We start from the raw sequence: 57,208 nt of genomic DNA, 5'->3' as shown, positions 1-57,208 counted from the left end.
ACTCGTCACCCAACCTTATGAAGTCCGTGCACCTGGTCCTCGCGGCGATCGTGGCAACGGCGTTGTTGGCGCCTGCCGTTCGCGCACAGGGACCGCGAAAGCTGTCGCTCGAGGACGCGCTGCGCATGTCGCAGTCGGCCAGCGAGGCGTTGCGCATCGCGCAGGCCGGCGTGAAGCGCGCGCAGGGGCAGCAGATGCAAGCACGTTCGGCGTACCTGCCGCAGATCAACGGATCGGCGGGGTACACGCGAACGCTGGCCACGCAGTTCTCGGTGTTCCAGAGTTCGCCGCCCACGCCGGGTCCCAACGTGCCGCCGGCGCCGCCGGTCGACACCACGACGTACTTCCAGCCCTGCACGCGCTACCTGGCGCCGGCAGGTGCAACTGACGCGCAGCGCATCGCGGCGCTGGAGCTGTACACGCGATGCGCCTCGGGGGGCGGCGGGATCGACTTCTCGCGGGCCGGCTTTGGCGCCAAGAACCAGTACCAGGTCGCGGCCAACGGGTCGCTCACGCTGTGGAATGCCGGGCGCAGCCAGGCGCAGGTGCGCGCCACCACGGCGGGGCGTCGTTCGGCCGACATCGAGCTGTCGTCGCAGCGGGCCAAGCTCGCGCTCGACGTGACCGAGGCGTACTACGATGCTGTGCTCGCCGATCGCCTGGTGGCGATTGCCGAGTCGTCGCTGGCCACCACCGAGGTGACGCTGCGGCAGACGTCGCTGGCGCGCCAGGTGGGGAACCAGTCGGAGTTCGAGTTGCTGCGCGCGCGCGTGACGCGTGACAACCAGGTCCCGGTGGTGCTGCAGCGTCGCACCGACCGCGACCTCGCCTTCCTGCGTCTCAAGCAGTTGCTCAACCTGCCGTATCGCGAGACGTTGCAACTGACGAGCGACATCAACGAGCCGGCCGACGTGCGCGAGGCGCGCACCGCCTCCAACACGGGGAGCCCCCTCGATGCCTCGATCGACACCAGCACGTCGAGCCGGGCCCCGGTGCGGCAGCTCGACGAGGCGCTCAAGGCACAGGAGGCGCAGTTGACAATTGCCCGGCGCGAGTGGATGCCGTCGATCAGCCTGACCTCGGCGTACAGCCGTGTCGCCTTCGGGTCCGGCGGCGTCCCGGCGTGGGGAAACTGGCTCAACAACTGGAGCGTTGCGCTTGGCGCGTCGTTCCCGTTGTTCACCGGTGGACGGCTGCGCGGCGCGACGATGGTGGCCGAGGCGAGCGTGGAGGAGAGCCGCGCGCGGCTCGACCAGACGCGCGAGCTGGCCGCACTGGATGCGGCGCAGACCATCGCCCAGCTGCAACAGGCGGAGGCGGCGCTGGCGGCCAGCGTGGGGACGACGGAACAGGCCACGCGCGCCTTCACCATCGCCAACGTGCGCTACCAGGAAGGGCTGTCGACGCAGATCGAGCTGTCCGAGTCGCGCCTCAACCTGGACCAGGCCCGCATCAACCGGGCGCAGGCCGCGCGCAACCTGCAGGTGGCGCGCATGCGGCTGGCGCTCCTCAAGGACTTGCCGTTAGGCACCGGCGCGTCGTTCAGCACCGGCTCGTCGGCCGCGTCCGGCGCCAGTGGCGCCGCCGGGGCGACCGGATCGGGCGCCACGGGTGGCACCACGCAGGGCACGCGCATCACGACCTCGCAGGCATCGACCTCACAGATTCCTCAATAAGTGGAGACCGTTCCTCCCATGTCCGTCATACCTAATCGTTCGATGCTGCGACGCACCCTTCCCGCGCTGCTCCTCATCGGCGCCGCCTGTGGCGGCAAGGAAGCCGATGCCAAGGGGAAGGGCGATCCCGCGGCCGGCGCCGCGCCCGCCCCCACCGCGGTGAGCGCCGAGAACCTCGCCATCGTCACGATGGAGAGGATCTCGTCGGGCCCCGCGCTCTCCGGCTCGCTGGCCGCCGAGCGCGAAGCCACGGTCCGCGCGCAGCTATCGGGCCCCGTCCTCTCCACGCACGCCGACCAGGGGAGCCGCGTGGGCGCCGGCACGCTCCTGGCGCGCATCGATGATCGCACGGTGCGCGACCAGTTTCTCGGCGCGCGCTCCGGCGTTACCACGGCGCAGTCGGCGGCCGACATCGCGGCGCGCGAGCTGTCGCGCGCGCAGAAGCTCGCCGAGGCCGGCGCGATCGCCGAGCGCGACCTCGAGTCGGCACGGCGCGCCAACCTCGCCGCGCAGTCGCAACTCGACGACGCCAAGGCACGCCTGACGCTGGCGCAGAAGCAGGTCGACGACGCGCAGGTACGCGCACCGTTCGCCGGTGTCGTCAGCGTCCGCTCGGTGTCGGCGGGCGACGTGGTGCAGGTCGGCGGCGCGCTGTTCACCATCATCGACCCCCGCAGCATGCGGTTGGAGGCCAATGTTCCCGCGGCGCAGCTGTCGGCCATCCGCATCGGCTCGCCGGTGGCCTTCACCGTCAGCGGGTATCCGGGGAAGACGTTCCAGGGCAAGGTGACGCGGATCAATCCCGCCGCCGATCCCAGCACGGGGCAGGTCCGCATCGTCGCCGCGATCCCTAACGACCGAAACACACTGGTGGCCGGGTTGTTCGCGGAGGGGCGTGCGCAGTCGGAATCGCGCGAGGCGCCGGTGGTGGCGGCCAGCGCGGTGGATGTTCGCGGCGTGCGTCCGTGGGTGTTGCGCCTCAAGGGAGGGCGCGCCGAGCGGGTCGAGGTCGAGCTCGGGCTCAAGGACGAGGCGACCGAGAAGTACGAGGTGCTCAAGGGCGTGGCGGCCGGCGACACCCTCCTGATGGGGGCGGCGCAGGGAATCACGCCGGGAACGCCGGTGCGGGTGAGTGCGCCAAACGACGCGGCTGTTACCAGGAATTAGGCGGGGACTCATATGTTGATCTCGGATTTTGCGATCAAGCGCCCCATGATCACCATCGTCTCGATGGTGGCACTCGTTGCGTTCGGGCTGGTCGCGTTGCTCAAGCTGCAAACGGACGAGTTTCCCGACGTGGCGCCGCCCTACGTCTCGGTGGGGCTGGTGTACCCCGGCGCCTCGCCCGATGGTGTGGAGAGCGAGATCCTCGACCCGGTCGAGGAGGCGATCTCGTCGATCGCCGGTGTGAAGCACGTGAACGGCCGTGCCGAGGACGGCTTCGGCTTCATCATGGTCGAGTTCAACTTCGGGAAGCCGCTGACCGAGGCGACGCAGGACATTCGCGACGCCATCAGCGGGATTCGCCAGGACCTCCCGACGGAGCTCGAGGAGCCGATCATCAAGAAGTTCAACGACACCGACCTCCCGATCGTGTCGCTGGCGCTCAACTCGTCGACGCTGTCCACGGCGGAGCTGACGCGCATTGCCGACCCGGGGATCACGCGCGAGTTGCGCTCGATATCCGGCGTGGCGGAGGTGTCGGTGCCCGGCAAGCTGGAACGCGAGCTGACGGTGGAACTCAGGCCCGAGGCGTTGCAGGCGGCGGGGGTGGCGGTGTCGCAGGTGGTGGCGGCGTTGCAGCTGCAAAACCTCGCGGCCCCGGTGGGGAACGTGAAGGGGGCGCTGGACGAGAAGTCGATCCGCCTCAAGGGGCGCCTGGTCGAGCCGCGGGAGTTCGAGCAGATCGTCATCACCGAGCGCAACGGGCAGTTGGTGCGCCTGGGACAGGTGGCGACGGTGAAGGATGCCACCGAGGAGCAGCGCACGCTGGCGCTCTTCACCGACAGTCTCGGGCGCACCAAGGAGTCGGTGGGGATCAACGTCAAGAAGTCCAAGGGCTACAGCACCACCGACGTGGCGCAGCAGGTCATTGCCCGCATCGAGAACCTGGAGAAGACGCTCCCGCCGGGGACGCAGATCGACGTCATCAAGAACTCCGGCGTCAACGTCACCAACTCCGTGCGCAACGTGCAGGAGACGCTCGTCGAAGGAGCGTTGCTCACGGTGCTCGTCGTCTTCCTCTTCCTCAACTCGTGGCGCTCGACCGTCATCACTGGGCTCGCGCTCCCGGTGTCGGTGCTGGCGTCGTTCATCGCCGTCTGGGCGCTGGGGTTCAACCTGGAGACGATGTCGCTGCTGGGGCTCTCGCTGGCCATCGGCATCCTGATTGACGATGCCATCGTGGTGCGCGAGAACATCGTGCGACACGTGGAGATGGGAAAAGATCACTACACCGCGGCGCGTGAGGGGACCGATGAGATCGGGCTCGCCGTGGCGGCGACGACGTTCTCCATCCTCGCCGTCTTCGTTCCCATCGCCTTCATGCCGGGGATGAGCGGGCAATGGTTCAAGCCGTTTGCGCTGACGATTGCCTGCTCGGTGCTGGTGTCGCTCTTCGTGTCGTTCTCGCTCGACCCGATGCTCTCGGCGTACTGGCCCGATCCGCATCGCGAGGAGCACCAGAAGAGCGCACTCACCAAGGCGCTCGACAAGTTCAACGCGTGGTTCAACAGGCTGTCGGGGCGCTACCGCCGCGTGATTGCGTGGGCACTCGACCACCGCTGGTCGGTGGTGGCGATCTCGGTGGGGACCTTCGTCTTCGCGCTGGCGATGCCGGCAATCAAGATCGGGAACCGCACGCTGGTGGGGACGCAGTTCTTTCCCAGCGACGACAACGCCGAGTTCAACGTGAAGGTGGAGACGCCGCCGGGGTCCAACCTGGACTACACGCGGCTCAAGACCGAGGAGGTCGTGCGCGTGATTGCGCGGCACAAGGAGGTGGTGCGCTACTCCATGTCGTCGCTCGGCTCCGAGGGAAGCTCGGCCGTTGACCAGGGCGCGATCTACGTGAAGATGGTGCCCAAGGACAAGCGCACGATCGGCGTGGAGGCGTTCTGCAACCAGCTGCGCGACGAACTGGCGTCGGTGGGTGGGGCGAGCATCTCCGTGTATGCCACGGACTGGGGGGGCGGGCGCAAGCAGGTGGCGATCGAGATGCGCTCCAACGACGCGACGAAGCTGGCCGACGCCTCGCAGCGTGCGCTGGCGGCGGTGCGCGCCGTGCCTAACGCGGTGGACGTGTCGCTGTCGTCCAAGGGGCAGAAGCCGGAGCTGAGCGTGGAGCTCAACCGCGGGCTGGCTGGCTCGTTAGGCCTCACGGTGGGGCAGATCGCGCAGTCGTTGCGCCCGGCCTTTGCCGGGATCGACGCCGGCGACTGGCAGGACCCGAGCGGCGAGATGCGCGACGTCGTCGTGCGGCTGGCGCCGGAGTCGCGTCGCCGGGCGTCGGACCTGCGCCAGCTCCCGCTGGTGGTCGCGGGGCCCAACGGCGCGCCGAGCACGTTGCCGCTGGGGCAGGTGGCGCGGATCGAGGAAGGGGTGGGGCCGGCGGTGATCAACCACCTGGACCGCGACCGCGTGGTGAACGTGGAGTTCAACGTCGCCGGGCGATCGGTGGGCGAGGTCTCGAACGACGCGCAGGCGGCGATCGCCGCGCTCAACCTGGGGTCGGAGATCAAGGTCACGATGGGGGCTGAGGCGCAGCAGCAGAGCGAGTTGTTCGGGCAGATCTTTCTTGCGCTGGGGACAGCGGTGCTGCTGATGTACCTCATCCTCGTGATGCAGTTCGGGTCGTTCCTCGACCCGCTGGCGATCATGATGTCGCTGCCGCTGTCGCTGATTGGCGTGATGCTCGGGCTCGCGATCACGAACAACACCATCAACCTGATGTCGCTCATTGGCGTCATCCTCCTGATGGGAATCGTGGCCAAGAACGCGATCTTGCTCATCGACTTCTCCAAGTGGGCACGCGAGCAGCAGGGGTTGCCGTTGCGCGAGGCGCTCATCGAGGCCGGTGCCATCCGCCTGCGCCCGATCCTGATGACGACGTTTGCGCTGATTGCCGGGATGCTTCCCATTGCGCTGGGGCGTGGCGAGGGGTCGCAGTTCCGCGCGCCGTTAGGCGTGGCGGTGATCGGCGGGGTGATCACGTCGACGCTCCTCACGCTCGTCGCGATCCCGACCTTCTACGAGATCCTGGACGAGATGCGCGGCTTCTTCGCCCGCATCCTTGGCTTCCGCGTGTCGCAGCAAACGGCGGAGCATCCCGTGGCGGGGGCGGCGCCGGTGGCGGGGGATTAGGGGCGGACGGCGGACGGGAGAAAGCTTGCCCCAGCGAAGGCTGGGGGGAGACGGGAGTGCCCCCGGCCGCGATGCGGCCGGGGGCGTTTCCTTTTGCGGTGCCGCGGGTATAGACCGCTCCCGGGTGGCGGGCGTTGTGGAAAGCCGCACGACGAGACGGTATCTGTTCCGACTTGTCGGGAGCGGTGACGCGCTCTCTCTTCATGTATGCACGTCGGCGGCAGCCCGTCAGCTGCCCGGCGACGCGATCCACTTGCGACTACAGGTGAACCATGCAGCTGCAGGGCCCCGTACTCGTTCCGCGTGATCCGTGTACCGTGCGCCGCTTTCGGTTCGCTTGCGTGCGGCGGCGGGTGGTTGGCTTTGTCGCCATCCTCTCCGTGGGCGCCAGCCTGGCGGGGTGCGGTGGTGGCGGTGAGGGTGGGAGAGGTGCGGTTGGGGGCGAGGCGGGTGGCGTGGCGGGGAAGGCGGCGGTCGGCGAGCCGGCGGCGACGCCGGTTGTCGGGCCGCACGGCGGGATGCTCGTCCCGCTGGGTGACGGGGCGAATCAGCTCGAGTTCGTGGTCGATACGGGGAGCACGGCGGTTTTCGCGCATGTGCTCGATGCCTCCGGACGCACGCCAGTGCGTGTCGCGCAGCCCCGGATCGACCTCAAGATGCTCGACGTTGCGGAAGGAAACGTGGTGGTCTATCTGGTGCTCGCGGCCAAGCCGGACGCGAAGCTTGGCGAGACGTTGGGCGACACTCCCACCTTCCTCGGCTTCGCCCCCGAACTCAAGGGGCGCGCACACTTCCGCGCCGTGGTGCAACGAGTCGAGGTTGGAGGCAAGGTCTACACCGATGTCCCGGTCACCTATCCCGCCGCGACGCGTCCCTAGTGTGGATTCAAGACCGGTAGCCGCGCCGTTGCCGGCGCAGTGCGCCGGCACTGCGGCCACCGGTTCTGAAACCACCTCCAGGGTGTCACCCGTCGTGCCGAGCCCGTCCGACCGAGACTGATGCTTCCCGTCCCGCCAGCCCTCATCGACGTCCTGTCGCTCACCGCGTTGGGCGAGCGCTGGGCGTACCTGACGTTAGGCGTCTCGTCCGTCGTGACCGAGGAGCTGGCGCCGCTGCTGGGGGGCTTCGCGGCGGAACAGGGGCACCTGCGCTTCGTGGCGGTGGTGGTGGCGTGCGCGACGGGGGTCTTTGCCCTGTCGTCGGCGTGCTACCTGCTGGGGCGCTGGCGGGCGGCGTGGGTGCGCCTCAAGCTGCGCAACTCGCCGCCGTTGGTGCGCAAGGTGCTGAGCGCGATGCGGTGGAACCCCTGGCGCAGCACCTTCATTTCCCGGTTTGTCTTCGGTGGGCGCATTGCGCTCCCGCTGGCGTGCGGCGCCGCGCACGTCCCGCCGTGGATCTTCTTCACCGGGACGGCGATTGCCTCGCTGGTGTGGGCGGCGCTGCTGGCGGGGCTGGGGTGGGCCTTTGGCGAGGCGGCGGTGCTGGTCGTGGGCGAGGTGCGCAGGTTCGAGGGGCCGGTGGCGGTGCTGCTCGTCGCCATTGGGGTGGGGGTGTGGTGGTGGCTGCGGAAGAGGCAGCAGCGTGCGCAAGTGCGCGACGAGGTGTAGCGTAGGGGTTAACGGGGCGCGCTCGGATGTGCATGCGCTGGCCTCTTCACTCGCGGGCAGGGGTGGTGTCCATGCCGAGTCGCTGCGTGGTGACGCCATTGGGGCTGCTGTTCTCGCTGTGCGCGGTGACTGCGCACGCGCAGGGTGTCGTGCGAGGCGTCGTGACCGATGGCGTCCGTCCGGTGCCCGGTGCCGAGGTGCGACTGCTGCGAGAGGACGATGACGCAAACGCTCGACAGCCGCGCGTGGCGCTCTCGAGCGACTCCGGGCGTTTCGAGTTCACCGGGCTCCCCGCCGGCACCTACTCGATCGCGGCGCGACAGTTGGGGTATCGCCTCACCTCGCAGCGCCTGACACTCGCCCCTGCCCAACAGCGCGACATCGTCCTCGTCCTCGACTCCGTGGTGCAGTCGCTCGACACGGTGTCTGTCACCGCCAGGGGCAACGTCCCGCCGCGATACGAGGCGTCGGTGCGCATGAGTACGTTCTACGAGCGACGTGCCCGCGGCGTGGGGCAGTTCTTCACGCGCGAGGAGTTGGAGGCGCACACCAGCAAGGGGATGGAGGATATCCTCCGTCGTGTGCGCGGGCTCCGGATCAGGCGCCTGCCCGACGGATCGCTGGAGGTCCTCGCAGCGCGCTGTCAGGGCAACACAATTCGCCCCGCGAACCTCCGCGAGCCCTCATTCACCGGCACCCAGGTGTATGTCAACGGCTCGAGGCTCGATTGGCGTGGCGCCGGCGAGATCCTGGCGTCCTTCCACGCCAATGACATCGAGGCCATCGAGGTCTATCGCGGGCCGAGCGAACTCCCCGTCGACGCCATAGGGGATGCGTGCGCGGCGATCTTCATCTGGACGCGCTTCGGTTCCTGACGCCGCACGGCGCGATGCGACGCCGCGCCGAACCCGCGCTTACACCGAGGGATCGCGCCCCAGCGCCCGCACCACCGCATCGTACAGTTGGTCCGGGAGGAACGGCTTGGCCAGCACCACCGTGGCGCCGAGGTCACCGGCGGAGTCCAGCGCGAGGAACGACGCGCGCGAGTCGCCCCCGGATACGGCGACGATGGGCAACGCGGGGTCGCGCGCGCGGAACGCCATGATCGCCTCGATACCGTCCACGTTAGGCATGTAGAGGTCGGTCACCACCACCTCGGGACGCTCGCGTTCCCACATCGCCAGCCCCTCCCCGCCGTCGCGCGCGACCACCACCTCGTGCCCCTTCGACCGAAGCACGCGCGCCATGAGTGCCCGCAGTGCCTCGTCGTCCTCGATGACCAGAATCTTCGCCATGCAGATTGGATGCGTCGAACGTTGACGTCGCCGTTCGGGCGCGAACAGCCGGGCGCCTCCCACAATCTACACGGCTGGCGTCACCCCGGGACGCTGCTATCCCGCATCGGTCGCCGCGACCGGGAACTCGTCGGTCTTGAGCGTCGCCCGCGACGGCGGCCCCGAGGCACCGAACGACACGATGAGCGCCACCGCTCCCACGATGATGACAGAGGCCAGCAGCATCCGCGGCGTGAGCGTCTCCCCGGCGAAGGCCCAACCGAGCAGTACCGCAACGACCGGGTTCACGTACGCATAGGTCGAGACGCGGGCCGGTGTCGAGACGGTGAGGAGGTACATGTATGCCGAGAAGGCGATGAGCGACCCAAAGGTCAGGAGATAGAGAAACGACCACCAGGCAATCGCGGGCGTCTCGCGCCACACCCAGCCGTCCCATTGCCCGGTGAGCGCCGAGACGATGGAGAGAATCGCCCCGCCACAGATCATCTGCATCCCGCTCAGGAGTTGCGGTGAGGTGGGGCGCGGCGCTGCGCGTGCGTAGAGCGACCCTGCGGCCCACACCGCCGTGCCGCAGATGATGGCCGCGGCGCCGCGAAGGTTCACGCCGCCGCTCGCGCGCCCACCGCCCCCCACGAGGTCGCCCACCCCGACCAGGATCGCCAGCCCCACCAGGCCAAGCGCGAGCCCCGCCAGGACCCCCGCGTGCGGGCGTCGCTCACGGTGCGCCAGCCACTCGAACAGCACCATCCAGCATGGGGTGATGGCGACCAGGAGCGAGGCCACGCCCGAGGGAATGAGGCGCTCGGACCACGCCACGCCGGCGTTGGAGGTCATCAGCATCACGCCGACGACGGCCGCCGAGCGCCAGTGGATCGCGCGCGGTCGCTCGTTGCCGCGCAGCCGGCCGTAGCCGTAGAGGATGAGCCCCGCGAGGAGGAATCGCGCCCCGGCCATCCCTAACGGCGGAATGAAGGCAACGGCGTACTTGATGAAGAGGTACGTGGACCCCCACAGCAGGTACACCGCGGCAAAGGCCGCGACGACCGTGGCCCGCGAATGGTGCGGCGTACCGGGCGCGCCGCTCATCGCCACCGGAAGATGCGCAGCGCCAACACGAAGCAGCCGACGAGCCACGCCGCCATGATCGCCAGCTCACCGCTCACCGCGGCAAGGCCAGCGCCCTGCAGCATGTTGAGGCGCATGGCGTCCACCACCGCGGTGAGCGGGAGCGCCTGCACCAGCGGCTGCACCGCATCGGGGAAGTTGGTGGCGGCGAAGAAGATCCCCGAGCCGACCCACATGGGGAGCATGATGAAGTTCATCAACCCCGACGCCCCCTCGAGCGTGCGCGGGCGCGCAGCGACCAGCAGCCCCAGCGCGCCGAACGTCAGCGTCCCCATGACGCAGATGACCCCAAAGGCGAGGAGCGGGCCACGCATGGGCACCTTGAAGACGAGCGCACCGAACGAGACGATGAAGACGACCTCCACCACCATCATCGCCAGGCGCATGAAGAGGAAGGAGAGGAGGTACTGCGCGCGCGACATGGGGGTGGCGAGCAATCGCTTGAGGAGCTTCTTGCGCCGCGCATCGACGATGCCAAAGCCGAGCCCCCAGATCCCGCCCCCCATGAGGTTCATGGCGAGGAGCCCCGGGAGGACAAAATCGATGTAGCGGGAGCCGCGCTCGCTCACCAGCGTCTCCTTTACCGCGATGGGGTCGCGGCGCCCCGCCGCCTGCTGCAACGCGCGATCGACGAGCAGCCGCGCCGTGCGCGCCTCGGCACGCGCGTCGTCGTAGCGGTACTCGACGGTGGCGCGCTCGCGCGGGACGATGAGGAGCGCCACGCGCCCGATGCGGAGCGCGGTGGCCGCGGCGGTGTCGTCGAGCGCCTCCACCACCAGCGACGAGTCGCGCGACAGCGCGGCGCGCAGCGCCTGGGCGCCGGGGGCCGAGGCCAGTACGGCGACCTTGGCCACCTCCGCGGGGCGCGAACGGAAGGCGATCCCCAGCCCGGAGGCGAGGAGGATGGGGAAGATGAAGCTCCAGAAGACCGCCTCCGGTTCGCGCAGGAACTCGCGGAAGCGGGCCAGCGTGAGCTGCAGGAGCGGGGAGGGCGATGCGTCGTTGGCGGGTGACGGCGGCGTGGACGCCGGCGGCATCGTTGCACCTGTCGGCGAGGGAGGGGCGCTCATCGTCATGGCTGGTTCACCCCTCCCGCAGGTGGCGCCCGGTGAGCGAGACGAAGACGTCCTCGAGCGTGGGCGAGTGCGTGCGCAACTCGGTGAGCCGGCACTCGCGGCGGGCAATGAGGGCAAGGAGCGCGGGGATCGTCTCGTGCGCGGCGGCGACCTGCAGGGTGTGGATCGGGCCGTCGCTGCGGGCGCGCAGCACGCCGGGAAGCGCCGCCAGCTCGTCGGGGGCAATCGACTCCCCGTCGCCCAGCGCGCACTCCACCACCTGCTCCGCGCCTAACGAACGGATCAGCTCGCGCGGCGTGCCGAGGGCGATGACCTGCCCGCGGTCGACGATGGCGATGCGGTCGCACAGGCGCTCCGCTTCGTCCATGTAGTGCGTGGTGAGCATGATCGTCGTTCCGGCGGCGCGCAGCCGTTCCACCAGCTCCCACAACTGCCGTCGCGACTGCGGGTCGAGCCCGGTGGTCGGTTCGTCGAGAAAGACGAGCGCCGGGTCACCGGCCAGGGCGCAGGCGACCGAGAGGCGCTGCTTCTGCCCGCCGGAGAGCGTGCTCACGCGGGCGTTGGCCTTCTCCTCCAGCTGCACGCGGGCGATGACGTCGGCGACAGTGGGTCCGCTGCGGTAGAACGAGCGGAACAGGCGCACGGTCTCGGCGACAGTGAGCTTGTCGGCGAACTGCGCCTCTTGCAGCTGCACGCCGAGGCGCTGCCGCAGGGCGTCTTCGTCGGTGGCCCAGCGCAGGCCGAGGACGATCACGTCGCCGCCGTCGGCGTCGAGAATGCCCTCGCATATCTCGATGGTCGTCGTCTTGCCGGCGCCGTTGGGGCCCAGGAGGCCGAAGCACTCGCCGGCGCGCACCTGGAGGTCGAGCCCGTTGACCGCGACGACGTCGCCGTAGCGCTTGTGGAGGGCGCGGACGTCGAGGGCGAGGGGGGAGGGGGGCATGGGGGAACCATAGCGCGGGAGCGAGATGACGAGAAGCCTGCCCCAGCGAAGGCTGGGGACGAGAGGCCTGCCCCAGCGAAGGCTGGGGACGAGAGGACGGGAACGCCCCCGCTGTCGGGAAACGCGCCACTCCCGCGCCTCGTACGTTGTGGCAGATTCTGGCGCGACGGTCGGCGCCGTGTGGTCGCGTCAGGCCACCCGCAGCTTGTCCTCCTCACCCCCCGCACGTGAACGACAAGCCGCTCAACCACGAACTCTCGCGCCTCCTCGATCGCGGCGTGGCGCAGGGGATCATCGACGAGGGGCAGCGCGACAGGCTCCGGGCGCTCGCCGCCGTCGACAGCGCGGCGACGACCGTGACCACTGCCACCAGCGCGCCGAGCGCGACCAGCGCGCTCTCCGTCGTGGCGGTCGCGTACGCCTTGGGCGCGCTCCTCGTCCTCTTCGCGTGCGGCTGGTTCCTCGTCGACCGGTGGGCGCGACTGGGGCCGTGGGGGGTGCTCGGTGTTGCCCTGCTCTACGGCGGTGTCCTGCTCGCCGCGGAGCGATGGCTGCGGGGGCGTGGCTTTACCCTGGCGGCCGACATCTGCGCTGCCCTCGTCGTCTCGCTCAGTCCGCTCGTCGCCTGGCCATTCCTCTCCCTCAGCGGGCGGTGGCCGGACCTCCCCACGCACGACCCTCTCATGGGCGATCCACTGCTCCGCGACACGGCCTGGATGGCGTGGCAGTGGCTCATCCTCGAGCTCATGATGCTCCTGACGGCACTCGCCGCGCTGCGGCGGCGCGCCATGGTCACGGTGACGTGGCCGCTGGCGGCGGCGCTGGCGGGCGCCGCGTTGCACCTGTCGATCATCGCTTGCTCCTTCGGCGGCTCGAGTGCCTCGGAGCAATGGACGATCCTCGCCGGCGGCTTCGCAATCCTCCTCGTCGCCGAGCGGGTGGAACGCTGGCAGCGCGGCCAGCAACGTCGCGACGCGAACATGGTTGCGGCTGACGGCGCGGAACGACGCGCGGGCTCGGGCGACTTCGCCAACGCCTTCTGGGTCATCGGGCTCGCGGGGACCACGCTGGGCTACCTGGTCCTCTGGCTGCGCGCCGACGACAGCGCCTGGCGCCACCTCCTCCTTCCAACCGCGCTCGGACTCGTCGCGCTCTCGCTCTACGTCCGTCGGCGCACGGTCCTGCTCTTCGGAGTGCTCGGCGTCATCGGCTACCTTGGCTTCCTGGCCCAGAATGTCTTTCGCGAGTTCATCTCCTTCCCGATCCTCCTGGCCGGGCTGGGGATTCTCGTCATCCTCGCGACGGTCTGGACACAGACACGTTTCCCGGCACTCGTGAGCCGCCTGGAGGCGCGGCGCGGGAGCGACGAGCGCCCCTTCCCGTGGAGCGGGTCGATGGCGGCCGTCCCCATCGGCGTGGCGCTGGCGATGTCCATGCTCTCGTATCCCGACGCGCGGGAGGAGCGTAAGCGGGAGGCCTTCCGGCAACGCCTGCACATCCTGCGCTCCCACAGCGGCTCGCTCCCCCTACAGGCGTCACGAAACCTTCGCCCCCGGGGATCGTAGAACTTCGCACCGATCCTGCCCCCGGAGTTCGTCGCATGCTCGCTGCCCTCACGCTCGTCATCGCCTTCCAGGAAGTCTCCGTGCGCATCGGCACACCCAGCGAGAAGGCGCGAGCCGACAGCATCAAGCAGCAGGCCATTCGCGACTCCATCCGGTACTCGGCCATGGAACGGCGCCTGGACCGCGAGAAGCGCCCGGTGCGCCGCATCGCGGTGACACCGGAGCTCGAGAACTCGGCCTTTCTCGATCCGCTCGCTCGCCAGTTGCTGCTGCGCGCGCGCGATGCTCGCATGCGGCTCGACTCGACGCTCCTCTCGTACGACGCCACGTCGTACCAGCGCATGTCGGTCGGGATGGGGTTCCGCGCCGTCGGGCGCGACCGTCTCCTCTTCCGCACCGAGAACGTTTCGCGCGTACGCTGGTCGCGCAAAGGCGGCGTCTTCGTCGACCTCAAGGGGGCGCGTTCGGTCTTCCCCATGGCCGAGAAGGAGGCGGGGGAGGTGGACATGGACGAGATCTCGCCGATCCCATACTACCCGGGGCGCGACGCGCTCTGGATCGGGGGGAGCGAAGCGCGCGCCGAGGTGGACGAGCGCGAACTCGTGCACCCGCTCGCCATCGGTGCCGAGGCGTACTACCGATACGCAACCGGCGACTCGCTCACCATCACGCTCCCTGACGGGCGTGCCATTCGCCTGCGCGAGCTGCGCATCGAGCCGCGCCGCCCCGAGTGGAAGCTCTCGGTGGGGTCGTTCTGGTTCGATGTGGAGAGCGGGCAGCTGGTGCGTGCCGCGTACCGGCTCGCCGTCCCGATCGATATCTGGGGGGTGGTGGACGAAGAGTTGAAGCGCGAGAAGGAGGAGGCCAAGCGCACTGGCGACACGCCTGACGAGGAGGATGCTCCCCCGGGTTGGGTGAAGGGGATGCTCTCGCCGATGCAGGCGCAACTGGAGGCGGTGACGATCGACTACGGGCTCTACGGCGGACGCTTCTGGCTGCCGCGCGCGCAGTACGCCGAGGGGTGGGCGCGGGCCTCCTTCATGCGCATCCCGTTCAAGATGGAGGAAGGGTTCAAGTACGCGAGCGTGAATGGCACCGATTCGATGCCGTCGGTCCCGGAGATGATGACGCGCCGCCAGCTGCGCGACTCGCTGTTTGGCGATTCACTCCCGTGGGGGCAGCTCACGCCGGAGCAGCGCAAGTTCCGCATCGGGAAGTTGGTGGAGGCCGATTCGGTGCGGCGCATGCGCCTGGCGGAGAAGCGCAAGGACGACTGTGCGAGCACGGGCTTCTACACGCGCGTCGACACGCGCGGCGAGTCCAACCTGGCCACAGCGGTGCGCCTCCCATGCGACAGCACGGTGCTGGCCAACTCCAAGGACCTGCCGGGATCGATCTATGAGCCGGGTGAGCAGCTGTTCGGCCTCACCGAACGCGATGCCTTGCTCAAGGAGCTCGACTTCTCGTTGCAGCCGGTGTGGGCGCCGATGCCGATACGGTTGAACTACGGGCTGGGGTGGACGCGCTACAATCGTGTCGAGGGGCTGTCCATCGGGGCGCAGGCGACGGAGCAACTGGGGCGCGGCTTCTCATGGGATGCAACGGCTCGGCTCGGGGTGGCCGACCTGGTGCCCAACGTCGAGCTCGGCGTGGCGCGCAGCAACGGGCGCGCGACGTGGCGCGTGGCTGGCTACCACAAGCTGGCGGTCGCCAACGATGACTGGGGTGCCCCGCTGAGTTTCGGGGCGTCGCTGGGCGCGCTGTTCTACGGGCGTGACGAGGGCTATTACTACCGCGCCACCGGTTTGCAGCTGACGAATGGCCTCAACCGCGGCGGCGCGCTCACGACGCGCCTCTTCGTCGAGCGCCAGGGGGACGTGGCCAATGAAACGCGCTTCAACCTGTCGCGCGCCCTGGGCGGGGGGAGCGAGTTCCTCCCCAACATCACGGCAACCGACGCCACCGTGGCGGGGTTCGCGCTGCGCGACCAGCGATCGGCGGGGCTCGACCCGCAGGGGTGGCGCCTGCTCACCGACGCACGTCTGGAAGGGGGGTGGACGTCGTTCGACAGCGCGACGTCGTCGGTGTCGCGCGCCTATGGGCGCGTGGCGGGCGAGGCGACGCTGAGCAAGGGGTTCGGCGAGCGTCTCGCCGCCTCGCTCACTGCCGGGGGAGGCGTCAGCCGCAACGCGCCGCTCCCGCAGCGCGCGTTCTACCTTGGCGGTGCGCAAACCGTGCGCGGGCAGTTGCTTGGCACGGCGGCGGGCGAGGCGTTCTGGCTCGCGCGCGGCGAACTCGCACTGTCCACCCGCGTGGTGCGCCCGGTGCTGTTCGGCGACCTGGGGTGGGCGGGGCGCCGCGATGACTGGCAGCACCCCGGGCGCCCCATCAGCGGCGCCGGGGTGGGCTGGTCGGTCCTCGATGGCCTCGTGCGCATGGACCTGTCGCGCGGGATCTACCCGCGGCAGCGGATGCGGCTCGATCTGTACGTGGAGGCTCGTTTCTAGACGTTGGACGGGGAGCCGAACCGCCGGAGGCACCGGCGCTTAGGCACGCATGGGTGAGATGGCCGAGTGCGCGGCGGTGACGTTGCGCACTTGCCCATCGCCCCGAATCGGCTCACATTGCGCGCGCGCAATCACCTCGGCGCGTTAGGTGGGTTCCTCCAGTGTCGGAGCAGCTGCACCATGTGGGAAGACTTCAAGAAGTTCCTCGAGAAGGCGAACGTTGTCGGTTTGGCGTTGGCGGTGATCGTGGGTGGTGCGGCCGGCGCGCTGGTGAAGGCGATGAGCGACGATTTCCTCATGCCGATCATCGGGGCAGCGATTCCCGGCGGTGCATGGCGCACGTGGACGCTCGACGTCGGGTCGATCAAGTTCGGGGTTGGCGATTTCGCGGGAGTGTTCCTCAACTTCGCGATCATCACGTTCGTCGCCTGGCAGATCGGCAAGATGTTCATGAAGCCCGAGCCCCCTGCTCCCCCGGCCCCTCCCACCAAGGCGTGCCCGTACTGCATGAGCACGATCCCCGCCGCGGCCACGCGCTGCGCGCATTGCACATCGCAGCTGTAGAGTGACGCCGCGGCAGGCGCCGCTCATCCACCTATGCGAACGGCGCGCCCGGCGAGCGCGCCGTTTTCCTTGCGAGTCGACTACAGGCGGATAGTTCCCGACGACACGAGGACCGCCGAGCCGCCCACGCGGACGGCGGTGATGGCGCCGACCCGCTTGTCGCAGCTCACGTGCAGGAGCGAGGGGCGTCCCATCTCGTAGCCTTGCTCCACGATCCAGCGCAACGTGCCGGTCGCGGTGTGGTCGCGCAGTCCGAGGTACCCGCCTAACGCGGCGCAGGCCGAGCCGGTGGCCGGGTCTTCGGGGACCGATTCGCCCGGCGCAAACATGCGGGCGCGCACCTGGTGTGCGGGGTCCTCGGCGTCGAGGGCGAAGACCATCACCATGTGGGCCGGCGTGCGCGCGAGGGCCGACTCCCAGAGGTCGAGCTTGAGGCGCGCGCGGCGCACCGCGTCACGGCTGCGCAGCGGGACGAAGGTGAAGGGGAGCCCGCAGGAGACGGCCTGCGGGTGGAACGCGCCCCCGGCCAGGTCGTCCGTGCCTAACGACAGCATCGCCGCCAGCACGTCGGCGGCGGGGACGGGGGAGAGCACCTCGGGGAGCCTGGCCACCGACAGCTCGGCGAAGTCGGGGACGCCGTTCGCGGCGCGGATGGAGACGGCCACCGGCCCCACCCCCTCCTCCAAGACGATCTTCGTCTCGTCGCCGTCGAGCGGAAGTTCGCCCGTCACCGCCAGCACCAACGCGGTCCCCACCGTCGGGTGCCCGGCAAAGGGCACCTCGCCCCCCGGGGTGAAGATTCGCACGCGACGCGTGTGCGACCGGTCGTCCGGCGGGAGGACGAACGTCGACTCCGAATAGTTGAACTCGCGGGCAATGGCGTGCATCTCTGCCGTGGAGAGCCCGCGCGCGTCGGTGAGGACGGCGAGCTGGTTGCCGCCAAAGCGCGTCGACGTGAAGACGTCGGTGGTGTGGAAGGCGTAGGAGCGAAGGGCCATGGTTGTGCTACTGCCAGAGCGAAGGGTGAATCAGCGGTCGTGCCTCGGAGCCGAAGCAGGTCCAGGCGATCCAGTCGACGATGATGTTGGGGTGGACGGTGACAGTGTCGCGTTGCACCGACGCGAGCGCGGCGGGGTCGGCGAAGGTGCGCAGGTAGACGGTCTGGCGCGCACTGGCCACGGCCTTGGGGGCATCGGTGGCCACGACGCTGTCCAGCACCGGGCCGACAGCTGCAACGTACTGTGCCACCATCGGGTAGCTGTTCCAGCTGGGGTCGGTGGTGGCGACCCACACGCGGGGGCGCCCACGCAGCGAGTCCACCTGCGACAGGTAGGGGCGCGGGTCGCCGCTGTAGCAGCGTCCGTACCTCACGGGGACGTCGGCGTGCGGCGCGAGCGCCCAGTACCAGCGAAACGGCTTGGCGATCGAGTGATGGACAAAGACGTCGTCGCCGTCGCGCACCGCCGTGGCGAGCGCCTCCACCTGCGGCCGGGCGTTGTCGCCCCACACCGGGGGGAGGTTCCCGCCCATGGTGCGCGCCGCGGGGAAGGCGAGCACCGCGGCGACGCCGAACGCGCCGAGCGCTGCCGGCAGCTGCACGCGCGGCGCGAGGCGACGCACGAGCGACGCAATCCCCTCGGCACCGATCGCCGTGAACAGGAGGAGTCCGGGGATGATGAAGAGCGTGACGCGCCCGCCGATCGGGTAGCGATGTGCCATCGCCAGCGCCACGGCGATCGCGAGCGGGGCGAGGATCACCGCCAGCTGCCGCCGGTTGCGTCGCGCCTGCAGCGCCACGCCCACCACGAACAGGAGCCCGTAGAGCTTGGGGAGGTGTCGTTGCCACCCCCCCGACATTGGGGCGAACGCTGCCTGGCGGAGGGTGTCCCAGAGCCACGCCATCACCGCCGCCGGGCGCAACGGCCAGCGCGGGTAGGTGTAGGCCCAGAACCTGGTCATGTACGCCTGAAGCTCGTCCGGCGCGAGCGCCAGCGTCCAGAGCGAGACCGCGAGGGCGGCAACGCCCCACGGCAGGAGGAGAGGCGTCAGCTGCAACGCGCGTCGCACGCCGCCGCGCAGTACCGCGTCGACGGCGAGCACGAGCCCGAGCGCGGATGCGGCGACGGCTCCCGAGAGCGAGCAGAGGATCGCCGCTCCCCCGAGGAGCCCGGCCCGCCACGAGGGCGCGTCATCCGACTCGACGACGGTGAGCGCCAGGTGCACGAGCGCCAACACCACGGCGACGTCGCTCCCGTACTGCTTGAGTTGCGTTCCGTAGAAGAGGAAGTCCCACGCCGTCGCCAGCCAGAGCACGGCCAGCACGGGGGCCACGCCGGCGCTCACGCGGCGCGCCAGCCGCGCGCTGAGCACCACCGCGGCCACCGAGGCGAGGAAGGGGACGAGCCGGAGTGAAAACTCCGAGGGGCCCAGCAGGCGCAACGCTCCCCACTCGATCGCCAGCCACCCCGGCGGGGCCATCTGCGCGTAGTCGAGTGGGCGCGTCAACAGCTCCCCAAACGACCGGCTGCGCAAGTTGAGCGCGATGGCTGCTTCGTCGGTTTGGAGGGAAATGCGACCGGCGTACTGCAGGATGAGGAGGAGGATGGCGAGCGCCGCGGCGACCAGCGTGGCCGCGGCGCTCGCCGTCGCCGAAAGCGAAGCGCGCGACGCCAGCGACCCCGAGGGGTCGACAGCGCCGCGCGGAGCACCGGACATTGCGCGCAAATGAGCCGAATGGAGCGCTCGAGCGCCCTACTCGGCGCCCATGAATGGATACTGGTACGACGTGGGCGGCACGAACGTCTCCTTGATCGAGCGCGGGCTCACCCAGCGCAGCAGGTTGAGCTTGGAGCCGGCCTTGTCGTTCGTCCCCGAAGCGCGCGAGCCGCCGAACGGCTGCTGCCCGACCACGGCGCCGGTGCACTTGTCGTTGATGTAGAAGTTCCCCGCCGCGTTGCGCAGCGTGACGAGTGCTTCGCGCACCGCCTGCCGATCGTTGGAGAAGACGGCGCCGGTGAGCCCGTACGGCGACGTGCGGTCGATCGTCTCCAGCGTCTCGTGCCACCTGGCGTCGTCGTACACGAAGACCGAGAGGACTGGGCCGAAGATCTCCTCGCACATCGTGCGATAGTCGGCCGCCGGGGCCTCGATCACTGTCGGCTCGATGAAGTACCCTTCGTCGCCCCGCGCGCCGCCACCGGCGACGATCTTCGCGTTCTGCTTGGCGTCGGCCAGGTAGCCCGAGATCTTGTCGAACGCCTTCTTGTCGATCACGGCACCCATGAAGTTGCGGAAGTCGCGCGTGTCGCCCATGCGGATGTCGGCAATCATCGCGACCATCGCGTCCTTCACCGCGGCCCACTTGGACTTGGGCACATAGGCGCGCGACGCGGCCGAGCACTTCTGCCCCTGGTACTCGAAGGCGCCGCGCACGAGCCCCACGGCAAAGGCCTGCGCATCGGCCGAGGGGTGCATGAGCATGAAGTCCTTCCCCCCCGTCTCGCCCACGATGCGCGGATACGAGCGGTAGTTCGACATGTTGCCGCCGATCGTCTTCCACATCGCGTTGAAGACGCCGGTGCTCCCCGTGAAGTGCACGCCGGCCAGGTCGCGGTGCGTCAGGACCTTGTCGCTGATCATCACCGAATCGCCCGGGACGAAGTTGATCACTCCCGGCGGGAGCCCGGCCTCCTCGAGGATCTTCATGATGTAGTAGCCGGAGAGCACCGCCGTTGCGGCCGGCTTCCAGAGGACGCCGTTCCCCATCAGCGCCGGCGAGCCGGCGAGGTTGCCGCCGATCGCCGTGAAGTTGAACGGCGAGATGGCGTAGACGAATCCTTCCAGCGCGCGATAGTCGCTCTGGTTCCACACGCCGGCCGACGACAACGGCTGCTCGTGGTAGATCTCCTGCGCGTACTGCGCATTGAAGCGCCAGAAGTCGGCGAGTTCGCAGGCCGCGTCGATCTCCGACTGGAAGACCGTCTTGGACTGGTTGAGCATCGTCGACGCGTTGATCGTATCGCGCCACGGGCCGGCCAGGAGGTCGGCCGCGCGCAGGAAGACGGCGGCGCGATCTTCCCAGTTCCACTGCGACCATTCGCGCTGCGCATCGACCGCCGACTTGATGGCGAGCTCGACCTGCGCCGGGTTGGCCTTGTGGAAGTCGGCCAGGATGTGCGCGTGCTTGTGCGGCATCACCGAGTGCCCCATGTCGCCGGTGGTGAACGGCTTGCCACCGATGATGACGGGAATCTCGACGCGCTCCTCGGCCATGGACGCGAGGCGCTTCTTGAGCGAGGCGCGTTCCGGGGAGCCCGGGGCGTAGGATCGGACGGGCTCGTTGACGGCGGGTGGGATGCGCCGGACACCATTGAAGCCGGCTGCGCCGGGGCGCAGGGCGGAGTCGCTCATGGGAACCTTGAAGGCAGTGAGAAGGTCTTTATGGGGTTGCCGCCGGGCGCGGCGCCAGCGCGCCGGGAGACGCGCATGTGAGGATGTGCGCGCGGTGACCCGGGCGACGGCAAGATAGTCCGGGTCAAAATGGTGCGCCAACGCGACGGGGTAGGGATCGCGGGGCACCATGGGTGTCAGGTAGGTTGTCCGTTCTTGTTTCCCTCGCGCGAGGCGTGGAATGCGTGCACTTCGGCTGTCGGCAGTAGTGGGTGTGGTGACAACGGTGCTGGTGGCGGGATGCGGCGGAGAGTCCTCGGGACCGCCTGCCGTGAAGTCTGTCGTGGTGTCGTCGCTCGCCTCGCAGGTGGAGGCGGGGGCGACGGTGCAGTTCACCGCCACGGCCAAGGATGCCAGCGGGAACACGCTCTCCGGGCGCACGGTGACGTGGAGCTCGAGCGCTCCCACCATCGCCTCGGTCGATAACGCCGGCGTGGTGACCGGGGTGACACCGGGCGCGGCGACCATCACCGCCACGTCGGAAGGGGTGGGGGGGAGCGCGTCGATCACCGTCCTCCAGATCCCGGTGGCGAGCGTCGTGATCGACAACCGCGCCCCCAGCGTTAGGCAGGGGGGGACGTCACAGCTCAGCGCCCTCACGCTCGACGCCATCGGGCGCTCGCTCTCGGGGCGCTCCCTCACCTGGTCGAGCGCCTTGCCAAGCATCGCCACCGTCACGCAGCAGGGGCTCGTGACCGGCGTGCTGGCGGGGACCACCTACATCCGCGCCACGAGCGAAGGCAAGACCGACTCGGTGCGCTTCCTCGTCCGCTCGCTCAACGCGCCGACCATTGCCGGCGTGGCGCCGGCCAGTTGGGTGCCCGGTACCGCGGCGACGATCAACGGCACCAACTTCGCCCCCGACCTCGTCAACAACGTGGTGCGCGTCAACGGCGTGCAGGCCACGGTGACCGCTGCCACCGCGACGGCAATCTCGCTCATCGTCCCGGTGGCCACCGCGCTCCCGTGCACGCCGACCGGCCCGGTCCCCATCTCCGTCTCGGTCGCTGGCGACTCCATCGCCGCACAGGCAGTGCTGTCGATGGCCAAGCAGCGGACGCTCGCCGTGGGCGAGTCGATGCTGCTGACGGGAGCCACCGACGTCGGCTGCAACGAGTTTGCCGCCACCGGCGGTACGTACGTGGTCACCGCATTCAACTACGGGACCTCCTCCACCGCCTCGGCGAGCTTCCAGCTCGTGGGCGCGGCGCTGACGACTGCGACGTCGGCGCTGCTCAAGCCGGCCACGACCTACGCCATGGGCGCGCAGCTGACACCAACGCTGGGGCCCGTCGCCACGGTAGCGGCCCCCACGCGCGACCAGCGCATCGCCCTGGGACACGCGGCCGCGCTGCAATCGTCGATCGACTTCATGCGTGCTCACCCCAGGCAGCGCGCCGCCATGCAGGCCAAGCGCGCGCGTGACCGCGCCGCCCTGGCGCGCACCGGTGTGAGCTACAACACCGCGGTGGATGACCCGCCAGCGCTGGGGACCAAGTTCTGGAAACGCATGATGAAGACCTTCGGCAACTACACCACCTACGACTCGGTGCGCGTGCGCGTCGTGTACGTGGGGCCCAAGCTCATCATCATGGAGGATTCGCTCTCGCCGCTCGCCGGGACGATGGACGCCGAGTACCAGGCCATCGGAACCGAGTTCGACCGCGACATGTTCGGCTACCTCTCCAACTTCGGCGACCCGCTCGTGCTCGACGCAGAGTACGACAACAACGGGAGAGTGATTGCCGTCTTCTCCAAGAAGGTGAACGACTACACGATCTCGAGCGGCGGTTCGCTCCTCGGCTTCGTGACGTCGTGCGACTTCTCGCCGCAGAGCTATCCCCCCAACCAGTCGTTTGCCTGTCCGCCCAGCAACGAGGGGGAGTACTTCTACGCCTTCGTGCCCAACCCCAACGCCTCGGGGAATGCCAACTGGACGCTGGCCGACTGGCGTCACTACGTGCGCGGAACGCTGCTGCACGAGTTCAAGCATGTGGTGATGTTCGCCGAGCGCATCTTCCGTGACGCGGACTCCGGTGAGGTGGGGTGGCTCGAGGAAGCGACGGCGCAGCAGGCCACCGAGCTGTGGGCGCGCAAGCTGTACGGCAACAAGGGGCAGCGCGCCGACATCCGGTGGAGCGATGGCATCATCTGCGACTACGTGCGCCCGCCCGACACGCGCTTCGGGTGCACCGACCCGGTGGAGGCCATCGGCCATCACATGGGCTTCCTGTACCGGCACTACGCGTCCAACGAGTCCAAGTCGATCATCAACAGCAGCGACAACGTGATCTACGGCTCGTCGTGGCTCTTTGCGCGCTGGGTGACGGACACGTACGGCGGCCCTGACGAAGGCGTCTTCCTGCGCTCGCTGGTGCAGCAGCAAAACGACGTCGGGATCACGAACCTCCAGAACCGCACCGGGAAGACCTGGGCGGAGATGATGGGGTACTTCTCGATCGCCGCGGCGTCGGACAACTATCCGGGAGGGACGATCAGCGACGCGCGCGCGCGCATCACGAGCTGGAACACGCGCGACATCTTCTCGAACATGAGCGCGTCGCTCCGCTTCAGTGACGGCTCGCCCGCCTTCCCGCGGTCGTGGCCCGTCAACGTGCGCGCCACGTCGTTCGGAACCTTCCCCTCGACGACGTCGAACGTCTTCTCCCTCCCCGGCGGCGGCTTCGCGGTGTGGGAGCTGTCGGGGACGCAGACGCTTCCGCAGGCGCTGGGGATCCGCAACCTCACGGGAGGTGCACCACCGGCGTCTGTGGGGCTGGGGATCGTGCGGGTGAACTAGGGGACGGGGGAAGGGAGACGGGGGACGGGAGATGGGAGTGCCGACGCGCGGGGCGCGTCGGCGCTTTCCTTTTTGGGCGCTGGCGCCGAGCTTGCGCATGCAGGCGTGGCGCGGCGCAGCCGCGCACTCCCGTCCCCCGTCCCCCGTCCGCCCCATGCCCCATTTCTTCGGCGCCCATACGATCGGTGCCGGCGGCCCCCACATGGCCGCTGCGCGCGCCGGCGCGGCCGGGATGCGCTCGCTGCAGATCTTTAGCGGCATGCCGCAGTTCTACAACGAGAAGGCGAGCGTGAAGCCCGAGAAGGCGGCACGCTTCACCGCGGCGGTGGAGGCAGCCGGAATCGAGAAGCGGCACTGCCTCGTGCATGCGGCCTACGTCCTCAACACCGCATCGCCGGAGCCGGAGAAGTACGAGCGCGCCAAGCTGGGGCTGGCCAAGGAACTCGAGCGCACCACCACGTACGGCGTCCTTGGCTTCTGCTTCCACCCGGGGTCGGCCGGGCAGAGCGATCCCGCGGGGGCGGTGGAGCGCGTGGGCGACGCGATGGCGTTTGCGCTGGCGCAACACCCCAACAGCTCGCGCATCCTCATCGAGAACACCGCGGGGGCGGGGCGCACCATGGGGCGTACGCCGCAGGAGATCGCCGGGATGCTGGCGCGCCTCCCGGCCAAGCTGCGCGCGCGCGCCGGTTACGGACTCGACACCTGTCACCTGTTCGCGAGCGGCCACGACTTCCACAGCGCGCCGGGAAAGGCGACCGAGCTTCTCGATCGCTTTGCTGACGTGATCGGTGAGGCGCCCGCATTCTTGCACCTGAACGACTCCGCGGGGGACTTTGCCTCGAACAAGGACCGGCACACTCTCATCGGCGAGGGGAAGATCGGGGTCGACGCCTTTCGCTGGCTGCTGCGGGACCCGCGCACGCAGGAGATTCCGCTGATCCTCGAGACGCCGCAGGAGTACCCGGACATTGCCGACGGCGACGCCTCCCCCGATCCGTGGGACGTGCGGATGATGGCGCTGCTGCAGTCGCTGGTAGCCTAACGAAGTCCCGATGCTGTGAGCGGGGCGCCGGTGGCAGGGGCGGGATGGGTGCAGCCTGCGGCGCCTCCATGCCTTCCTTCACCCGAGCCGACCATGCACGCCACCTCGCACCACCTGTCGAACCACCCTTCTCACCGCCCGCGCGCTGCATCCACGGCAGTGGCCATTGCCGTTGTCGCGCTTGCCGCTGTTGCCTCGCCAGGCGTGTCGCGCGCTGGCGCGCAGGCGCCCGCCAGGGGCGAGGCGCTCCTGCTCATCAGGGGGAGCGATACCATCTCCGTCGAGCGGCTGCGGCGCACGCGCGAGCGGCTGGAGTCGGAGCTGCTGCTCAAGGGCGCCAACATGCGCATCCACATCCGCGTCGACACCGACGCGGAGGGGCGCGCCACGCACTTGTCCAATGCGGCGCGCCTGGCCACGGCCGACGTGAACTCACCGCCCATGCAGCAGGGCGAGGTGCGCTTCACGGGCGACAGCGTCATCGCCGACCTCACCGGCGGTGGGCGCACGGTAACGCAACGCTTTGCCACGAAGCCCGGTGCGATCCCGTACCTCAACCCGTCGTTCGCGATGGTCGAGCTGATCGTGCAGCGCGCGCGCGCGATGGGCGGCGATTCGGTGGAGGTCCCCGTGTGGAATCTGCAGGGCGGAACGACGGCGATGACGCGCGTCGCGCGCCGTGGCCGCGACACCGTCGTCGTCTCGCTGGGGGGGCTCCCCGTGTATCTCGCGGTCGATGCGACTGGTTCCATCACGGGCGGTTCGATTCCCGCACAGGGCGTGACGATCGCGCGGACGCGCGCCGCGGGGGCGGCGATGGCGATGGAGAAGCGCGACTACTCGGCGCCGCCAGGTGCACCCTACACAGCGGAAGATGTCACCGTCCCCACGCCGCAGGGGCACACGCTCGCCGGCACGCTGACGATCCCCACGGCGCGCAACGGCAAGGTCGCCGCGGTGGTGACCATCACCGGGAGCGGTCCCGAAGATCGGGACGAAGCCATCGGGATCGTGAAGGGATACCGGCCGTTCCGCCAGGTGGCGGACACGCTGGGACGCAATGGCATTGCCGTGTTGCGCCTGGACGATCGCGGATACGGCGCCTCCACCGGGAGTCATGCAGCCGCAACGAGCGCCGACTTCGCCGACGACATTCGCTCGGCGCTCGCCTACCTGCGCTCGCGCCCCGAGATCGACGGCACGCGCCTGGCGCTGGTGGGACACAGCGAAGGGGGCCTCATCGCGCCGATGGTGGCGCTCACCGACAAGTCGCTACGCGGGATCGTGCTGATGGCTGGCCCCTCGCAGACCGGGCGCACGATCCTTCGCTACCAGTTCGGCAACTCGATCAAGCGCGACACCTCGTACAAGGGCGCGCGGCGTGACTCGGCGCTCCAGAAGGTCGACGCCATGGTCGATTCGCTGGCCGGGACATCGCCCTGGCTCAAGTTCTTCGTCGAGCACGATCCTCTGGCGACGGCGCGCAAGGTGCAGGTGCCGACGCTCATCCTGCAGGGTGAAACCGACCAGCAGGTGACGGCGGAGCAGGCCGCCGCGCTCGAGCAGGCCATTCGCTCCGGAGGCAATCGCCGAGTCACGCGACAGATGTTCGCGCAGGCGAACCACCTCTTCGTGCAGGACCCCGATGGCAACCCCGAGAAGTACGCCTCGCTCCCGCAGGCGCAGGTGCGGAGCGACGTGCTCGCCGCGCTCGTGACCTGGCTGCGGGACGTGTTGCGCTGAGCTGTTGCGCTGAGCTGTTGCGCTGCAGCTGAGTTTTCCCCATGGCGTACACGCGCGACGGGGGGTGGTTCGCGCGAGTGATTCCCCGGGGAGCGCGACGGGAAAGCTGGCCGTGCGTACCGTGCGAACTGCGGATGGACGACGGCGTGCTGTGCAGGGACCGGCGTTGTCGAGACGGCGTTTCTCCCAGGAGAAACGCCGTTTTCACTGGGGCGCGACGTGATGTGCAACACGTCGGGGCGACGCCACGGCGCGGCGCGCGGACGACGTTTCCTGCTGGGTGAAGTGGCGTTTCTCACAGGAGAAATGCCATCTGATGCATGTCGCGTCCGGTGCGAACGCGTGTGTTTCCCTAGGGAAAAGCGCGATTTTCATAGGGAGCGAGATGCAATTCCCTATTGCGTCTCACCGGTTCGCTCTTAGTTTTTGCGGCGAAGAATTCGTGGTTTCCACCGGGGGAATACACGTTTCCATCACTCAGGAGTCGAACGATGGCCGCTAAGAAGAAGGCCGCTGCGAAGAAGGCCGCGCCCAAGAAGGCTGCTGCGAAGAAGGCTGCTCCGAAGAAGGCCGCCGCCAAGAAGGCGCCCGCGAAGAAGGCCGCGAAGCGCAAGCCGAATCCGGCGTTCATGGCGCCGATGACGCCGAGCGCGGAGCTGTCCGCGGTCATCGGCCCGAAGCCGCGTCCGCGTTCGCAGGTCGCCAAGGACCTGTGGGCGTATATCCACAAGAACGGTCTGCAGGACTCGAAGGTGAAGCGCAACATCAATCCGGACGAAGCGCTCGGAAAGGTGTTCGGCAGCAAGAAGACGATCGACATGTTCAAGATGACGGCGCTCGTCAACAAGCACCTCAAGAAGTAAGCGCCTGATCCAGGTGGCTTCGAAGGGCGCGTCTCTCCCGAGGCGCGCCTTTCGTGCGTCTGGAACCCGCGGGCGTCCCCGACGTAGTTAGATTCACCGCTCCCACTCCTCCTGCACGCGCAAGCGCATGGCCAAGAAGTCATCCAAGCCCAGCAACGTTGTCGCCCAGTCACGGAAGAAGTCGAGCAGCGCCGGCTTGTCGAAGGGTGTGCTCTGGGAAAACGTGAAGGGGATCGCGGGCGCGGTCCTGCTCTTCCTCTTCATCCGCGCCTTCTTCTTCGAAGCGTATCGCATCCCGTCGGGGAGCATGATCCCGTCGATGCTGGTGGGCGATTGGCTCTTCGTGAACAAGCTGCGCTTCGGCCCCAACATCCCGTTCACGAGCGTCAACCTCCCGGGCTACGCGGAGCCGGCGCGTTACGACATCGCCGTCTTTGTCTCGCCGCCGCAGGTTGACCAGCCGTGGGATCCGACGCCGACGCTCGTGAAGCGCGTCGTCGGCTTGCCAGGGGACACGCTCTACATGCGCGATGCGAAGCTCTTCGTGAACGGGATCGAGCAGCGGCAGGGCTATGGCGCCACGTCCGAAGTCGGTGACCCCAACGAAGTGTCGCCGCTGTTCGATTGGCAGAAGGAGGTCGGGCTCAAGACGTCACGCTTTGGCCCCGCGCCGGCGCAGCCCACGCACGACAACTGGGGGCCGCTGGTGGTGCCGACGGCGCACTACTTCATGATGGGCGACAACCGCTACAACTCGAAGGACTCGCGCTACTGGGGACTCGTCCCGCGCGAGAACTTCCGCGGTCGTCCGCTCTTCGTGTACTACTCGTGGGATCCGGATTCGCCCAACGCGCTGCCCGGGCTGACGGCGATTCGGTGGGGGCGGCTTGGGCATTGGATCAAGTAGGGACGGGGAAAGCTTGCCCCAGCGAAGGCTGGGGGGCGACGGGAGTGGGAGTGGGGCCGCGCGGGCGCGGCCCCGTTTTCTTTGGGAGTGCGGGGGGTGGGTGCGTTGGGGAGGGGAGGGAACTGCTTGTCACACGAAGGCACGAAGACACGAAGACGAGCCGAGGGTGTGCCCGAGAGAACGCGCTCGATTCCCCTGGCGACTACGTCCCTTCGTGTCTTCGTGTAGCAGGGTTCTCTCGGGCACGCGCGCGATACCCTGCATCGCCGCACCAACGCGGCAAGCGTTTCGCACCGCACCCTTCCGCACGACCGTTCGTGTGACGCAACGTTGTCGAGGCGTGCCAGGCGGCGCGACGACAATCACGATGGCGTCAGGACGGGAACCGACATGGCGGTACAACGCAGGTGGATCCTTGCGGGCGTGATGGCGCTCGCGGCGTCGGGGGCGATCGCGTGGCGCGCGAGCGACGGCGCGGTCGACGAGCAGCGGCTGCGGGTAAGGGGACTTACGGCGCCGGTGGAGGTGCGTCGCGACCGTTGGGGTGTGCCGCACATCTACGCCAGGAACACCGCCGACCTCTTCTTCGCGCAGGGGTTCGTCGCCGCGCAGGATCGCCTCTTTCAGATGGAGATGTGGCGACGCGCGGGTGAAGGGCGGCTGGCCGAGGTGCTGGGGCCGGCCGCCGTGGAGCGCGACCGCTTTGCGCGCACCTTTCGCTACCGCGGTGACATGGCGAAGGAATGGGCGTCGTACGCGCCCGACACCAAGGCAATCGTCACCGCCTTCGTGCGCGGCGTGAATGCCTACATCGCGATGGCAGGTGACTCGCTCCCCCCGGAGTTCGCCCTCCTTGGCTTCCGTCCCGAGCCGTGGACGCCGGAGGTTCCGCTGGCACGCTCGACCGGGCTCTCGGGCGTGTCGAACGCATCCTCCGAGGTGCTGCGTGCCGAACTCGTCGCCAGGCTTGGCGCGGCGCGCGTGGACGCGTTGCTCCCGGCCGAGCCGGCGCGCGCGCTCGATCCGGTGGGCGGGCTCGATCTCGCCGGGATAAGCTCTGCGTCGTTAGGGGGGTTCGGCGCGGCGTTTGCCGACGTGGCCTACAACCGCATCGAGGGGTCGAACAACTGGACGGTGAGCGGTCGCAAGACGGCGACCGGGATGCCGATCCTCGCGAACGACCCGCATCGCGTCATCACCAATCCCGCGGTGCGCTACCTGACACACCTGGTGGCGCCGGGGTGGAACGTGATCGGGGCAGGGGAGCCGGCGTCGCCCGGCGTGTCGATCGGGCATAACGAGCGCATCGCGTTCGGACTCACCGTGGTGGGGATGGACCAGCAGGACGTGTACGTGGAGACGCTGGGCGCGTGCGCGGCGGGTGAGGTGGGTGAGGTGGGTGAGGCGGGTGAGGCGGGTGAGGCGGGTGGCGCGGAAGGCGCGAGTGAGGCGGGTGAGGTCGGCGGCGTGGGGGGCCCCCCCCAACAACACACTACCTCCCCCACCCCCACCCCACCAAACCATTCCACCGCCAACCGTACCGAATCCTCACTCGACTGCTATCGCCACAACGGACGCTGGCGCCGTATCGCATCGCACCGCGAAACGATCCGCATCAAGGGCGAAGCGCCGCGCACCGTCACGATCCGCTATACCGTCCACGGCCCGCTCCTCTCCGTCGACAGCACGCGCAAACGCGGCATCGCCCTCCGCTCGGTCCACACCGAGCCCGGCACCGCCTCATACCTCGCCTCGCTCTCGCTCGATCGCGCGCGCAACTGGGACGAGTTCCAGCAGGCGATGTCGCGCTGGCTGATGCCGAGCGAGAACATGATCTACGCCGACGTCGACGGGAACATCGGTTGGGTCGCCGGCGGGATCATGCCCCGGCGCAGCTGGAGCGGACTCCTCCCGGTTCCCGGCGAGGGATCGCACGAGTGGAACGGCTTCGTCCCCGGGATGGAGCTTCCGCGCGCCTTCAACCCCGCCGACGGCTTCATCGCCACCGCGAACCACAACATCCTCCCCCCGGGCTACCCCATCCCGCTCGCCTACGAATGGGCGTCGCGCTATCGCATCGACCGCGTGCGTGAGGTGCTGCGCCAGCCGCGCCTCTTCTCCATCGACGACTTCCGTCAGCTGCAGCACGACGATCGCTCGAAGCTCGCCGAGGCGCTCGTCCCGCACCTCGTCGACGCCGCCAGGCGCCAGGGAGCCGCATCGCGCCCCGAGCTGCGACTCCTCGCCGAGTGGAACCTCCACATGTCGCGCGACCAGGTGGCCCCCACGATCTTCTCGGCGTGGGCCCCGGCCGTGTATCGTCGCGCCATCACGCGCGAGCTCGCCGACGCCCCCGACGTCGCCCGCACGCTCGCCGCGCGCGCCGAGTACGAGTGGCTGGAGAGCGTCCTCGCGCGCCCCAGCAGCGGCGCCACCGACTCCCTCCTCCTCGGCGCACTCGACGATGCCACGTCGGAGCTCACGCGCCGCTTCGGCGCCGATCGCGCCAAGTGGCGCTACGGCGACATCCATCAGGCCATCTTCCGGCATCCACTCACCGCGAAGTACGATCTCCCCCCTGCGTCGCGCGGCGGCGATGCCAACACCGTCTACGCCACCGGCGGGCGCGACTTCAAGCAGGGCTCGGGCGCCTCGTTCCGCGAGATCATCGACCTCGCCAACTTCGATCGCTCCGTCGTGACCAACGTCCCCGGGCAGTCCGCTGACCCGCGCAGCCGCCACTACGGCGACCTTCTCCCCCTGTGGGCCCGCGACGAGTATTTCCCGTTGGTCTACTCCCGCGCACGAGTGGAACAGGAAACCGAGCAACTCCTCTGGTTGGAACTACCCCCCTCGCCTCGAACGCGGTGACGACGCAGCGCCCCGGCGACGCAACGCGTCGTCACTCTCATCCCCCCCCAGCCTTCGCTGGGGCAAGCTTTCCCCGTCCCCTCTCCCGCCGCATCATCACCATGCATCGCTCCTTCTCTCTGCTGGCGATCATCGCGCTGTGCGCGTGTTCGCAGGCGAAGCCGACACCGGCGCCCGCGCCGTCAGCCACAAGCACGACGGAGAACGGCGTCACCTGGCACACGCCGTACGGCAAGCCCACGCGCCCCTTCACGCCCGCCGTCCAGGTGGGGAACCTCCTCTTCCTGGCCGGGCAGATCGGGACCTCGGCCAACGCACAGGGCGGCGTGGTGGCCGGCGGCATCCAGGCCGAGACGCGACAAACGATGCTGAACATCAAGGAGGTGCTGGAGAAGAGCGGGTCGTCGCTCGACCGCGTGGTGAAGTGCACCGTCTTCATGGCCGACATGCGCGAATGGGATGCCATGAACGAGGTCTACGCGACCTTCTTCCCCCGCAACAAGCCGGCGCGAAGCGCGCTCGGTACCAACGGGCTCGCCCTGGGGGCGCGCGTCGAGATCGAGTGCATCGCGGCGGTGCCGTGAGCCGGGGCCGCCGCATGCGAGGGTTGCACCTCACGGCGCTGGCGGCGCTCGCTCTCGGCGCGGCTCTCGCTGGCGGGCCGTCACCGGCAGCTGCACAGGGCGCCGCCGCCCGCGGGACGATCGATACCCTCACCTTCTGGTCGCAGGCGCTGGGCACGCGCAAGCGCGCCCTCGTCTGGCTCCCCCCCAGCTACGCGGCGCAGACGGCTCGGCGCTATCCGTCGGTTTACTACCTTCACGGAATGTGGGGGAGCGAGATCGACTGGACGACGCAGGGGCGACTCGACGTGACGCTCGACTCGATGGTGGCCGCCGGGCTCCCGGAAATGATCGTCGTCATGCCCGACGGTGACGACGGCTGGTATGCGACGTGGAATCGCCTCCTCGACATCTCGGTGTGCAAGGCGGCCTTCAAGCCGCGCCCCGGCGACGACACCGATGCCTCGTACTGTGTCCCCTGGCCACACTACGACGACTACATCGCGCGCGACCTCGTGTCGACCATCGACGCCAGGTACCGCACCGCCACCGCGCGCGCGCAGCGCGCGGTGGCGGGGCTCAGCATGGGCGGCTTCGGCGCACTCTCGATGGCGCTGCAGTATCCCGATGTCTTCCGCGCCGCCGCGTCGCACTCGGGCGTCGTCTCACCGATGTACAACGGTCCCCACCCGTTCGACGGGACGCCGCGCTATGCGGCCACCGACTCCGCGCTGCGGGAAAGCTGGGGCGAGCGCTTCTGGCCCATCGTGGGGCCGGTGTTCGGGAACGACCTCGCGGGGTGGCAGGCGCGCGACCCCTTCCGTCGGGTGCAACTGCTCCTGGCAACCAACCCGTCGCTCGTCCCCGCGATCTTCCTCGACTGCGGGACCGAAGACGGCCTCGTCGACCAGAACCGTGCGCTGCGCGCCGAACTCACGCGCGCCGGACGTCCCCCCCACTACGCCGAGTGGCCGGGAAAGCACGACTGGCCGTACTGGCGCCTGCATGCGCGCGAAAGCCTGGCATGGTTGGCACAGCAGGTGACGAGCACGAACCACTGAGCGCGTGGCCCGTTGGACCGCGCGCGTGGCACGTGTGTCGCCACAGCACGCATCGCGCAGTTGCCTGACGACTGTCGAGCCTTCGCGCGCGGCGGTCCGACGCCCGTAGGGTGACGCAGAGTGCGACACACCATGTCGCGTTTCGCGTCACCCGAGCTGTACCCAACGCGCACCAACCGCGCACTCGCCTCGCACTCGCCTCGCACCCGCTCCAGACCCATCACGCGCGCTCTACCGCTCGCGTGCGCCGCTTGGCGCACATCGCAACTGTGCGCCAGTGCGCTGTTGCACGCCCGGTTCGCGGCGTAGGTTCCAGACATGCCTCCGTTCTTCCCCCAGGTCACGGGCACCTTCCGGCTCGAGGAGCCGCCGGCGTTTCGCCGATTCTCGATGTCGGTGGTCGAGATGGCGCTGGTGACGGGTGTGGTGCTGCGCCTGTTCTGGGCCGTGGTGCTGACGCAGGGGCCTAACGACTCGCTGGTCTTTGCCGGCGTGATGTTCGCCGTGCGCCTGGCCATTCTCTTCGCGATGGTGGCGTTGCACCTCGGGAACTTCACGCTGCGCCACTGGATCTGGCGCGCCCCGCTCTTCGCGGTGATCGAGGCGGCCGCCGAGTCGCTCACCTCGCTCGCCCTCATCGCGCTGCACCGCGAACCCATCGGCTCGGCGCGCGCCACCTACGCCGACTGGCCGGGGATGGCCACCTCGACACTCTTCTGGCGCCTCGCCACCGTTACGGCCTTTGCCCTCGTCCTCGCCGGTGTCGTCCAGCTCGTGCGCACCTTGCTGGTCAAGCGGGCGCACCGCGGGCATACGCTGGATGCGGTGCATCACGAGGTCACACATCCTCACCAGTAGGAGAAGGCGAGCGGCCTTCCATGAAATTCTCGACGTTGGGTTCCACCGGGCTCGTGGTCTCCCGCATTGCCCTTGGCTGCATGAGCTTTGGCAGCCGTCAGTGGCGCAGCTGGGTCCTCGAGGACGATGACGCGAAGCCGTTCTTTCGCCGCGCCGTCGAGTTGGGGATCAACTTCTTCGACACGGCCGACGTCTACTCGCTGGGCGTGAGCGAGGAGATTACCGGGCGCTCGCTGCGCGAGTATGCGCGGCTCGACGAGGTCGTCATCGCGACCAAGGTGCGGCTCAAGATGGGCGACGGGCCCAACCGCATCGGGCTCTCGCGCAAGCACATCATCCAGTCGTGCGAGGCCTCGCTGCGCCGGCTTGGCGTGGAGCGCATCGACCTCTACCAGGTCCACCGTCACCACGCCGAGACGCCGGTGGAGGAAACGCTCGCTGCGCTCGACCAGCTCGTGCGGCAGGGGAAGGTCCTCTACCTCGGCGCCAGCTCGATGTTCGCGTGGCAGCTGATGAAGGCGCTCTCGATCTCGGAGCGCAACGGGTGGGCGAAGTTCGTCAGCATGCAGAACCACTACAACCTCGTGTACCGCGAGGAGGAGCGAGAGATGCTCCCGCTCTGCAGGGACCAGGGGCTGGGGGTGATCCCGTGGTCGCCGCTGGCGCGCGGCTTGTTAGGCGGGAAGCGACAGCGCGGCGCTCACGGGATGTCGTTGCGCGACGATGGCGATGGCGTGCTCGCCGACCAGCTGTACGACCATCCGGCCGACTGGGATGTCGTCGACGCCACCATTCGCGTGGCCGCTCGCCGCGGTGTGCAGCCGGCGCAGGTGGCGCTCGCCTGGCTCCTCTCCCGCCCGGCCGTGACCGCGCCGATCGTCGGCACGACCAGGCTCGAACAGCTCGAGGCGGCCGTTGCGGCTGTCGACCTGTCACTCACGCCCGAGGAGTGCGCGGAACTCGAAGCCCCGTACCAGCCGCACCCCGTGCGAGGGTGGATGGACGGCGGCCTGGTGCTCACCACGCAACAGCACCGCTAGACGGCCGCACCTCCCCGCGCACCTTGATGCCCCGCCCGCGAGCGGCGCCCCGCGCCGCTCGCACTCCCGTCTCCCGTCCCCCGTCTCCCGTCCATGCCCCACCGCCGACTCCTCGCGCCGCTCGCGACTCTCGCATTACTCACCCTGCTCAGTACAGGTGCCAGCGCGCAAACGCGCCCCTTCGGCACGCTTCGCGAGCAGGCCGCGACGCAGCAGCGCTGGCTCGAGCAGCGCATGACGACGGTGCTTCCCCGGCTGATGCGCGCGCACGGGATCGACGTCTGGGTGATCGCGATGCGCGAGTACAACGAGGATCCGGTCTTCTCGTCGATCGTCTCGCCCACCACCTTCGCGGCGCGGCGACGCACGATCTACGTCTTCTTCGACAAATGCGCGGCAGCAGGGACGGCCGATCCGGGCGACGGCTCGTGCGTCGAGCGACTGGCGTTAGGCGGGACGTCGCAGGGCGGGGTATACAAGGCCTACACGGCGAAGAAGGTCATCGCCAACACGGCCGGCGGGCGCAACGCCGAGCTGTGGGGAGACCAGCAATGGCTCCTCCTCAAGGAGGTGCTGGAGGAGCGCAACCCCAGGGTCATCGGGATCGACGTGTCGCGCACGCACGCCTTCTCCGACGGGCTCTCTGCCGGCGAGCTGGAGGGGATGAGCGCGATGATCGGGAAGAAGTGGACAGCCCGTTTCAAGCGCGCCGAGGAACTGCCGTTGCAGCTGATCGCCTCGCGACTCCCCGAGGAAGAGGTGGTCTTCGGCAAGATGACCGAGCTGGTGCACTCGCTCATCGCGCGCATGTTCTCCAACGAGGCCATCACCCCGGGCGTGACCCGCACCGACGACCTGGTCTGGTGGTGGCGGCAGCAGGTGAACGACCTCGGCCTCGGCACCTGGTTCCAGCCGTCCATCTCCATCCAGCGGCAGGGGGCGACCGGTGCCACGTTAGGCGCCAATCCCGTCATCCTCCCCGGTGACGTGCTGCACTGCGACGTCGGGATCACCGCCATGCGCCTCAACACCGACACGCAGCACAACGCCTACGTCCTCAAGGAGGGCGAGGTCGCCCCGCCCCCCGGGTTGCAGCAGGCGCTCGCCAACTCCAACCGCTTCCAGGACATCCTCTTCGAGGAGACGCGCCCCGCCCGCAGCGGGAACGACGTCCTCCGCGCCACGCGCGCCAAGCTGGCGAGCGAAGGAATCGAAGGGACCATGTACTCGCACCCCATCGGAATGCACGGCCACGGCGCCGGCCCCATCTTCGGCCTCTGGGACTACCAGGACGGCGTCCCGGGACGCGGCGACGCCAAGGTCATCCCGTCCATGTGGTTCTCCTCGGAGCTGCAGACCACCTCGCCGGTGCCCGAGTGGGGAGGGCAGAAGGTCAGCATCGCGCAGGAAGAGGACTTCATCCTCGGCGCCGACGGCAAGCCGCGCTGGGCGTTCAAGCGGCAGTCGCAGTACCACCTCGTGAAGGCCAAGGTAGGGGCCTGAACTCCCTGGTGTGCGATGTGTGAGGCGCCTTGGACCTTTACCGCGGGGAACACGGAGAGAAAGGCCACAGCGTGGGATCCACCCCCCAATCGAGGGTGAAGGAGTTGCTTCTTTTGTTCGGTAGGGTGTGGCACGACGTGACCGATTCGTTGACGGCAGAACCCGCATCGCCGCCGACGATCTTCACACCACGAAGCCCACCCCCCCCATATTCGGGGTGGACCTTTCCCACCGCACGTCCCCCTCCGCGTACCCAGCTGTGAAGATTCTGAACACATGACTCACCAAGCGCTCGATGGTGAGGAACTCGTCACACACCGCGCGCTCGGCGACGCGAAACGCCAGCAATACCGCCCCCTCGACACTCCTGATTACGGATATATTGCTCGGAGCCCATTGGCACCCTGCTGTCGTTGTCAGGGTGCACCCCAGCCGAAGAGTCAGCCGTGAGAAAGGAAAGCAAGCGTCTCATCGTCGTTGGTGACCGCGTCCTGGTGAAATCGGAGGAGGGCGAAGAGCGTACGAAGGTCGGGCTCTACCTCCCGTCGACCGCCGTCGATTCGCAGGCCGTCCAGGGCGGGAAGATCGTGGCCACTGGCCCCGGACTCCCCATGCCCGACCTCGCCGACTCAAGCGACGAGCCCTGGCGCCAGATCACCGGATCGCAGCGCGAGACGCGTTTCGTCCCCATGCAGGCCCGCAGCGGCGACTACGCCTTGTTCTTCAGGAAGGCCGCCGTCGAGATCACCTTCGAGAACGACCGCTACCTCGTCGTCCCCCAAAGCGCGATTCTCGCGCTGGTCCGCGACGAAGTCGAATTCGACGACGAGTGACCGCGAGCGCGCACGCGCTCGCCCTCCCGTCCCCCGTCCCCCGTCCCCCGTCTGTGGTTATGTCGCTCCCCCGACTCATGTACGACGAGCGCCTCGTGGCGCCCATTCGTGAAGACCTCACCCGAATCGGCTTCACCGAACTGCGCACCGGTGCCGAGGTCGATGCGGCGCTGGCGAATGTTTCCGGCACCACGCTCTGCGTCGTGAACTCGGTCTGCGGCTGCTCAGCGCGAATGGCGCGCCCCGCCGTGCGTCACGCGCTGGAGCAGGCCAGCGCCAAGCCCGATCGCCTCACCACGGTCTTCGCAGGGCAGGATGCGGAAGCGACCGAACGCGCCCGCTCCTACTTCGTCGGCTATCCGCCGTCGTCGCCGTCGATCGGGCTGCTCAAGGACGGAAAGCTGGTCTACTTCATGGAGCGCTGGCAGATCGAGAGCCGCGACGCCGACGCGATCGCCGCCGACCTTGTGACGGCGTTCGAGACACACTGCGCGAAGGCGCAGTAGCAGGCGACCGTCGCGCTCAGCTCAACGAGCGCCCTCCTCTCCTTCCCCGATCGCACGCCGGCTCCGCTGGCGGCCGGTGGATTCCGCCCGCGATGGTCATCACGCTTTACGCCGACCGCCGCACGCTCGACATCGCCGACATCGCTGGGCGCCTGGCGCGCGCCCTCGCCTCGCGGCTCCCGGCTCCGGGAGCCGTGGTCGCCACGACGAAGCCGGGAGGCGGGGAGGCGCGGCTTCGCCTGGGGGGCGTCCCGCACGCCTCCTTTCCTCCCGGCGCCACACCGGCGGAGATCGTCGTGGCGCTCCAGCGACTCGCCGCGCAGTATCCCGCGACCATCGTCGCCTGGTCGGGGGCGCCGACCGAGCAGGCGCTGGCCGCCTGCGACTCTTCGCAGCGCGTCCTCCTGGTGAGCGACCCGTCGGTGGCGTCCATTCGCGGCACCCAGCGCGCCCTCAAGCTCTGCTCGTCGTTAGGCTACGACGCCGGGAAGGTGGGGGTCGTGCTGCACGGCTTCGACGCCGATGCCCCACTGGGCCCGCGCGACGCGGCCGACGTCCTCAAGCGCGAGATCTTCTGGATCCTCCCGGGTGAGCGCGACCGGGAACGCGACAAGGCGTTCGAGGGGCTCGCCGAGCGCCTGAGCCAGCAGGCGCCCTCCCGTTAGGCGCGGCGGGACGCTCCCCGCCGGCGCGCTGCGGCAACCCCTGGCGGGATGGCCGCTAGCCGTGCCCGCTCATCCCCGCCTCGATCCCCTGCGCCCCGACCTTCTGCAGGAAGATCTGGTGCAGCGAGGGGGAGATGCGCTCGAAGCGGTCGATCGTCGCGCCCGCCTCCACCAGGCGGCGCAGCAGCTGCTGCCCGTCGCCCCCCGGGGCGAGCTCGATCTCGAAGAAGCGCGACGAGTCGTCGACGCGCGCCACGAGCGACGGATCGGACAGCACGGCGCCGATGGCCGGCGTCGAGGCCCCCGCCAGTTGCAAGGCGATGTGGCCGGCGCCGTGCTCCGCCTTCACCGCGCTCACCGCGCCGTCCAGCACCTTTTCCCCGCGCGCGATGATGCACACCGCGTCGCACATCCGCTCCGCGTTGTCCATCAGGTGCGTGGAGAAGATGACGGTCTTCCCGCGACGCTTGAGCTCCACCACGGTGTCCTTGAGCGCCTGCGCGTTGATCGGGTCGAGCCCGCTGAACGGCTCGTCGAGGATCACCAGGTCGGGATCGTGCAGCAACGTCCCGATGAATTGCACCTTCTGCTGCATCCCGCGCGACAGCTCGTCCACCTTGGCCAGCCCCCAGTCCTTCGCCGCCGTCTTGAGGTCCAGCCGCTCCAGCCACTGGTCGATGCGCACATCGGCCTCCTTGCCGCCAACGCCCTTCAACTCGGCGAGGAAGCGCAGCAGGCGGCGCACCTGCATCTTCTTGTACAGCCCGCGCTCTTCCGGCAGGTAGCCCACGCGATCCAGCACCCCATTCGTCGTGCTGGGAATCCCGTTGATCAGCACCGTCCCTTCGTCGGGGGCGATGATGTTGAGCAGCATGCGGATCGTCGTCGTCTTCCCCGCGCCGTTGGGGCCCAGCAATCCGTACACCGATCCCTTCGGGACCTCGAGCGAGAGCGAACGAACGGCAACATGGCCTTCGTAACGCTTGACGATCGAGCGCAACTCGACGGCGTGCATCGAACCTCGGAACGCGAGAGTGAACTGAGACGAGCGACGGCGAACGTGGTGCGAATATACGCGCTGATCGTGGGGATGGCGGTCGTGGGGGGAAGGGGGTGAGATTCGGCGGCATGATCGCGCGACCCCGCGGCCACGCCCCCACGCTCCCGACCACCTGATGGGCAATCGCCGCCTTCCCGCCCTCAGCACCATTCTCGCGGCGCTGGTAGCCTCGGGGCTCCTCATCTTCCTCGTCGCCCCGGTCGGTGAACTCGTCGTACGCGGCGGGAGCGAGGGGATCCGGCGTCTGGGGAGTGACGCCGAACTGCGCGCATCGCTCCTCCTCACCGGTGGGGCGGCGACCGTGGCGACGCTGGTCGGCGTGTTCCTGGGGACGCCGCTCGCCTATCTCCTGGCTCGGCGCCGCTTCCCCGGGCGCGCCGTGCTGGCGGCGCTGCTCGACCTTCCGCTCGTCATCCCGCACCCTGTCGCGGGCATCGCCCTCCTCCTTCTGCTCGGGCGCGACAGCGCGGTGGGACAGGCGCTCCTCCTGGTGGGGCTGCGCGTGGTGGGGACGCCGCTCGGCATTGTCTGCGCCATGCTCTTTGTCTCGGCGCCGCTGTATGTGAGCGGGGCGCGTGAAGCCTTTGCCCGCGTCGACGTGCGATACGAGGCGGTGGCGCGCACGCTGGGCGATGGAGCAGGGCGCGTCTTCCGGCGCATCACGCTTCCCTTGGCGCAGCGCGGCCTCCTGGCGTCGGCGGTGATCATGTGGGCGCGCGCGGTGAGCGAGTTCGGCGCGATCGTCATCCTCACCTACAACCCGAAAACGGTGGGCGTGCTGAGCTACGATCGCTTCACCACTTACGGGTTGGGCGAGGCGATTCCGGTGGCGGCGGTCCTGGTCCTCATTGCCCTCGTCCCGCTGGCGCTCCTGCGGGCGCTGCGCGGGAGCCGCGAGCTGCACGCCGGGGGAATGGAGTGATCGCCGCGCGCGACCTTGCCGCCCGCCAGGGCGGCTTTCGCCTGAGCGGCGTCTCGTTCACCGTCTCGCGTGGACAGTACGGCGTGGTGATTGGCCCCGCCGGCTCGGGGAAGACGACGTTGCTCGAGACCATTGCCGGGATCGTCCCCGCGACCGGCGGCGAGTTGCAGCTGGACGGCGAGGATGCCCGCTCGCTCGCGCCGGAGCGCCGCCGAGTGGGGCTGGTGTACCAGCACGGCTATCTCTTTCCGCACCTCTCGGTGCAGGCCAACGTCGCCTACGGCGCCACCGACACGGCAACGGTGGAGGAAGTCGTGCGGCGCTTCGACCTGGCGGGGCTGCGCGAGCGCGACGTGGTGAGCCTGAGCGGAGGTGAGCGGCAACTGGTGGCGATAGCGCGCGCCCTCGCCGTGCGCCCGCGCATCCTCCTGCTCGACGAGCCGTTCAGCGCCCTCGATCCGGGGCGCCGCGCCCGCACGCGCCGCGAGGTCCGCGCGATTCACCGCGAGTGGGGGCTCACCGTGTTGCAGGTGACGCACGACTTTACCGAGGCAGGCTTGCTGGGCGACGTTGCGATCCTTCTCGACCAGGGGCGCGTGCTGCAGTCGGGCCCCCCCGAAGAGGTCTTTCGCCGCCCGGCGTCGCCGTACATCGCCGAGTTCCTGGGCGCCGAGAATGTGCTTGCGGGGACGGCGCGGCTGCTGGAGGATGTGGCGCCCGACTGGGTAGACGGGGCGCCGCCGCTTTACCTCGGGGAGCAGCACGCGATCGAGTTCACGAGCGGCGCGCTCACGCTGTACACAGTTGGGGTCGCCCCGCCGTCGGGGACAGCGTACGCGGTGATCCGGGCAGAAGAAGTGGTCCTCACGCGCACGCCCTCGCCGTCATCGGCACGCAACACCTTTCGCGGCATCGTGCGCGAGGTCGCGCTGCTGGGGGCCTATGCGCGCGTGACGCTCGACGTGGGGGGCGTCGCGCTGGTGGCGGCGCTCACCGCGCGCTCGGTGCATGAACTCGAGCTGCGTGATGGGGTGGAGGTGTGGGCGACGTTCAAGGCGATGGCAGTGCACCTGTGCTGACGCTGCAGACGGTGCGTCGGCCCCGCGGTCGTTGCCCCGTCAGCGCTTCGTGACCAGCGTTTCCAGCGCGTCCTTCCCGATCAAGGGGTTCCATCGCAGCAGCTCGTATTGCGCGATGCCGCGCTGGGAGAAGGGGTCGCCATCGCGCACGGCGTCGAGCGCCTCCTGCGTGCCTTCGTCGGGGAGGTGGAGGAGGAGGGCACCGCCAAAGCGCGGGTCGAACGGTCCGGAGGCGACGATGGTCCCTCGCTCGTGCAGCTCGCGCAGGTAGGCGCGATGGTCGTCGGTGTTGGCGACGACGTCCTCGATGGGGCGACGGTAGCGGATGATGGCGAGTGCGAAGGCCATGCGTGGGAATTTGGCGGCAGGGGCGAGGTAGGGACGAACGGGGTTCGGAAGTCGTGGCGGAGTCTACAGTGGCGCGAGGGGGGGCGCCATCGACTGGGGTTACCCCTAGTGTCCGGCATGCCGAGGCTGGCGTATCATCTCTGCACTCCTGCCGGCCCGCGCATCCGCGTGGAGCGGGCTGGTCTACTCACAACGCGTGACCTCACCGAGCCATCATGGCCAATCCTCCTCTTCAGCCTGGGCGCGATCATGCGATCAGCGCCGCCGAAGCGGCCGACATGACGCGCCGCCATCGTTCCCAAGCCACCGTTTCCGGCGCCCGCAAGGCGGAGGAAGGGTCGCTGGGCGGGATGTTCAGCAAGAAGGCGATCCTTGCGCTGCTCAGCCGTCCGGACGCCGAGTTCTTACGGTACTATCATGCCCGCGATGCGAAGGGGCAGCGTACGGTGGTGTTGGTTGCAGCCGATGCCAACGGTAGTGACTTGCTGGATGGGTCGATGACATCACTCGACAACCACTATCCTTGTCCGCCGTATTGTCCCACGGAAGCGAGCGCCTTGCGAGGCTGACCGGCACTCCGCCGTCGCCGATCCATCGCAGATTCCTCGCGCCAGTACCGTTGCATCTGCGCACGGTGCTGGCGCGGTGCGCGTCGGGCGCCTAACCATTCATCCGCATCTTCCAACACGCGAGGACTGACATGGCTATCCGAAAGTTGAGTGGCAAGAGGAAGGGGAAGGGACGCGGCAAGCGGCCCTCGGCGCGCGCGCTCCCGCCGAAGGAGTCGCAACGGATCACGCTGGCGGCTGCCGTCGATCTCACGCAGCGCTATCGCAAGGCCGCGCCGGCGTCAGAGCACGCAGGCTTCTTCTGGGCTGACGGCATCAAGGAGATTCTCGAGCAGCCTGGCTGCGTCGGAATCCGGTACTACCACGGATTGACCGCCGAGGGGATCTACTCGCCTGTCGTTGTCGGTGTGGATGAGAAGGGGAACGACATCACCGCAACGGCCAAGGGTCGTCGCGCGGCGGCGGCAGCGACTGGTGGAGCCGTCCTGCTCGACAATCACTACCCGTGCCCGCCGTACTGTCCGACCGATTCGCCGCTGCTCTAACTCGGGAGTCCTGCCCGGAGAAGAAGCAACTCCCTGTGACGTTCCTCGATTGGATTCCGGCGACGCTGGCCGTCTTCGCCCAACTGTTGCCGGCGCTTGCGGTGGCCGGAAGGTGGAGGCAGTCGACGGACGCCAGACGATGGATCGCCATTTGGTGCACCTTCTTCTTCGTCTCCGACTTCATTCAGCTCGCCATCTCGAAGTCGAGCGGCAATAACCTCTGGTACTTCACCATCGCCGAGCCAGTCGAGGACGCCATTCTCCTGTGGGCGTACTCGTACTGGCAGGTGAAGCCGCTGGCGCGCATCGCCGTGCGGGTCTCCATCCCGCTCGTCTTCGTCGCGTATATCGTGCTGATCTTTGCAACTGGCGAACAAGGGACGTTCAAGACGATCAGTCACCCGTTCCGTGCCCTCGTCCTCCTGCTCTGGACGGCGTTTACCCTCCTCTCCAACCTGGCACACCGCCCGGAAGGAGTCTGGGGACGCGATTGGCTCTGGACGACACTGGGGGTCCTGCTGTATTTCGGACTCTTCGCCGCAATCGACCCGATCGTCGCGGCGATGGACCCCAGCGACCTGCGCGCAATGCTCTTCGTGTACAACGCGCGTGCGTACGGTGATGTGGTCGCGTTCGTCCTGATCTGGAGGGGAATGAGGTGCCCGCTTCCCAACAACTCGTCTGGATCTACATAGCGGCCGCCATGGCGGTTGGGGTGGTCCTCGCCGCCCTCGCCGCCGCGATGTTCATCTACCAGCGCTACAACATCAAGCTCCACCAGAGCTACGCCAAGAAACTCCTCGAGGCGCATGAGGACGAGCGCGCCTGGGTCGCGCGCGAAGTACACGACGATGCACTCCAGCGCGTCGCCATGCTGCAGCACGAACTCAGTGAATGGGACTCGGATGAGTTCTCGACTTCCGCCTCCACCGCGTCCGCGACGTCGGCAACATCCGCTTCCCCCACCACCCCCACCACGCCCTCCGCCTCCGACACCCCACGGGCGACCACGGTGCGCGTCGAGGCGTTGCGCGACGAGCTGCAGGATCTCGCCGTCATGCTCCGCCGTGTCGCCCACCGGCTGCACCCGGCCATCATCGACCAGGCAGGGCTCATCCCCGCACTCAACCAGTTGGCCTCCGACGTCGAGCGCGCCTCGGGAATCCACCTCGACACGCAGTTCGACGACAACGGCGAGGCCGCGCACCTCTCCCGTGAACGCGCGCTGACGCTCTACCGTATTGCACAGGAAGCGCTGCGGAACGTGGTGAAGCACTCGGGGGCCAAGCGAGCCAGCGTCAGGACGCGAGCCGCCAACGGCAGGATCGAGATCACCGTTCAGGACTTCGGCCGCGGCTTCGTGTCCACCGATCCGGCCCGAAGCGCCGGGCTGGGACTCATCTCCATGGCCGAACGCACTCGCCTGGCGGAGGGAGAGTTCGACATCCGCTCCTCCCCCGGCGAGGGCACGACCGTCCGAGCCTCCGTACCCGTGAACGAGTAGGGGATAGCCATGCGCCGCACCCCAGTCATGATCTGCGACGACCACCCCCTCATGAGCCACGGGCTTCGGTCGCTCCTCAAGCCGAACTACTTCGTGGTGGGCGTGGTGAACGACGGGCGCGAAGTCCTCACCGAGATCGGGAAGCACCAGCCGGAGATCCTCCTCCTCGACCTCTCGATGCCCCACCGCAACGGGCTCGAACTCCTCCCCGATATCACCGCCGCCTACCCCGCGCTCAAGGTCCTCATCGTCACCATGCACGTCGATCGAGCGCTGGCCGACCTCGCCATCCAGAAAGGGGCGCACGGTTTCATCCCCAAGGAGGCCTCAGCCGAGGAGCTCAATTCAGCCATCGAGCACGTCCTGGCCGGCAAGGCGTTCATCTCCCCGCGCGTCCCCAAGCGCTCGTTTCGTGACGCCACGGCGGTGCAGCACCCCGCGCTCGACCGGCTCACCCCCCGACACCTGCAAATCCTCCGTCTCATCGGCGACGGTAAGTCCAGCACCGACATCGCCGAAATACTCGGCGTTTCCCCCAGAACCATCGAGTTTCATCGCGCCAGCATCCGTAAAGCGCTGGGAATCACGACCGAGTGGGGGTTGATGCGCTTTGCCATCATGCTGCCACCAGAGGGTCAGGCAGAAGACACGGAGACCGATGGTCGCGTGACTCTCGACCCTCAAGCGATGGGTGAGGGAGACAACTCGCTTTCGCGCGACACCCCGCAATCGCCACCCCCCGCCTAACGCGGGCCAGCGCCCAGCGGGAACGGGAGGAGCGAGGGGAGCGACGCGCGAAGAGGGAGAAGGGGGGTGGCCACGTCGGCTCCCCCCCCTTCTTCACCCCCCCCACCCCCCCGCTTCCGGACTGGGGTTGCTACGAGTGTACAGGCTTCCAGGGCGATCCTATCCTGACTCCCATGAGTCACTCGTCGCTCCTGATCCTCGAGCCGCCCTACCAGATGGCGCGCCGGATGCACGACCAGACCCCCGAGTTGGGGTCGGTCGCGCTGCTCGACACGGTCGAGCGCCGTCCGACCACGAACGACGTCAAGGCACAGATGGACCTCGCGCCCTGGTGCCCGCTCTGCCTCCTGGCGAGCGAGGAGTCGGGGATGCGCTCCACGCGTCGCCTCCCGCGCACCTGCGTCGTCTTCGGCCTCGACGACGTCGAGGGGGCCACGGCGATCCTGCGCGCGGTTGCGGCTCGTCCGCGTCCCACGCCGAGTGACCTGGTCGACTGGCTCGTGCGCCGCACGCGCACCGCCACCTTGTCGCGTACCCTGGCCGATCTCTTCACACGGCCGGCGCTGCGCCGCAACGAAGTCGCATTCCTCCCCTTCAGCGTCCGCGAGCAGCTACGCCTGCTGGGCGACTGGAGTGCGCTGGAGTGGCAGCGCGCGGCGGCGCTCGCCGACCTGGCGTCGGACCGGACGTCGGTCAACCGCCTTCTCTCGGCTGACGAACCCAATGCCGCCGAGCTTCGGCGCTGGATCCACGAACTTTTCGGGATGACGGAGCGCGACTTCCAGGCGCGCTATGGATGGGAATGGGTGCTGGAGGCGTCGTTGCGGCGCTCCGGCTTCTTCGATCGCAAGGCGAAGGCGGTTCGCGCGCTGCATCCGTATCGCGTCGTCGCTCCCACGGCTGACGTGTGGGGCGGTGACGATGCAGCGGAGAAGTTCGCCGAGCGCAGGGCGACGGCGTGAAGTAGCGCTGTTGATCGTTTGGGCGAGCGTGCAGTGGAGGCTCTCGCCGGAGATGGGTGGGCTGGGGTGGGGTGGCTCAGGGGAAGCGGTGGGTGGATAAGGGTGTGGTGAGCGGCGTGGTGGCGGGGTTGTGGAGGGGTGGTGCGGAGTGGTGGGGTGTGGAAGGGTTGGGTTGTGGAGGCGGCCGGCGGACCCGCGCGCCGGTCGCTCCCTTCGGGGGGACACGCACGACGTGCCGGCACCATACACGCTTCCGTGTGGTGCGGAGCGGTTGTGAGTGGGGGCAAGCTTGTTGTGCGGGTGGTGCGGGGACGGGCGGTGACTGCAAGCCGGTGCCGCGCACGTTGTGCACTTCCGGCAAGAAAAGGCGCTTCAGCTGGGCGGTCCCGAACGCGGCGGCATCCGATGATGCTGGCAGGCGTGCGGGGCGTTCGTGTTTTCGGGAGTTTGGGACGTCCGGTCAGCGCTGGCGCGCCTTCCCGCTTTCCAGCGCTTCCCTCAACGCGTGCCACGAGAGCGACGCGCACTTCACGCGTGCCGGAAAGCGCGCGACTCCGGCGAACACCTTGAGCTTCCCCAGCATGGCGTCGGTTCCCGGCGACGGATGATGCCCGGTGACCATCGCGTGGAACTGCTCGAAGGTCGACTCGGCCTCGGCGACGGTCTTCCCCTTCACCGCCTGTGTCATCATCGACGCCGACGCCTTGGAGATCGCGCAGCCGGTGCCGACGAACGTCACCTCAGTGATGCGATCGCCGTCGAGCTTGAGCCAGACCGTGACCTCGTCGCCGCACATCGGGTTGCGCCCGTCGGCACGCTCACTGGGGGGCGAGAGCTCTCCCCAGTTGCGGGGATTGCGGTTGTGCTCGAGGATGACGTCCTGGTAGAGATTGCCGAGGTCCATCGTCAGGCAAAGACGGAACGCACGTGGTGAATGCCCTGCACGAGGCGGTCGACCTCATCGCGCGTGTTGTACAGGTAGAATGACGCGCGCGCGGTGGCGGGAACACCATATCGCCGCATCAGCGGCTGGGCGCAATGGTGACCGGCCCGAATGGCGATGCCGAAGCCATCCAGAATGGTCCCGATGTCGTGCGGGTGGGCGCAGTCCATCGTGAACGAGAGCACACCGGCCTTTTCTGCCGCGGTGCCAATGAGGCGCACCCCCGGGATGTCGCGCAGCTGCTCCGTTGCGTGCGCGAGGAGTTCGTGCTCGTGCGCGGCGACGGCGTCGAGCCCCACCTGCTCCAGGTACTCGAAGGCGTGGCGATAGGCGACCACATCGCCGATGGACGGCGTCCCAGCCTCGAACTTGGAGGGGAGCCTGGCATAGGTCGTCCGCTCGAAGGAGACGTAGTCGATCATGTCGCCCCCGCCCATGTACGGCGGGAGCTTGTCGAGCCACGCTTCCTTCCCGTAGAGGATCGACGCCCCGGTGGGGCCGAGCATCTTGTGGCCGGAACAGGCGAAGAAGTCGCAGTCGATCGCTTGCAGGTCCACCTGCGCGTGCGGCGCCGACTGCGCCCCGTCGATGAAGACTGCCGCCCCGACCTCATGCGCCAGCCGCACGATCTCGGCGACGGGGTTGATGGTGCCCAGTGCGTTGGAGATGTGCGCGACGCTGACGAGCTTCGTGCGTTCGCTCAGGAGCGCGCGATACGCGCCCATGTCCAGCTCGCCGGCATCGGTGATGGGGATGACCTTGAGCACGGCGCCGGTCCGCTCGCAGGCCATCTGCCAGGGGACGATGTTGGAGTGGTGCTCCATGGTCGAGACGAGGATCTCGTCGCCGCCCCTGAGGACGCCCTGTGCGAACGACGACGCCACGAGGTTGATGCCCTCCGTGGCGCCGCGCGTGAAGATCATCTCGTGGGCGTGACGTGCATGGAAGAAGCGCCGCGCGGTCTCACGCGTGAGGTCGTACAACTCGGTCGCCTTCTCGCTCAGGTAGTGCACCCCGCGATGGATGTTCCCGTTCTCGCGTTCGTAGTACTGCGTGAGGGCGTGAATGACGCTGCGCGGCTTTTGAGACGTGGCCGCATTGTCGAGGTAGACCAACGGCTTGCCGCGCACTTCCATGGCGAGGATGGGAAAGTCCTCGCGGATCTTCGCGACGTCGAGCGGAGTGTGCGCCAGTTGAGTCGACATCCGGAACCGTCCCCTTTCAAGCATCATCGTCGTTCGAGCGGCGGCGCGGTGTGCGCCAGCCGATCGCGTTCGCCGCGGTGTCTTTTCGCCCGAACCTCGCGCTGCAACCGCCCTGCGACACCCTGTGGTGAAAAGTCTTGACCTTACTGCCGGCCGGCGCACCCACGAGCGACGCCGCGGCGGGAGTTCATGACCTTTCGCCCGACCCACCAGCTACAGGTATCGCTGCAGCGTCAGTCGTTCGAGATCCTCCTTCAGCGGCTCCAGCTCGATCGTCTCCAGCACTTCCGCCGCGAATGCGTACGTCAGCAGCCGGCGCGTCGTGTCGGCGTTGACGCCGCGGGACTTCATGTAGAAGGCGGCGATCGCGTCCAGCTTGCCTACCGTCGCGCCGTGCGTGCACTTCACATCGTCTGCAAAGATCTCGAGCTGCGGTTTCGTGTCGATCCGCGCCTTGTCCGAGAGGAGGAGCGTCTTGTTTGTCTGCTTCCCGTCCGTCTTCTGGGCAATGGGGCGCACGTAGACCTTGCCGTTGAAGACGCCGTGCGACGTGCCGTCCAGGATCCCCTTGTACATCTCGCGCGAATAGCAGTTGGGCTCCGCGTGCTCGATGCGCGTTTGGTGGTCGCAGGTCTGGTCGCCGTCGAGCATGTAGAGCCCGTTCAGCGTTGCGCCGCACCCCTCGCCTGCAAGGATGGTGTAGATGTTGGTGCGCGACAGCTCGGCGCCGGTCGCGAAGGAGAACGAGACGTAGTGCGAATCGCGCCCCTGCATCGTCTCCACGTGCCCCACGTGAAACGCCCGCCGCCCCTCGCGCTGCAGGCGGTAGTGGTGCAGCGTGCTCCCATCGGCCAGGACACACTCGGTGACGGCGTTGGTCAGGTGCCGCACGTCGCCTAACGACACATACTGCTCGATGATCGTCGCTCGTGCCTGCCGCTCCATCACCACGAGGTTGCGCGGATAGGCCACGCCCCCCGCGGCGCCGGCGTCGGTCACGAACAGGAGGTGGATGGGCGTCGCCGCCTCGGTCTCCTTCGCCACGTGCAACACCGCCCCGTCGCGCATCATCGCCGTGTTGAGCGCGGTGAAGGCGAACGCCTGCTGGTCGAACTCGGCCAGCTTCCCCAGGTGCTGCTCGAGGAGCGTCGGTTCCTCGTGCAGCGCGGAGGCGAGCGACAGGATGCGCACGCCGGCGGGAAGCGCGTCCACCCGCGAGAGCGCCGGCGCGTAGCGCCCGTTCACGAAGACCACCGTCGGCCAGTTGGCGTTCCCCACGAGATAGGGCGCGAGGTCCGACGTGGTGACGGCGCCTGACGAGGGCGACATCGGCGCGAACGACGTCTCGGTGATCGGGGCCGGCGAGGTGAAGTGCCAGTCCTCGTTCTTCGACGTCGGGAAGCCATATCCCTCGAACGCGGCAAGCGCGCGCTCGCGCAACCCGGCCAGCCAGGCCGGCCCGCCGGCAGGAATGGTCGCGAACTGCTCGCGATAGAGTGCCGTGCTCACCTTAGCCTCCCACCGCCGCCGGTTCATCCAGCAGCCAGTCGTACCCCTTGGCCTCGAGCTCCAGTGCCAGCTCCTTCCCCCCCGACTTCACGATGCGCCCGTTGGCGAGCACGTGGACGTAGTCGGGGACGATGTACTCAAGGAGGCGCTGATAGTGCGTGACGACGATCGTCGCCCGGTCGGGACGCTTGAGCGTGTTGACGCCATGCGCCACGATGCGAAGCGCGTCGATGTCGAGCCCCGAGTCGGTCTCGTCGAGTATCGCCAGCCGCGGTTCCAGCACCGCCATCTGCAAGATCTCGTTGCGCTTCTTCTCGCCGCCGGAAAAGCCGGTGTTGACCGAGCGCTGGAGCATCGCCTCGTCCATCTCCACCAGCTTGAGCTTCTCGGTCATGATGTCGAGAAAGTCCATCGGGTCGACCTCCTCTTCCCCGTTTGCCTTGCGCACTTCGTTGTACGCGGTGCGCAGGAAGTAGGCGTTGGAGACGCCGGGGATCTCGATCGGATACTGGAACGCGAGGAAGACGCCGGCATGGGCGCGCGCCTCGGGCTCCATCTCGAGGAGGTCCTTCCCCTCGTACTCCACGCTCCCGCCCGTGACCTCATAGCCGGGATGGCCGGCGAGCACCTGGGCGAGCGTCGACTTCCCGGAACCGTTAGGTCCCATGATGGCGTGCACTCCGCCGGCGTTCACCGTGAGCGAGATGCCCTTGAGGATTTCCTTGTCGGCGACCGAGGCGCGCAGATTCCTGATGACGAGCATTTTCTTGAGAGGACGAGAGGACGAGAGGACGAGAAGACGAGAGGACGAGAAGACGAGAGGACGAGAAGACGAGAAGACAAGAGGCCTGCCCCAGCGAAGGCTGGGGACGAGAGGACGAGTGAACTCAACTGCGGGGGATCAGAGCTTCTTCATGCCGGGTGAAGCGCGAGACCAACTCAAAGCGGAAGCGATCGAACTCGTCTTCTCGTCCTCTCGTCTTCTTGCCGACGAGCTACCCGACCGACCCTTCGAGCGTAATTCCGAGCAGCTGCTGCGCCTCGAGCGCGAACTCCATCGGAAGTTCCTTGAACACCTCGCGGCAGAACCCCGAGACGATCATCGACACCGCCTGCTCGGCCGACATGCCACGCTGCTTCAGGTAGAAGATCTGGTCCTCCCCGATCTTCGACGTGCTCGCCTCGTGCTCGATGGTGGCCGAGTTGTTCTGGGCCTCGATGTACGGGAAGGTGTGCGCACCGCAGGCGTTGCCGATGAGCATCGAATCGCACTGCGTGTAGTTGCGCGCGTTCTCGGCCTTGGGCATCACCTTCACCTGGCCGCGATACGAGTTCTGTCCCTTGCCGGCAGAAATCCCCTTCGAGACGATGTTCGACTTCGTGTTGCGGCCAATGTGGATCATCTTGGTCCCGGTGTCGGCCTGCTGCATGTTGTTGACGACCGCGACCGAGTAGAACTCCCCGGTCGAGTTGTCGCCCTGCAGGATCACGCTGGGGTACTTCCAGGTGATCGCCGAGCCGGTCTCCACCTGCGTCCACGAGATCTTGGAGTTCGTGAACGCCTTGCCGCGCTTGGTGACGAAGTTGTAGATGCCGCCTTTCCCCTCCTCGTCGCCCGCGTACCAGTTCTGCACCGTGGAGTACTTCACCGTCGCGTTGTCGAGGGCGACGATTTCCACAACGGCGGCGTGCAGCTGGTTGGTGGAGCGCTTGGGCGCGGTGCACCCCTCGAGGTAGCTCACGTACGCCCCCTCGTCCGCCACGATCAGCGTACGCTCGAACTGCCCGGTATCCGCGGCGTTGATGCGGAAGTACGTCGACAGCTCCATGGGGCAGCGCACCCCCTTGGGGACGTAGACGAACGACCCGTCGGAGAACACCGCCGAGTTGAGCGCGGCGAAATAGTTGTCGCTGTAGGGAACCACGGAACCGAGATACTTCTCGATGAGCTCCGGGTGTTCGCGCACCGCCTCGCCAAACGAGCAGAAGATGATTCCGTGCTTCTTGAGCTCTTCCTTGTACGTCGTGCCGACCGAGACAGAATCGAAGACCGCATCCACCGCCACGCCGGCAAGCAGCTTCTGCTCGTGCAGCGGGATCCCCAGCTTGTCGTACGTCTCCTTGATCTTCGGGTCGAGCTCGTCGAGGCTGCCTAACGGCTTGGCCGTCCTGGGCGCCGAATAGTACGAGATCCCCTGGTAGTCGATGGCGGGGTAGGTCACGTTAGGCCAATGCGGCTCCGTCATCTGCTGCCAGCGGCGAAACGCCTTGAGGCGCCACTCGAGCAGGAACGGCGGCTCCCCCTTCTTGGCCGAGATGAGGCGCACCACCTCCTCGCTGAGCCCCGGCGGGATCGTGTCGGTCGCGATGTCGGTCGTGAAGCCGTACTGGTACTCCTTCGAGACCAGTTGGTCGATGGCGGAACTCATGGCATCTCCTGCAGTGCAGGCCGGAGCGCGGGCGCAACGCCCCGCGCGGAAGCAAGTTGTACGAAGGGAAGGGCGCCGTTCGCTGGATCGTCGCTCGGCGAACTGGAGAGGGACGCCAACGCTTGGTCGCCCTCCACCGTCGCCGACGGGTGAATGCAGTACTCGCAGCAGTTGGCCCCGGCGGCAATGTGCGTCTGCCGCGTCACGCTGGTGCCGAGCACTTCGGCGAGGAAGCGCTCCTCGGCGACGCAGATCTCCGGAAAGCGTTCGATCACGGCGCGGATGGCGCAGTTGTGCTCGCGCAGCGTTGCGGTGTCTCCCGGCGACGCCTCGGCCATGTAGCCGAGCGAGGTGAGAAGCTGCGCCAGCCGCTGCGCCCGTTCATTCAACGGAAGGCGCGCCAACTCCGGCTTTGCCTTCTCGGCGATATCGGCCCACCGCTTCCGGAAGAGCTCAACCACGCCGTCCGACCCCAACTGCTGGCGCACGAGCTCGAGCACCTCGTTTAGCGCGGTGTCGTAGGCGCGTGGAAAGAGGCGCTCGCCGTCGTCGGTAAGGGAGTAGGCGAAGACCGGACCGCCCACCCCCCGAATCTCGCGCTGGTAGCGGACGAACCCCCCAGCTTCGAGCTCCTTGAGGTGCCGCCGGAGGGCGTTGGGCGTGACCCCGAATTGAGCGCCAAGTTCTTTGGCGGTCAGCGGTTGGGCCTTCTTGAGGGCGACGAGCACGTCGCCACGCAGGCCGCGGTATCCCGGGGGAGCGGAGGGTGTGAATCCAGCCATCGGACGGGGAAGATGGCCGGTGTCAGGAAATAAGTCAACGAAAGTGTGCGTGGATTCGGCCGCTCGATCGGGAGCGGTGAGAGCGCCCTTCCACGACGCGTCGGTTCAGCTCGACTGCCGAGCCCAGCGGATGACCTCCGCCAGCGTGGCGCGCTTGCCGTACATGAGGATCCCCGTCCGGTAGATGCGGGCAGCGAAGGCGATGGCCAGGTAGCTGAAGATGAGCAGCGCCAGGATCGATAGCGCGATGTCCCACGGCGCGACTTCGACCGCGGTCAAGCGCAGCGGCATCATGATCGGGGCGGTGAACGGGAACCAGGCGAGCACCTTGGCCAGCGTCCCCTCGGGGGCACTGAGGACCGGTTGCAGGAACATGATGCCCCCCACCAGCAGGAGCACGACGGGGAGTTGCGCCTGCTGTGCCTCCTGCTCGGTGCTGGTCATGGCGCCAACCGCGGCAAAGAGCGCGGCGTAGAGGATGTAGCCGAGCAGGAAGTAGAGGACGAGCGTGATCACCATCCCCACCGAGATCGGCGGAATGCCGACGAGGGGCATCGCGCCGACTCCCAGGAGGGCGAGCATCTTCACGCGGTATTTGGCCATCAACAACGCGGCGACGATCCAGATGACCATCTGCGTGAGTCCCACCGCGCCCACGCCCAGCACCTTACCGGCCAGGAGGTGGCTGGGGCGCACGCTGGCCACGATCACTTCCGCGACCCGCGTCTGCTTCTCCTCCATCACGCTGCGCAAGACGTTCTGGCCGTAGAGCAGGATGGTGAAGTAGAGCAGCATCGAGACGGTGATGGCGAACAGGAGCGAGAGGCGTCCCGAGCCGCCGCTCTCGCCGCTTGCCGTGAGGCGATCGGCCTTGAGGTTGAAGCGCTGGCCGCTGATACGCTCGGCGGTGGAGGGCGAGACGCCGGCCGCTTGCATCTGCGTCGTGAGGAGCTGCCGCTGCACCGTGGTGCGCAGCTGGTCCATGTCGGCGATGGCGGTGGCATTCACGCCCACGTAGCGCGCGTTCCCCGAGGCGAGGATGTCCGATGGAAGCACGAGGTAGCCGCGCAGCTCCTTCGCGGTGACTGCGGCGCGCGCACGCGCTTCCGCCTCGGCGAGCGTTGCAGCTGTGGCCTGCTCGACCTGCGTGATGGAGGGGTTGCCGGTGATCCCGCCCCCCAGTTCGAACGCCACGAGCTGGCCAAGGTTTGTCCCGGTCGCATCGAGGATGCGGATGCGTGCCGCGTCAGCGGCGGCCTTGGTGCGTTGCCCCAGGTAGGAGGGGAGGAACATCAGCGATCCGAACAACAGCGGCCCGAAGAGCGTGGCGATCACGAACCACCGCGTGCGTACGCGCTCGAGGTACTCCCGCTTGAGAACGGCCCACAGAACTCGCATGACGCGCCTGGTCGACGGTTAGGACGGACGGTGCAGCACCACCGGGCGTGTAAGCTACATCACGAAAACGTTTCGCGAGAGCGGCCCGGTGCGCTCATGGGCTCAACCACCCGGGTTACCCCGAGTATACAGCGCGACTTGCGGCGCCGATCTTCTCTCGCGTGAGCATCAGCACCGCCGCTCCGCACCACACGGATCGCTGCCACGCCTGGCGACGCTGAGCCGCTCACGACTGCGCGAACGCTACATCCCCCTCCGATCACGCGAGCTTGCACATGTCGACGATCCCCGATTGCCTCGCCACTTTGCCCCGTACCGTGACCGCCACGATGGAACCCATCGACCCCGTCGGCGATGACGACGCCGTCGCGCCGTTCGAGTCGCTGCGCCCTCGCGCGCGTCGCGTCGTGCTCCAGCATCGCCCCACGCTCGCTCCCACCATCGCACCACTGGGCGTGGAACGGCGCATCTCGGTACGCCATGTCGGCGACGAGGCGGTGTGCGTGCGCGGAAAGGTGACGGGACGCGAGTACGTCTTCGCGGTGGGCGAGGTGCGCGACATTCCCCTTTCGGATGCGCGTCATCTCGTGACGGAGGAGAACTTCGCCTTCGTCGGCGGACGGTAGCACTCGCGGGGACGGCCTACTCCATCTCCACCGCCAGGACGCGCGTCCCCAGCGCGCGCAGGACGCCCGCCAGGGCGCCCTCGGTCGTCACCAGTTCGCGCCACACGTCTCGCACGGCGTAGAGCGGGAAGCCTAACGCGCCGTGCACTGCGCCGGCCGCCAGCGGCAAACCACGCCGCGTCGCTTCGGCGATCATCGCGCGCAGCATCGGCGGGGCGAGCGCGTGGGCCTCGATGGGGAGCAGCAGCGCCGCCCCCACCTGCGCATTGGCGAACTGCATCAAACCCAACCGCATGGCACTCAGGTCGTCGCGCTCCGGGCGCGGGAGGCGATAGCCGCGCGCCGGCGCCGCGATGCGCGGCGAGCCATCGTGCACCACGACAATTGGCGACGCGCCGAGCAGGGCAGCGGTGGCGACGAGCGTGTCGAGGTGGTCGTCGGCGCACTGCGCCCGCCCGGGGTCGCGCTCGAGGCCGGTGGCGAGGATGAGCGCGCCGAACGATGGGGGCAAGTCGGGGCGCGACATGCCTAACGCCCCACGAGAAAGGCAATGGCACGCGACAGCGCCGCGCCCGCGATATCGACCTTGTAGCCGTTGTGCGCCAACGCCCGCGCGTCGTACAGCGCACGCATCCCCAGCGTCTCGATGTCGTCGTCGCTCAGCCCGCCGCTCCCCACGTCCTCCTCGATGGAATCGGTCACGCGCCACGGGCGCGGCGCCACCCCGCCCAGCACCAGTCGCACCTCGCCGTCGGTGCGCTTGATGGCGGCGACGGAAACCAGCGCGAACTCGAATGCGCCGCGCTGGATGACCTTGTCGAAGCGCTGCCGGCCGCCACGCGACACCGCCGGGACGGTGACACCAGTGATGATTTCGCCAGCTGCAAGCTCGGTCTCGCGGGACCCGGGGCGCGAAGCGTTGATGTACAGCTCGGCCATGGGGAGGTCGCGCCTCCCCTCGGCGCCAGCCACGTGCACCACCGCCTCCAGTGCGGTGAGGGCAACGGCCGGGTCCGACGGGTGCACGGCGAAGCACGGGCCGCCGCCGAGGATGCTGTGATAGTGGTTCTCCCCCACCTCGGCGCGGCAGCTGTCGCCGCCATTCTTGTGGCAGGAGAAACCGTGGCGGAAGTACCAGCAGCGCGGGCGCTGGCACAGGTTCCCGCCAAGTGTCCCCATGGTCCGGATCTGCTCCGAGCCTACGGCGGCGCAGCTCTCGGCAAGGGAGGGGAAGGCGTCGCGCAGCGCGGCGTCACGCGCGAGGCGGGCCAGTGGGGTCGACGCTCCAATCGTCACCGAGCCGTCGGCGTGCCAGGTGACGGCGCCGGACGCGTCCACGCGGCGCAGGTCGACCAGCACCTCGGGAGCGGCGAGCGACTCGCGCAGTTGCGGGAGGAGATCGGTCCCGCCTCCCATGGGGAGTGCCCCTGGCGACTGCAGTTGGGTCACGGCGTCGTCCAGCGAGGTGGGGCGGCTGTAGTGCAACGCGGCCATGGGTGGTGTGGTCGTGATCGGAGTTTCAGGGCGAAGCCGCGGTCACTAAGTTCCCGTCGACTCATGCCGATGGTGCAGCTGCCCGCCCCCAGCCTCTCCGCCCCCCGGCGCCGGCCCTTCCAGGCCGCGTTAGGCAACGCCCGTCACGCCGCCACCGTTGGCGCGACGGGTGCCCATCGCGCCACGCGCGCGTCCTTCGCTCGCTCCGCGACGTTTGTCGCAACGCTAGCCGTCGCCCTCGTCGCCTGCCAGGCGAGGCCCGCCGACACGCCGGCGGGGAATGATACTGCCAACGCGTCATCGCCGTCGGGCGCACCGTCGGCCGCGGCATCAGCGTTCGGAGCCTCAGGCGCTCCGACGCCCGCCGCCGTGCCAGCGCCGCCGGCAACGAGCGCGCCGCCGAGCGCGCCGCCGAGCACGAGCGCGCCGCCGAGCACGAGCGCGCCACAAGGCGTGCACCTCGCCCCGCTTGCCGATAGCATCGCCCAACGTCTCGTCTTTGCGCCACTGGTGCAAGACTGGTTCGTCGCGGCGGCGCGCAACCAGAAGCTCGTGGTTGACCTGGGGCGCATCGACATCGACCTCAAGAAGGACCCGGCGCGCATCGCCGCCTTCGGGCATGCAGCGCGCGCCACCTCGCCGTTCAAGCAGGGAACGCC

General features: G+C 68.5%; 51 protein-coding genes (2 of these 51 only partly in view). 33 read left to right on the top strand and 18 right to left on the bottom strand.

The window, feature by feature from the left end; genetic code table 11:
• The 6 genes from IT359_18975 to IT359_18950 form a co-directional block, all read left to right on the top strand.
• Positions 1–1,676 carry the 3' portion of a TolC family protein gene (locus IT359_18975; GenBank protein ID MCC6931083.1) on the top strand. The gene continues 10 nt to the left of window position 1, outside the view, so 1,676 of the gene's 1,686 nt are visible here — the last part of the coding sequence; the start codon falls outside the window, past its left edge; its stop codon occupies positions 1,674–1,676.
• A gap of 18 nt (positions 1,677–1,694) precedes the next feature.
• On the top strand, positions 1,695–2,843 hold the full coding sequence (locus tag IT359_18970) for an efflux RND transporter periplasmic adaptor subunit (protein ID MCC6931082.1): 1,149 nt from the start codon (positions 1,695–1,697) through the stop codon (positions 2,841–2,843).
• 12 nt (positions 2,844–2,855) lie between these two features.
• On the top strand, positions 2,856–6,038 hold the full coding sequence (locus tag IT359_18965; GenBank protein MCC6931081.1) for an efflux RND transporter permease subunit: 3,183 nt from the start codon (positions 2,856–2,858) through the stop codon (positions 6,036–6,038).
• A 317-nt stretch (positions 6,039–6,355) separates the two neighbouring features.
• On the top strand, positions 6,356–6,916 hold the full coding sequence (locus tag IT359_18960) for a hypothetical protein (protein ID MCC6931080.1): 561 nt from the start codon (positions 6,356–6,358) through the stop codon (positions 6,914–6,916).
• A 120-nt stretch (positions 6,917–7,036) separates the two neighbouring features.
• Complete coding sequence (locus IT359_18955; GenBank protein MCC6931079.1) at positions 7,037–7,645, top strand: DedA family protein; 609 nt, start codon at positions 7,037–7,039, stop codon at positions 7,643–7,645.
• A 71-nt stretch (positions 7,646–7,716) separates the two neighbouring features.
• A complete protein-coding gene (locus tag IT359_18950) occupies positions 7,717–8,520 on the top strand; it encodes a carboxypeptidase regulatory-like domain-containing protein (protein ID MCC6931078.1) in 804 nt (267 codons plus the stop codon).
• Between the two features lie 39 nt (positions 8,521–8,559).
• Here the strand turns inward: IT359_18950 and IT359_18945 are convergent, their stop codons facing one another.
• The 4 genes from IT359_18945 to IT359_18930 form a co-directional block, all read right to left on the bottom strand.
• Positions 8,560–8,940, bottom strand: coding sequence for a response regulator (locus tag IT359_18945; GenBank protein ID MCC6931077.1), 381 nt, complete (start codon positions 8,938–8,940; stop codon positions 8,560–8,562).
• Positions 8,941–9,036: 96 nt separating this feature from the next.
• Positions 9,037–10,026, bottom strand: a complete 990-nt coding sequence (locus IT359_18940) for an EamA family transporter (GenBank protein MCC6931076.1) — start codon at positions 10,024–10,026, stop codon at positions 9,037–9,039.
• Positions 10,023–11,135: an ABC transporter permease gene (locus IT359_18935; GenBank protein ID MCC6931075.1), complete on the bottom strand. Its 1,113-nt coding sequence runs from the start codon at positions 11,133–11,135 to the stop codon at positions 10,023–10,025. The genes IT359_18940 and IT359_18935 overlap by 4 nt, the downstream gene beginning before the upstream one ends.
• A gap of 13 nt (positions 11,136–11,148) precedes the next feature.
• The gene (locus IT359_18930) at positions 11,149–12,084 is read right to left on the bottom strand and encodes an ABC transporter ATP-binding protein (GenBank protein ID MCC6931074.1); all 936 of its coding nucleotides are present in this window, start codon (positions 12,082–12,084) and stop codon (positions 11,149–11,151) included.
• Positions 12,085–12,311: 227 nt separating this feature from the next.
• Between IT359_18930 and IT359_18925 the strand changes: the two genes are divergently transcribed.
• The 3 genes from IT359_18925 to IT359_18915 all read left to right on the top strand — a co-directional run bounded on the left by IT359_18925 (position 12,312) and on the right by IT359_18915 (position 16,720).
• Positions 12,312–13,649, top strand: a complete 1,338-nt coding sequence (locus IT359_18925; protein MCC6931073.1) for a hypothetical protein — start codon at positions 12,312–12,314, stop codon at positions 13,647–13,649.
• 35 nt (positions 13,650–13,684) lie between these two features.
• On the top strand, positions 13,685–16,156 hold the full coding sequence (locus tag IT359_18920) for a hypothetical protein (GenBank protein ID MCC6931072.1): 2,472 nt from the start codon (positions 13,685–13,687) through the stop codon (positions 16,154–16,156).
• Between the two features lie 180 nt (positions 16,157–16,336).
• A complete protein-coding gene (locus IT359_18915) occupies positions 16,337–16,720 on the top strand; it encodes an MscL family protein (GenBank protein ID MCC6931071.1) in 384 nt (127 codons plus the stop codon).
• An 80-nt stretch (positions 16,721–16,800) separates the two neighbouring features.
• Here IT359_18915 and IT359_18910 read toward each other — a convergent pair whose 3' ends face one another.
• Genes IT359_18910 through pruA form a run of 3 tightly spaced genes read right to left on the bottom strand, consistent with a single transcriptional unit; the run spans position 16,801 to position 21,130 of the window.
• Positions 16,801–17,718: a PhzF family phenazine biosynthesis protein gene (locus tag IT359_18910; GenBank protein MCC6931070.1), complete on the bottom strand. Its 918-nt coding sequence runs from the start codon at positions 17,716–17,718 to the stop codon at positions 16,801–16,803.
• Positions 17,719–17,725: 7 nt separating this feature from the next.
• Positions 17,726–19,435, bottom strand: coding sequence for a glycosyltransferase family 39 protein (locus IT359_18905; GenBank protein ID MCC6931069.1), 1,710 nt, complete (start codon positions 19,433–19,435; stop codon positions 17,726–17,728).
• Positions 19,436–19,471: 36 nt separating this feature from the next.
• Positions 19,472–21,130, bottom strand: coding sequence for an L-glutamate gamma-semialdehyde dehydrogenase (gene pruA / locus IT359_18900; protein MCC6931068.1), 1,659 nt, complete (start codon positions 21,128–21,130; stop codon positions 19,472–19,474).
• A 310-nt stretch (positions 21,131–21,440) separates the two neighbouring features.
• On the opposite strand from pruA, the gene IT359_18895 reads away from it, so the two are divergent.
• The 14 genes from IT359_18895 to IT359_18830 all read left to right on the top strand — a co-directional run bounded on the left by IT359_18895 (position 21,441) and on the right by IT359_18830 (position 38,427).
• Entirely contained in the window at positions 21,441–23,969 is a 2,529-nt protein-coding gene (locus tag IT359_18895; protein MCC6931067.1) for an Ig-like domain-containing protein, read from the top strand.
• 154 nt (positions 23,970–24,123) lie between these two features.
• Positions 24,124–25,014 (top strand): deoxyribonuclease IV, encoded by an 891-nt coding sequence (locus IT359_18890; GenBank protein ID MCC6931066.1) that lies wholly within the window; start codon positions 24,124–24,126, stop codon positions 25,012–25,014.
• A gap of 93 nt (positions 25,015–25,107) precedes the next feature.
• Positions 25,108–26,757 carry an alpha/beta fold hydrolase gene (locus tag IT359_18885; GenBank protein MCC6931065.1) on the top strand — a complete coding sequence of 550 codons (1,650 nt, stop codon included), beginning with the start codon at positions 25,108–25,110 and terminating at the stop codon, positions 26,755–26,757.
• Between the two features lie 491 nt (positions 26,758–27,248).
• On the top strand, positions 27,249–27,620 hold the full coding sequence (locus IT359_18880; GenBank protein MCC6931064.1) for a hypothetical protein: 372 nt from the start codon (positions 27,249–27,251) through the stop codon (positions 27,618–27,620).
• Positions 27,621–27,747: 127 nt separating this feature from the next.
• The gene (lepB, locus tag IT359_18875; GenBank protein ID MCC6931063.1) at positions 27,748–28,527 is read left to right on the top strand and encodes a signal peptidase I; all 780 of its coding nucleotides are present in this window, start codon (positions 27,748–27,750) and stop codon (positions 28,525–28,527) included.
• A gap of 390 nt (positions 28,528–28,917) precedes the next feature.
• Positions 28,918–31,398 (top strand): penicillin acylase family protein, encoded by a 2,481-nt coding sequence (locus tag IT359_18870; GenBank protein MCC6931062.1) that lies wholly within the window; start codon positions 28,918–28,920, stop codon positions 31,396–31,398.
• Between the two features lie 101 nt (positions 31,399–31,499).
• The gene (locus tag IT359_18865) at positions 31,500–31,982 is read left to right on the top strand and encodes a RidA family protein (GenBank protein ID MCC6931061.1); all 483 of its coding nucleotides are present in this window, start codon (positions 31,500–31,502) and stop codon (positions 31,980–31,982) included.
• Between the two features lie 14 nt (positions 31,983–31,996).
• Complete coding sequence (locus IT359_18860) at positions 31,997–33,022, top strand: prolyl oligopeptidase family serine peptidase (GenBank protein ID MCC6931060.1); 1,026 nt, start codon at positions 31,997–31,999, stop codon at positions 33,020–33,022.
• Positions 33,023–33,340: 318 nt separating this feature from the next.
• Complete coding sequence (locus tag IT359_18855; GenBank protein MCC6931059.1) at positions 33,341–33,880, top strand: hypothetical protein; 540 nt, start codon at positions 33,341–33,343, stop codon at positions 33,878–33,880.
• A gap of 20 nt (positions 33,881–33,900) precedes the next feature.
• Positions 33,901–34,920 (top strand): aldo/keto reductase, encoded by a 1,020-nt coding sequence (locus tag IT359_18850; protein MCC6931058.1) that lies wholly within the window; start codon positions 33,901–33,903, stop codon positions 34,918–34,920.
• Positions 34,921–35,013: 93 nt separating this feature from the next.
• A complete protein-coding gene (locus tag IT359_18845; GenBank protein ID MCC6931057.1) occupies positions 35,014–36,423 on the top strand; it encodes a M24 family metallopeptidase in 1,410 nt (469 codons plus the stop codon).
• A gap of 446 nt (positions 36,424–36,869) precedes the next feature.
• Positions 36,870–37,256, top strand: coding sequence for a co-chaperone GroES (locus IT359_18840; protein MCC6931056.1), 387 nt, complete (start codon positions 36,870–36,872; stop codon positions 37,254–37,256).
• Between the two features lie 77 nt (positions 37,257–37,333).
• A complete protein-coding gene (locus IT359_18835; protein ID MCC6931055.1) occupies positions 37,334–37,762 on the top strand; it encodes a BrxA/BrxB family bacilliredoxin in 429 nt (142 codons plus the stop codon).
• Between the two features lie 92 nt (positions 37,763–37,854).
• Positions 37,855–38,427, top strand: a complete 573-nt coding sequence (locus IT359_18830; GenBank protein MCC6931054.1) for a hypothetical protein — start codon at positions 37,855–37,857, stop codon at positions 38,425–38,427.
• A gap of 55 nt (positions 38,428–38,482) precedes the next feature.
• Here IT359_18830 and IT359_18825 read toward each other — a convergent pair whose 3' ends face one another.
• On the bottom strand, positions 38,483–39,442 hold the full coding sequence (locus IT359_18825) for an ATP-binding cassette domain-containing protein (GenBank protein MCC6931053.1): 960 nt from the start codon (positions 39,440–39,442) through the stop codon (positions 38,483–38,485).
• Between the two features lie 160 nt (positions 39,443–39,602).
• Between IT359_18825 and IT359_18820 the strand changes: the two genes are divergently transcribed.
• Positions 39,603–40,409: an ABC transporter permease gene (locus tag IT359_18820; GenBank protein MCC6931052.1), complete on the top strand. Its 807-nt coding sequence runs from the start codon at positions 39,603–39,605 to the stop codon at positions 40,407–40,409.
• Complete coding sequence (locus IT359_18815; GenBank protein MCC6931051.1) at positions 40,406–41,488, top strand: ATP-binding cassette domain-containing protein; 1,083 nt, start codon at positions 40,406–40,408, stop codon at positions 41,486–41,488. Before IT359_18820 ends, IT359_18815 begins: the two co-directional genes overlap by 4 nt.
• A 39-nt stretch (positions 41,489–41,527) precedes the next feature.
• Here the strand turns inward: IT359_18815 and IT359_18810 are convergent, their stop codons facing one another.
• Positions 41,528–41,836 (bottom strand): hypothetical protein, encoded by a 309-nt coding sequence (locus tag IT359_18810; protein MCC6931050.1) that lies wholly within the window; start codon positions 41,834–41,836, stop codon positions 41,528–41,530.
• Positions 41,837–42,051: 215 nt separating this feature from the next.
• Between IT359_18810 and IT359_18805 the strand changes: the two genes are divergently transcribed.
• The 6 genes from IT359_18805 (at position 42,052) to IT359_18780 (ending at position 46,163) form a co-directional block, all read left to right on the top strand.
• Entirely contained in the window at positions 42,052–42,405 is a 354-nt protein-coding gene (locus IT359_18805) for a hypothetical protein (protein ID MCC6931049.1), read from the top strand.
• A 131-nt stretch (positions 42,406–42,536) separates the two neighbouring features.
• A complete protein-coding gene (locus IT359_18800) occupies positions 42,537–42,950 on the top strand; it encodes a hypothetical protein (GenBank protein ID MCC6931048.1) in 414 nt (137 codons plus the stop codon).
• Between the two features lie 35 nt (positions 42,951–42,985).
• Positions 42,986–43,645, top strand: a complete 660-nt coding sequence (locus IT359_18795; GenBank protein MCC6931047.1) for a hypothetical protein — start codon at positions 42,986–42,988, stop codon at positions 43,643–43,645.
• Positions 43,609–44,454: a hypothetical protein gene (locus IT359_18790; GenBank protein ID MCC6931046.1), complete on the top strand. Its 846-nt coding sequence runs from the start codon at positions 43,609–43,611 to the stop codon at positions 44,452–44,454. Before IT359_18795 ends, IT359_18790 begins: the two co-directional genes overlap by 37 nt.
• A gap of 51 nt (positions 44,455–44,505) precedes the next feature.
• Entirely contained in the window at positions 44,506–45,201 is a 696-nt protein-coding gene (locus IT359_18785) for a response regulator transcription factor (GenBank protein MCC6931045.1), read from the top strand.
• 173 nt (positions 45,202–45,374) lie between these two features.
• Complete coding sequence (locus IT359_18780; protein MCC6931044.1) at positions 45,375–46,163, top strand: hypothetical protein; 789 nt, start codon at positions 45,375–45,377, stop codon at positions 46,161–46,163.
• Positions 46,164–46,623: 460 nt separating this feature from the next.
• Here the strand turns inward: IT359_18780 and IT359_18775 are convergent, their stop codons facing one another.
• The 7 genes from IT359_18775 to IT359_18745 all read right to left on the bottom strand — a co-directional run bounded on the left by IT359_18775 (position 46,624) and on the right by IT359_18745 (position 54,429).
• Complete coding sequence (locus IT359_18775) at positions 46,624–47,067, bottom strand: SUF system NifU family Fe-S cluster assembly protein (GenBank protein ID MCC6931043.1); 444 nt, start codon at positions 47,065–47,067, stop codon at positions 46,624–46,626.
• 2 nt (positions 47,068–47,069) lie between these two features.
• A complete protein-coding gene (locus tag IT359_18770; GenBank protein MCC6931042.1) occupies positions 47,070–48,311 on the bottom strand; it encodes a cysteine desulfurase in 1,242 nt (413 codons plus the stop codon).
• A gap of 213 nt (positions 48,312–48,524) precedes the next feature.
• Positions 48,525–49,820, bottom strand: a complete 1,296-nt coding sequence (gene sufD / locus IT359_18765) for a Fe-S cluster assembly protein SufD (GenBank protein ID MCC6931041.1) — start codon at positions 49,818–49,820, stop codon at positions 48,525–48,527.
• A gap of 1 nt (position 49,821) precedes the next feature.
• Positions 49,822–50,583, bottom strand: coding sequence for a Fe-S cluster assembly ATPase SufC (gene sufC / locus IT359_18760; protein MCC6931040.1), 762 nt, complete (start codon positions 50,581–50,583; stop codon positions 49,822–49,824).
• A 232-nt stretch (positions 50,584–50,815) separates the two neighbouring features.
• A complete protein-coding gene (gene sufB / locus IT359_18755; GenBank protein ID MCC6931039.1) occupies positions 50,816–52,249 on the bottom strand; it encodes a Fe-S cluster assembly protein SufB in 1,434 nt (477 codons plus the stop codon).
• Positions 52,246–53,031: a helix-turn-helix domain-containing protein gene (locus tag IT359_18750; protein ID MCC6931038.1), complete on the bottom strand. Its 786-nt coding sequence runs from the start codon at positions 53,029–53,031 to the stop codon at positions 52,246–52,248. Before IT359_18750 ends, sufB begins: the two co-directional genes overlap by 4 nt.
• 105 nt (positions 53,032–53,136) lie before the next feature.
• On the bottom strand, positions 53,137–54,429 hold the full coding sequence (locus IT359_18745; GenBank protein ID MCC6931037.1) for an ABC transporter permease: 1,293 nt from the start codon (positions 54,427–54,429) through the stop codon (positions 53,137–53,139).
• A 275-nt stretch (positions 54,430–54,704) separates the two neighbouring features.
• Between IT359_18745 and IT359_18740 the strand changes: the two genes are divergently transcribed.
• A complete protein-coding gene (locus IT359_18740; GenBank protein ID MCC6931036.1) occupies positions 54,705–55,055 on the top strand; it encodes a hypothetical protein in 351 nt (116 codons plus the stop codon).
• Positions 55,056–55,071: 16 nt separating this feature from the next.
• Here the strand turns inward: IT359_18740 and IT359_18735 are convergent, their stop codons facing one another.
• Together IT359_18735 and IT359_18730 are read right to left on the bottom strand one after the other, a co-directional pair.
• Positions 55,072–55,581 carry a hypothetical protein gene (locus IT359_18735; GenBank protein MCC6931035.1) on the bottom strand — a complete coding sequence of 170 codons (510 nt, stop codon included), beginning with the start codon at positions 55,579–55,581 and terminating at the stop codon, positions 55,072–55,074.
• A 2-nt stretch (positions 55,582–55,583) separates the two neighbouring features.
• Positions 55,584–56,549, bottom strand: a complete 966-nt coding sequence (locus IT359_18730) for a xanthine dehydrogenase family protein subunit M (protein MCC6931034.1) — start codon at positions 56,547–56,549, stop codon at positions 55,584–55,586.
• Positions 56,550–57,002: 453 nt separating this feature from the next.
• Between IT359_18730 and IT359_18725 the strand changes: the two genes are divergently transcribed.
• Positions 57,003–57,208: the 5' end (the start) of a hypothetical protein gene (locus IT359_18725; GenBank protein ID MCC6931033.1), read on the top strand. The gene runs 673 nt beyond the window's last position; the window shows 206 of its 879 coding nt (coding positions 1–206); the start codon lies at positions 57,003–57,005; its stop codon lies beyond the right edge, outside the window.

This window comes from Gemmatimonadaceae bacterium, from assembly GCA_020852815.1.
Classification (GTDB): Bacteria; Gemmatimonadota; Gemmatimonadetes; order Gemmatimonadales; family Gemmatimonadaceae; genus SCN-70-22.
The sequence above is the reverse complement of the archived record's forward strand: the minus strand, read 5'-3'. Positions and strand labels throughout refer to the sequence as shown.

Excerpts from the sequence above, each read along its gene's own strand:
- sufC (MCC6931040.1), bottom strand. The coding sequence starts at position 50,583 with ATGCTCGTCATCAGGAATCTGCGCGCCTCGGTCGCCGACAAGGAAATC.
- IT359_18940 (MCC6931076.1), bottom strand. The coding sequence starts at position 10,026 with ATGAGCGGCGCGCCCGGTACGCCGCACCATTCGCGGGCCACGGTCGTC.
- IT359_18965 (MCC6931081.1), top strand. The coding sequence starts at position 2,856 with ATGTTGATCTCGGATTTTGCGATCAAGCGCCCCATGATCACCATCGTC.
- IT359_18935 (MCC6931075.1), bottom strand. The coding sequence starts at position 11,135 with ATGAGCGCCCCTCCCTCGCCGACAGGTGCAACGATGCCGCCGGCGTCC.
- IT359_18870 (MCC6931062.1), top strand. The coding sequence starts at position 28,918 with ATGGCGGTACAACGCAGGTGGATCCTTGCGGGCGTGATGGCGCTCGCG.
- IT359_18740 (MCC6931036.1), top strand. The coding sequence starts at position 54,705 with ATGTCGACGATCCCCGATTGCCTCGCCACTTTGCCCCGTACCGTGACC.
- IT359_18945 (MCC6931077.1), bottom strand. The coding sequence starts at position 8,940 with ATGGCGAAGATTCTGGTCATCGAGGACGACGAGGCACTGCGGGCACTC.
- IT359_18850 (MCC6931058.1), top strand. The coding sequence starts at position 33,901 with ATGAAATTCTCGACGTTGGGTTCCACCGGGCTCGTGGTCTCCCGCATT.
- IT359_18775 (MCC6931043.1), bottom strand. The coding sequence starts at position 47,067 with ATGGACCTCGGCAATCTCTACCAGGACGTCATCCTCGAGCACAACCGC.
- IT359_18890 (MCC6931066.1), top strand. The coding sequence starts at position 24,124 with ATGCCCCATTTCTTCGGCGCCCATACGATCGGTGCCGGCGGCCCCCAC.
- IT359_18825 (MCC6931053.1), bottom strand. The coding sequence starts at position 39,442 with ATGCACGCCGTCGAGTTGCGCTCGATCGTCAAGCGTTACGAAGGCCAT.
- IT359_18770 (MCC6931042.1), bottom strand. The coding sequence starts at position 48,311 with ATGTCGACTCAACTGGCGCACACTCCGCTCGACGTCGCGAAGATCCGC.
- IT359_18780 (MCC6931044.1), top strand. The coding sequence starts at position 45,375 with ATGAGTCACTCGTCGCTCCTGATCCTCGAGCCGCCCTACCAGATGGCG.
- IT359_18735 (MCC6931035.1), bottom strand. The coding sequence starts at position 55,581 with ATGTCGCGCCCCGACTTGCCCCCATCGTTCGGCGCGCTCATCCTCGCC.
- IT359_18835 (MCC6931055.1), top strand. The coding sequence starts at position 37,334 with ATGTACGACGAGCGCCTCGTGGCGCCCATTCGTGAAGACCTCACCCGA.
- IT359_18805 (MCC6931049.1), top strand. The coding sequence starts at position 42,052 with ATGGCCAATCCTCCTCTTCAGCCTGGGCGCGATCATGCGATCAGCGCC.
- IT359_18820 (MCC6931052.1), top strand. The coding sequence starts at position 39,603 with ATGGGCAATCGCCGCCTTCCCGCCCTCAGCACCATTCTCGCGGCGCTG.
- IT359_18930 (MCC6931074.1), bottom strand. The coding sequence starts at position 12,084 with ATGCCCCCCTCCCCCCTCGCCCTCGACGTCCGCGCCCTCCACAAGCGC.
- lepB (MCC6931063.1), top strand. The coding sequence starts at position 27,748 with ATGGCCAAGAAGTCATCCAAGCCCAGCAACGTTGTCGCCCAGTCACGG.
- IT359_18745 (MCC6931037.1), bottom strand. The coding sequence starts at position 54,429 with ATGCGAGTTCTGTGGGCCGTTCTCAAGCGGGAGTACCTCGAGCGCGTA.
- IT359_18750 (MCC6931038.1), bottom strand. The coding sequence starts at position 53,031 with ATGGCTGGATTCACACCCTCCGCTCCCCCGGGATACCGCGGCCTGCGT.
- IT359_18865 (MCC6931061.1), top strand. The coding sequence starts at position 31,500 with ATGCATCGCTCCTTCTCTCTGCTGGCGATCATCGCGCTGTGCGCGTGT.
- IT359_18860 (MCC6931060.1), top strand. The coding sequence starts at position 31,997 with ATGCGAGGGTTGCACCTCACGGCGCTGGCGGCGCTCGCTCTCGGCGCG.
- IT359_18915 (MCC6931071.1), top strand. The coding sequence starts at position 16,337 with ATGTGGGAAGACTTCAAGAAGTTCCTCGAGAAGGCGAACGTTGTCGGT.
- IT359_18730 (MCC6931034.1), bottom strand. The coding sequence starts at position 56,549 with ATGGCCGCGTTGCACTACAGCCGCCCCACCTCGCTGGACGACGCCGTG.
- IT359_18880 (MCC6931064.1), top strand. The coding sequence starts at position 27,249 with ATGGCCGCTAAGAAGAAGGCCGCTGCGAAGAAGGCCGCGCCCAAGAAG.
- IT359_18970 (MCC6931082.1), top strand. The coding sequence starts at position 1,695 with ATGTCCGTCATACCTAATCGTTCGATGCTGCGACGCACCCTTCCCGCG.
- IT359_18830 (MCC6931054.1), top strand. The coding sequence starts at position 37,855 with ATGGTCATCACGCTTTACGCCGACCGCCGCACGCTCGACATCGCCGAC.
- IT359_18855 (MCC6931059.1), top strand. The coding sequence starts at position 33,341 with ATGCCTCCGTTCTTCCCCCAGGTCACGGGCACCTTCCGGCTCGAGGAG.
- IT359_18885 (MCC6931065.1), top strand. The coding sequence starts at position 25,108 with ATGCACGCCACCTCGCACCACCTGTCGAACCACCCTTCTCACCGCCCG.
- IT359_18810 (MCC6931050.1), bottom strand. The coding sequence starts at position 41,836 with ATGGCCTTCGCACTCGCCATCATCCGCTACCGTCGCCCCATCGAGGAC.
- IT359_18800 (MCC6931048.1), top strand. The coding sequence starts at position 42,537 with ATGGCTATCCGAAAGTTGAGTGGCAAGAGGAAGGGGAAGGGACGCGGC.
- IT359_18920 (MCC6931072.1), top strand. The coding sequence starts at position 13,685 with ATGCTCGCTGCCCTCACGCTCGTCATCGCCTTCCAGGAAGTCTCCGTG.
- IT359_18910 (MCC6931070.1), bottom strand. The coding sequence starts at position 17,718 with ATGGCCCTTCGCTCCTACGCCTTCCACACCACCGACGTCTTCACGTCG.
- IT359_18950 (MCC6931078.1), top strand. The coding sequence starts at position 7,717 with ATGCCGAGTCGCTGCGTGGTGACGCCATTGGGGCTGCTGTTCTCGCTG.
- pruA (MCC6931068.1), bottom strand. The coding sequence starts at position 21,130 with ATGAGCGACTCCGCCCTGCGCCCCGGCGCAGCCGGCTTCAATGGTGTC.
- IT359_18785 (MCC6931045.1), top strand. The coding sequence starts at position 44,506 with ATGAGCCACGGGCTTCGGTCGCTCCTCAAGCCGAACTACTTCGTGGTG.
- IT359_18955 (MCC6931079.1), top strand. The coding sequence starts at position 7,037 with ATGCTTCCCGTCCCGCCAGCCCTCATCGACGTCCTGTCGCTCACCGCG.
- sufB (MCC6931039.1), bottom strand. The coding sequence starts at position 52,249 with ATGAGTTCCGCCATCGACCAACTGGTCTCGAAGGAGTACCAGTACGGC.
- IT359_18905 (MCC6931069.1), bottom strand. The coding sequence starts at position 19,435 with ATGTCCGGTGCTCCGCGCGGCGCTGTCGACCCCTCGGGGTCGCTGGCG.
- IT359_18845 (MCC6931057.1), top strand. The coding sequence starts at position 35,014 with ATGCCCCACCGCCGACTCCTCGCGCCGCTCGCGACTCTCGCATTACTC.